Origin of the sequence: Marinifilum caeruleilacunae, from assembly GCF_013141825.1 — a bacterium.
GTDB classification, from domain to species: Bacteria; Bacteroidota; Bacteroidia; order Bacteroidales; family Marinifilaceae; genus Marinifilum; species Marinifilum caeruleilacunae.
The window spans coordinates 1-57,671 of sequence record NZ_RZNH01000026.1; the positions used below are offsets into that span (position 1 = coordinate 1).

The window sequence follows — 57,671 nt, forward strand, 5'->3', positions numbered from 1 at the left end:
CAAGTAAGGTTGTGGTTTGGACCTATACTGATGCAAGTGGCAATTCAATCACTCAAAATCAGAATATCGTAATTGATGATACGACTGATCCAGTTGCTGATTTGGCAACACTTGCCGATGTAAATGCACAGTGTGAAGTAACAAGTTTAACAGCCCCAACTGCCACAGATAACTGTGATGGCGCAATTACGGGAACGCATACAGAAACTTTCCCAATCACGGCAAGTAAGGTTGTGGTTTGGACCTATACTGATGCAAGTGGCAATTCAATCACTCAAAATCAGAATATCGTAATTGATGATACGACTGATCCGACCATTACATGTCCAGGAAACCAGAATGAGAACTATACAGCCTCATGTAATTTTACTTTACCTGATTATACCGGATTGGCAACAGTTAATGATAACTGTGATCCAGCTCCTGTAGTGAGTCAAAGTCCGGCAATTGGTACAGTAATTACTGCAAATACAACAATTACTTTAACCGTTACCGATGTAAGCGGCAATTCAAGCAATTGCACGTTTGATGTGATTTTATCTGATATTATCGCTCCTGTATTAAGTGATTTATCAGACTTAAATATTATTGATTGTGCCGATGATGAGACCATTATCCCGCAGGTGAAAGTTTTTGCAGGATTGGCACTACCGGCAGCAAGATATTCGGATAATTGTTCAGCCACATTTACGGTTCAGTATAGAATTCAATTGCCAGACTCAAGTTTTGCTAACAATTATGGATCGGCAGCAACAGGAGCATCGGTTTCAGATCCTAGCGGCTTTGAATTCCCCGAAGGAGAATCAACAATATTCTTCAGAGTATTAGATGCAAGCGGAAATATATCAAATATAGAATCATATACGATTTCGGTAAATCATAAACCGAATCCATCAGCAATAAATTTTTAATAAAATAAATATAGTCGACATGAAAACAAATTTTACAAAACTATTGGTTAGTTGCTTCTTCATATTATTGGGATATGGAGTTAATGCACAAACACAGAATTTGAGTGTGGGGATTTCACATTCATATACTGTAGCACCTGAAAATGCAGGGAATACACTTGCCTGGAGTATTACTGGTGTTGAGAATACAGATTGGGAAGTTGCATCTGGAGCTTTGAATACAGCTGCAGTAGAAATTCGCTGGAAGAAACCAGGAACTTACACCATGCAATTTACCGAGACCGAAAGTCATACTGGTGTGGACTGTTCTACAACGGTACAGTTAACAGTTATTGTTGCAAATGACTTTGATGTTGTGATTGCAGATGCAGCAACAGCAGCAAGTTGTGCTACAGGTTCAACAGGAAATACGGATGTAACATTTACTCTAACCAAGACAAATGGTTCGAATAGCTGGACTTTCGACTACACAACAATTGGTTTGGCAACAGAAATTACAGGTAATGATATTGCTGCAACAGGTAATACTCACGACTTGACTATTTCTTTGACAAATACAGCTGACGGTAGCGACCAAACATTTAAAGTCCAAATCTCTGACGTGAAAGATTCATTTGGTAACCTATCAACTACAGGTGATGATGACACAGCGAATGTTACAATTTACGGTGTACCAAATACAGGAAGTATTACATTTTAATTAGCATAAATAAATCGACATGAAATCTCTATTTAAAGTATTAATGGTTATTGTGGGAGTATTAGTATTTGCCAATACTCAAGCACAAAATACAGGAACAACTCCTTTTGCAGGATCAACTCATACTTATACAATTACAAAAAGTAGTCTTGCCAATACAAGCCTGGCTTGGACTATTACCTCGGGTACCGCAGGTGTAGATTATAACTTTGTTGGACCAACCGATCAGGAGTCTGTACAGGTGGAATGGTTAACAGCTAACACTTATACTCTTCAAGTGATTGAATCAAGAACTGATATTGGAATGGCATGTCCAACAACTCGTCAGATTTCAGTAGCAGTTAGTGCGAATAACTTTGATGTTTATGCTGAACTTGTAAGTACTGCTGAAGCTTGTGCTACAGTAGTTGATCCTGTTGTAGATGCAGATGTTCTTGGTGACAACACTACAGATGTATTCGGTACAACAACAAGAGAATTTAAAGTGAAAATGCAAGGTGGTGACAATACAAAATCATGGTCGTTTGATTATGCATTAACCGACTTGTCAGCATTTAACCTTGGAGGTATTACTGCAGTTAACATTACAGGTGGTACTGCTACAGGTAATAATATTGTAGTTGCTGCCGGAACTTCAGAAGTAACAATCTCTATCAGCTATAACACGAATAAAAATACAGTAGGTACAAATGGTCAGGATTCAGATTTTGATATTGAATTAGCTGTAACGAATGCTGAAGATCAACTTGGAACTCCTGATAGCGTTACTACAGATGCAAGTAATAAAACTAAGTATACTGTTAGAGCAGTACCAGCAACTACAGGTATTACAACTGACTAATTTTGAAACTCTGAAAAAACTTAATATATCATGAAAAGATTATTAAAAATAACTTTTGTTCTGGCAATTTCATTAATTGCATTTGGAACATATGCACAAGACGCGACTCACGCTGTTGGTTCTCTTCATAAATTTAAAGTTAATGGTGGAGCATCACATTTGGCTGATCACGTAGGAAATACTTATACATGGGCTGTTTACCAATCGGATGGAACTACACCAGCTACAGCAACTGACTTTGTTTTTGCTACAACTGAAACAGGTGTAGATGTAAACATGGTTGATATTCGTTGGTTAAAAGCAGGTACTTTCTTTGTGGAAGTAACTGAGGCTAATGGAGCAGGAGCTTGTACAACTTTAAGAAGACTTGAAATTTTAGTATCAGCAGGTGCAATCGATCTTCTTGTATTGGCATCGAATGATAGTGGAACTGAAGTTTCGGGAGCTGGCTTAACTACATGTAACGATAGTAGTGGAGCAATCATCGATAATGCAACTAGTAATTTTGGAAACTCGGCTAGATATTTCACAGTATCGATGAGTACCGACGGACAAGCTTGGACTTCTGGTGAATGGGGATTTGACTTTGCAACTTTAGCGGGTGCGACTGTTACAACAACAACTGCAGGTGTAACTGTTGGAGCTACAACAATTAATGTACCAACGGGTGAATCTACAGTTACATTTAAGGTTGAGTTCGCGAATACTCCTGGACCATCTCCAGCGAATGATATTACTTTAGGTTTTGTTGCTTCGAACGCATTTATTACTACAGCAGGTGGTAATACTAGCGAAGATGGAACTAACCTTGCTAATAACACACCAGCTCAGCATGTAATTAAAGCTTCTCCAAATACAAGCGTAATTACAATCGACTAACTTGTAAAATTTGTTGACTTACATATAAAAGTCCTTCCCGGAGAAATCCGGGAAGGCATTTACTAAAAAAAGAAATTTTGCACAAAAGGACATTACATAGAATTCTGATGACACTGTTCGTAACAGTGATGGCTTTGGCTTCAGCGAAGGCTCAGGATCCTTATGTGGCATTGCCTGGTGCAACACACCAATTCACGGTGTCCGAAAATATCGGGAATACCTACGAATGGAAAGTTTATATCGTAAGCAACTGGACCGATCAAAAAGATGCCCTTTTGGCAGATAATGATGGTTTAAATGGAGACGATGACTTTTTATTTGTTGGAGGAGAATATCAGAAACATCAAATTAATATCACATTCCTTAATGAAGGGAAATACTATGTGATTGCTGAGGAATTTAACTCAGGAATAACTTGTTCTTCGAGAAGAGCATTTGCGTTGGAAGTTCTAGGAAGCGAAGCAACAATAGAATTCAAAGATCTCGTATCAGACGACTGTGCTGATGCAGATAATAGTTTTGCTACAGAAATGATAGCAATGTTTGATTCGGGAACAGAATTGGCCGAATCGCAATATCCAGTTACGGTAAACTATCGTTTAGATGGTGATACTGCAGACCGAACTGCGACAATTACATATGCAGATAAAATGCTTAATGTATTAGGCATTATTGAAGATGAAAATAACGAGACAATCAATAATATAACCATTATGAGTGCGACAACCACTTATGGTGGAACACTCAAAATTGTGACAGGGAAAGAGGTTCATGTCAGAACCATACATGCTTTACCTGCCAAACCAGTAATTACTGTGAAAAACTAAAAACAAACTAGATATGAAAAAGTTACAAAAACTCTTATTGCTTGCTATTTTTAGCATAGGTATTTTCGGAACTGCCAAAGCACAGGTTCCTACTGTAGATGCAACTCAAAATGGTGTTGTTGCCGGAGGTAAGTATACTTATACGGTACCTAATACTGCCGGACAATCATGGACCTGGACTATAATTGATAACACCGGAGCCATTCTTGATGGTACAGGTGGAGAATATGCTATGGTTGATGTGGAAGACTATGAAAAGGAGATTACCTGGAATACAAATGGTACTTTCTATGTATTAGTTGAGACTACAATCGACCTAACAGGCTGTACCAACCAATATGCAATTCAAGTGAACGTAGCTTCTAATGATTATACTGTAGCATTTAATGCAGGTACTACTAAAGTATATTGTGCCGACGATGCAAATATTGCTTCTGGTCTTGAAATGACTTTAGATATTACGCTTGCAGGTGGAGCTCCAGCAGCAGCTTATTATGATATGGAAGTTCAATTCCAGGTTGATGGTGGTGCAACTCAAACCGCAACAATCGGAGCTGATCACAAATTCAACATTCCTGGTATTACAATCGCTGACCCAGTAGCACCGGCAATGGCAAACATTACCGTAACTATCGTTAAGGTAACTGATAAAAATGGTGTAGAATTCACTCCATTGGCAGCTGATCAGGATCTAGTTATCGCAATTAACCCAATCCCAGCTAAACCAACTATTAGCTTCTAATAAAATATAGATATGAAAAAAATACTATCATTAATCGTATTCGCTTTTGCATTTGCCGGAATGGCAAATGCACAGCAAAATCAAACTGTAACGTCTGGTTCAGATCATACCTATACAGCCAACCCTCAGGCAGGAACTACTCCTGATCACTATGTGTGGCAGGTTGTAGATGGATCTGATGTAGCAGTAATTGATTTAACAGGAGAAACAGGGGCTACCCTTGCTATCACATGGGATGCTGTAAATTTTACGGTAGGTCAAACTTACAGATTGAAATCACAAGTTGTTGATGACAATAACTGTATCTCAGAGGTTGTTTATGTTGATGTAACCATTGCAGCTGAAGCCTTTGTGAATTTTGCAGCTGCTGCTACAAATGTGATCACTTGTTCTGACTTGAATGGTGGAGTTTCAGGTGGTTTGGCAGATCAAAGTTTATTCGAACTTGAATTTACTGGCGGAGTAGGTCCATATGAAGTAACCTACGAAATTAGAGATGCATCGAATGCTGTTGTTCAGGGACCAACTACTGTTCCTAACTTGAACAATGGTGATGATCTTACAATCAATAACAATTTCGTAAATGAGACTGGTGCTGATGTTAACTACACAGTAGTAATTACTGAAGCTAAAACAAATGATGGTGCTGATGTTACTGTTAATGCAGATAACTCTAGAACAATTACTGTTCATACGAAACCAGTTATCATGAATCTTACTTTGAATTAATCATTAAGATTGAAAAAATAGATGTTGAGAACCTTACTACATAAAACATTGCTTACCGCACTGCTGATCCTTTTAGGAGGATTAGCGGCTGTGGCGCAGCAGTATGTAGTAAAGGGAACAACTCTTAACTTCAAGGTTGACGAAAATCCTTCATACAAGTACCATTGGTCGGTAACCAACACTTCAACTGGCTCTGTTGCCTATTTGGCATCAACTACATTTGAATCGGGCGATTACCAATTTAATGCCCCTGGTACTTACGAAGTAAAAGTGTATCCGGAAGATTTGGGAACACACTGTTTTGGTGAGGCTCTTACCATGCTTGTTGTGGTTGATGATGCTACTCCAACAGCCGTATTCGAAGATCTTGAAGTACCATATGTATGTGCTCAAAACAATGGTGGAGATGCCAATGGTAAGGTGAGTGTAACCGTGAATTACACAGGACCTAAGCCTTGGACATTTAAGTACTCTATTGATAGAGCTCCTGCGATATTACCTGATGGTGCCGACCAGATTTTTACCGATTCGTTTACTTTCGATCTTGAAATTCCGAATACAACAGGTAAAACTCATAGAGCCGAGATATTACTGGTTGAAGCAAAAACAATTAGTGGAATTCCGGTTGAAGAAGATTTGGCAAATCAAACACTTGAAGTGGATGTGATGGCATTGCCAAACACAACATTTGGCGATTACGAACCTGTAATTCAGTCGGGAACCATTCAAGCCTATACCGCTACCATTGAAAAGAATGAAAATTACGAAATTTTCGTTCCAGCTGGAGCTACTGTTTTAAATGAAAGTACCACCCGTTTAAGTGATAATTTCCACAGCGAACTTAGCTTCGATGTTCAGTGGGCAGTTGCTCCTGGCGATTATCAGGTAAAACTGATAGAAAGAAGTGCTTTCGATTGTGCAGGTGATACAGTATATGCAAATGTAACTGTTGTAGAATCATTCTCAGTGAGCCTGGGAGACGATTTAAGCTTCTGTTCAGGTGAAACAAGAGTGCTTACGCCAGTTATCGATTTTGATGGAAACTACACTTACTTATGGTCTGATGGATCTACAAATCCAACATTAGAGGTAAGTGAAACGGGTATATATTCTGTTACAGTTACCGATACAAACACAGGAAAACAGTCTTCGGCTGTAGTAAATGTTACGGTTTGGAGTGCTCCTGATGTTGATTTAGGTCCGGATTACCAATTGGCAGATGCTGAAATTCTGACTCTTGATGCTGGAAATCCTGGAGCTGATTACTTGTGGTCAACAAGTGAAACAACACAAACCATTCAGGTAAGTACAAGTAATACCTATAGTGTTACTGTTACAAACGCAAATGGATGTTCTGCTTCCGATGAGATTGTTATCACAAGTGTAAACGATGTATTTGCCATTGAATTGGGCGATGATCAGGACATTTGTGTGGGTGACGAAATCGTTCTGAATCCGAATCCTTCAATCGACCAGAATTATACCTATTTATGGTCAAATGGAGCAGCAACTTCTACCTTAACAGTTAGCGAAACAGGAATCTATTCTGTAACTGTTAGAGATGATGCAGGAAACGAACAAAGCGATAATATTAGCATTACGGTTCACGAATTGCCAATCGTCGATCTGGGTGAAGATATTACCTTATTCGATGATGAAACAGCTACACTTGATGCTGGTGATGGTGGATTAAACGGATCATACGAGTGGAATACTGGTGAATCAACACAGCAGATCACAGTTTCGGAAGAGAATGTTTATTCTGTTCTGGTAACAAGCGAGTTTGGCTGTACCAATACCGATGAGATTCTGGTAACCAAACGTGAAGGTAAATTTGCCATCGATCTAGGCGAAGATATCGACGATGTTTGTTTAGGTGAGACCATTTATTTAACTCCTAAAATTACAACGAATCAAGCCGACTTTACGCCAACTTATAGCTGGACAGGTCCAACAGAATCAACAGAAGAAGGAATTTACGTTGATAAGAGCAGTAAGTATTGTGTTACTGTTACCGATCAGCATGGAAATGCAGAACAAGATTGTATCGAGGTAACATTCAATCCAACACCGGAAGTTGATTTAGGTGATGACATTCAATTGGCAAGTGGTCAGGTTGTAGAACTGGATGCCGGTAATGTAGGTTCAACTTACCTATGGTTTGTAAATGCCGATATCGCAATTAAACCTAGTGCTATCGATCAGGTAATTCAGGTAAGTCAGGCTGGAGAATACCGCGTTGAGGTAACAAACGAGTTTGGATGTATTGGTAGAGATACAATTAACGTATCGTCAAATACCAGTCAATACAATGTTTATTTGCCAACAGCATTCTCTCCAAGTTCGAGAAATATCGACAATAAGGAGTTGAAACTATTTGGTGATACCGATCAAATTAAGGATATGAGTCTGATCGTGATGAACCGACTTGGTCATAAAGTATTCCAGACCAAACACAATATTCCTTGGGATGGAACGTATAAAGGACAAAAAGTTGACATGGACGTTTATGTTTACTTCCTGAAAGTCACATTTAAGGACGGTAGTCAGATGCAAACACAAGGAAATATTACCTTGTTAAGATAGATTTGATCAATTGATTTTTATTAATGATATTTTTTCAAATTGATTAGTTATATTTAGAGCGCCAAAATGGATAGTTGTTTTATCAAATTAGATCGTGTGATGTTTGGGTAATAATGTGATATTACCCATTTTCATATTTTGTTTTGGGGTTTTATGCCATTGAAAAAGAGATAGTTGAAGAGAGTTGGCAAACCCAGGTGAGTGTTTATGAGAAAAAGTATTCTTATTTTCCTGCTGATAGTTTTTTTGGGAGTTTTTAAGCTCTCGGCGCAGCGTGTACACTCTTCTCAGTTCTATTCTATCCCGTTATTGTTAAACCCGGCACTTACCGGAAATTCCGATTATAACCTTCGTGGCGGTGTAAATTATCGTAATCAGTGGAACTCTGTTACCATACCCTTTGTTTCCCAGGCTGTATTCGTTGATGGTAAACTTTCTACCCAACTCTTAAGTTCATCATGGATTGGTGTGGGAGGAATGATTTTTAATGATAAAGCAGGGGATGGTGGACTGAAAACTACCCAGGTCATGTTTGCATCTTCACTCAATAAAAGCTTGAATGCAGGAAATACACTCTTCCTTCATGCAGGTCTGGGAGTCGAGATGATTAATAAATCTGTCGATCTTAGTAAGCTAACTTTTGGTGAAGAACTCGATAATCCTGGTGGTGCCAGTGGAGAGAATTTTATCTCCCAGTCACTTTTCTATATGGATTTCTCTTTAGGCTTTCAAATGACTTATTTTAGGGGTAAAACCAAATATTTTATGGGTTCGGCCGTGAGTCACATTAACGAGCCAAAGGAATCATTCTACCGTTACGAAGACGAAGAAATCAACTTTAGTACCAATAACCTGAAAAGAAGGTTTGCTTGGCATGGAGGTGTTGAGAGCAGAATTAGCCCTCGAATGTATTTCAAACCTGAAATCATGTACACCACCGAGAAAAATGCAAATGAGTGGATTGCAGGAGCCAATTTTATGACTCTGTTTGGCAATCGAGGAACCATTTTCCATTATGGGCTGTGGTACCGCTTTACGCAGGATATTATCCCGGCTTTTGGCTACGAAAAGAAACGATTAAAAATCATGCTTACCTATGATATTAATGTTTCCGATTTGCAGGTTGCATCTTCAAGTCGAGGAGGTCTGGAAATCTCTTTAACCTATAATTACAACTACTCCAACCCTCGTGAGATTAGAAAACTAAAACGTCGACAAAAAGTGAAAAAACTGGGCGACAAAGCAATTTCTTGTCCTAAATTTTCTCACGAAGATTAATTTTTTACTTAGCAGTTATTGGCTAACTGAAAATATTTCACTGTTCACTCTTACATTCTGTCCTTCTTGATATACTCTTTCTTCTTTTTCTCGACGGTTTTACCTTCAATAATCAGTACAATTTCTCCTTTTACGGTTTTTGCACTAAAATGAGCAATCAGTTCTTTCAAAGAACCCCTCGCATTTTCTTCATGAAGCTTTGTAAGTTCTCTCGAAACCGAAGCCTTTCTTTCCTCTCCAAATACTTCGGCAAATTGTTGCAAACTTTTTACCAATCGGTGAGGCGATTCATAAAATATCATGGTTCGGCTTTCATCAGCCAGTTCATTCAATTTTGTTTGTCTGCCTTTTTTCTGAGGCAGAAATCCTTCAAAGCAAAAACGATCCGAAGGCAAGCCTGAATTTACCAGCGCAGGAACAAAAGCCGTTGCTCCTGGCAAACATTCAACCTCAATTCCAAGTTCGATACAATGCTTTACCAGGAAAAATCCAGGGTCCGAAATGCCAGGAGTACCCGCATCAGAAATCAGGGCAATCGATTCGCCTGCCAAAATACGATTGGCAATATTCTCAGAAGTTTTGTGCTCGTTAAACTTATGATGCGAAAGAAGAGGCTTGCTAATTTCAAAATGCTTTAAAAGAAAACCAGAAGTCCTGGTATCTTCTGCCAAAATTAAATCAACGCTTTTTAAGGTATTAATCGATCGTATGGTAATATCCTCCAAATTTCCAATTGGAGTAGGCACAAGGTATAATTTTGACATATATTTTAGAATTTTCTTTTGGTAAGTTCCATAAACTGAATCACGGTAGGATTCTCAAAATCCCAATCCGTTTTGCTCTTAAAATGATCTTCGATAAGCGCCAGGCTATCGGTCTGATTAATGAAATTGATACTGGAATTGTAAGCCTCGGTATTGTTGTCGAACAATTCGCGAATAAATAAAAACCTATCGTTAATTCCTATGGCCGTTTGAATGTCGCTAATTTTATTCTGAACCAATCTTTCACCGATAACATCTGAAGAATTTTGCTGCAGCTGATCATTTAAAATAGAATCAGAATTGACCTCAGCATTTTTCCTTTCTTCAACTTTATTTACGCTTTTGTTTTCTTCCAACTCTTCCTTTACAGGGATATTTGTTTTCTCAGGCTGAACCGCTGCTTCCACTTTTTTTACTTCATCTTTTTCTACCACTTCAGCTTTCTCCTGCAACACTTGTATTACTTCGTCCTGCTGTGTTTTTTCCTGATTCAGGTCATCCTTAATCAATCGAAATTCTTTCGAAAGACCATCAATTCTATCCGATAGCAAATGCAATCCTTTATGCAAATCATCAGGATTATTTTTAAAATGATCCAAAAGACTTTGAATTTCTTCCGTCTTATTTTGAAGCAGTTGAAGTAATATTTTGTGATCCATCATAATTGAATTTAAGGAGTTAACAGGCAAATTCCTTGTTTGTACAATTTCTATACAAAGAAACGAGATTTTTTTGATTTGATTGTTTCTCGAATCATTAGATTCTTTTCCTATTTTTGTGTATCTATGATGAACCATTTATAAATCACATAATAATTGCAATGCATTAGGCTTATTAATTTGAAAATCACTCACAAAACAAGGCTTGTGAATGAGTGCCAATTTGGCTTTAAAATCATCTAATAAGCGTAAAAAACTACCTAAACTATAATAAATGTTTCTTGAAAATGATATAAACAGAGCAGGTCGCCAGGGATGGATTGAAGTGATTGTAGGGTCGATGTTTTCTGGAAAAACAGAAGAGCTGATTCGTCGATTGAATCGTGCCAAAATTGCTCGACAGAAAGTAGAAATTTTTAAACCGCATATCGATGTTCGTTACTCCGAAGATGAGGTGGTTTCGCATAATTCAAACTCAATACGATCAACCCCGGTAGAAACCTCTGCCAATATTTTACTTCTTGCCAGTAATGTAGATGTTGTTGGTATAGACGAAGCCCAGTTTTTCGATGAAGGATTATCCGAAGTATGCAACGAACTGGCAAACCAAGGGGTTCGTGTAATTGTTGCAGGACTCGATATGGATTTTAGAGGAAACCCTTTTGGACCCATTCCAAGCCTGATGGCTCGTGCCGAATATGTAACAAAAGTCCACGCCGTTTGTATGCGTTGCGGAAGTTTGGCAAATTATTCACACCGCCTGTCCGAAGCCGACAAGCTTGTAGTTTTGGGCGAGAAAGAAGAGTACGAACCACTTTGCAGAGCGTGCTACACCAAAATATATAACGAAACCGAAACAAAATAAGAACTCAATGAGATCTGAACAATCGTATACACTGGAATCCATATCACAAATTGTTGATGGGAATCTAATCGGGAACACCGATGTGAAGATTCAATCCATATCGATTGATAGCAGATCTCTCTACCTGCCCGAGGAAACTGTATTTTTTGCCATTACAGGCGAACGCCACGATGGGCACCATTACATTGCCGATCTTTATCAAAAAGGAGTTCGTGCTTTTGTAATCAATTCTTCATTTGATAGAGCTGAAGAATTTCCCGAAGCAAACTTTATTGTGGTGGGCAACACACTAAATGCTTTACAAAAACTGGCGGCAAAGCATAGGTCTCAATTCAATTATCCGGTAATCGGTATTACCGGAAGCAATGGAAAAACCATTGTAAAAGAGTGGCTCAACCAAATTGTACAAACTAGCTTTCAACCTGTTCGTAGCCCGAAAAGCTACAATTCGCAGGTAGGAGTACCATTGTCGGTTTGGAATTTAAACTCAAATGCCAGGCTCGGAATTTTCGAAGCGGGAATTTCCCAGGCAGGCGAAATGGAAAATCTTGCCAAAATCATAAAACCCACCATTGGTGTGTTTACCCACCTTGGCGAGGCCCATCTCGAAAACTTCGAAGACAAGCAACACTTGCTCAACGAAAAAATAAAACTCTTTTCCACCTGCGAAAAAGTAGTCTACTGTTCCGACGATCCAATGGTGGTAACCACCTTTGTTTTGAGCATGGAAGCCAAGCAGGAACAATATACATGGGCGCGAAATAAACATGCATTTTTCAGAATCCTTAAGGAGAGCATCGAAGGCAATCAAACAAGAATTGAGTACAAAACAGGACGATTGGTAAACGAATTTGTGATTCCATTTACCGACAGAGCTTCTGTCGATAATGCCATTACCACCTATGTAACAGCCCTCGTTCTCAATCTCGACTACCGATTCGTGAACGCAGAAATGCCAAAGCTCGAACCCATAGCCATGCGTATGGAAATCAAAGAAGGTTTTGGCAATTGCACGTTAATTAACGACTACTACAATTCCGACCTCGGATCATTGGAAATTGCTGTAGATCTCATGAATCGCCAGCAAACCGATAAGAAAAAATGCATCATCCTGTCCGACATCTATCAATCGGGTTATACCGAAAAAAGGCTGTACAGGGCAGTAGCCAAACTAATCAGTAAAAACAAAATCGATAGAATCATTGGCATTGGCGAAAAACTATCAAAACATGCCAACATGTTCGATCCCCATGCAGTTTTCTATCCAAACACCAATCTGTTTCTTTCACACTTCGATCGTAGCAAATTCAAAGACGAGGTAATACTTATTAAAGGAGCCCGCGATTTTCACTTCGAAAGAATCTCAAATGCCCTTCAATATAAGGCCCACAGAACCGTTTTAGAGGTCGATTTAAATGCAATGATACACAACCTGAATTATTTCAGATCATTGCTTAAACCACAAACAAAGCTTACCGTAATGGTAAAAGCCTTCTCCTATGGAAGCGGATCGGTCGAAATTGCAAATCTCCTGCAATATCATCGTGTCGATTACCTGGCTGTGGCCATCGCCGATGAAGGCGTAGAACTCCGAAATGCCGGAGTTCATGTTCCCATCATCGTAATGAATCCCGAAGCACACAGCTTCGAAACCATGATCGAATACAAACTCGAACCCGAAATTTACAATCTAAAAATCCTCGAAGAATTTCAGCGTGCGCTAAAAAAGAATGTGGTAAAAAACTACCCAATTCACATTAAATTCGATACCGGAATGCACCGTATGGGCTTTCTCCAGGAAGATCAGGAAGAATTGATTTCCCATCTAAAAAACAACGATCATTTCTATATTCGTTCCGTATTTTCACACCTGGCCGGAGCCGACGAAATTCAGCACGACGATTATACCAAACATCAAATCGAACTGTTCAAGCAGTGGAGCAAGCAAGTTTGCAAACATTTCACCTATCCAATCGATAGGCACATTCTCAACTCTGCCGGCATCGAACGCTTTGCCGATGCACAATTCGAAATGGTTCGTCTCGGCATTGGATTATACGGAATTAGCGCCGTTCACCAGGATAAACTAATGAATGTAAGCACACTCAAAACCACCATATCCCAAATTAAAACCATCACAAAAGAAAACACCATTGGTTACGGCCGCAAAGGAGTACTGCAAAAAGATACCCGCATCGGAATCATACCAATCGGTTATGCCGATGGTTTCAGCAGAAAACTCAGCAATGGAGTCGGAAAAGTAATGGTTAATGGCAAACTTTGCCCCGTAGTTGGCAACGTGTGTATGGACATGAGCATGATCGACCTAAGCAATACCAAAGCCAGCGAAGGCGATACAGTTGTTATTTTTGGCGACAATTATCCCGTAAGCCTCATGGCCCAACAGCTCGATACCATTCCATACGAAATTCTTACCACCGTATCGCGCCGCGTAAAACGCATTTATTTACAGGAATAATTTTTTTGATATTAGGGTGTTCCCCTTCGGGTCGGGCTATCCGTTGCAAGTCCTCGCTTCGCTCCGGGCTTTCCACTACTATCCCTAACACAAACCCAAAGGCAAACTTCGCCAAAACAGGAAATGTTCCCATTTTTTCACTTGCCCTTTCAGGGCGCAATCTATGCCAGTACAATTATACCCAGGACTTTGCCCAGGGCTGAATTCAACACGGCTTTCAGCCGTAAAATCATAAAATAAATCAGCACAACTTTGTCATCTTCCAAAAGAGTAAATTGCTTGCAACTGCAAACCAACAATAACTAGATCAATAATCATCCGCCCTGAAAGGGCAAGTTAACTCAGGTCAAACATTGCCATTTCAATACACTGTTTCCAAACAAAAAGGCATTAAAAAAGAGGCACCGTTTCCAATGCCTCCTCAATATTGTCTTTAACTTGTTATCCTAATTTACTAATTCTATCAAGGCGAACCTTGTCTAGTATTTTAATTTTTCTTCCGTCAATGGCAATCACACCCTCACTTGCAAATGTCGATAGCGTACGAATTGCATTCGAAGTAGTCATGTTCGACAGGTTTGCAATATCTTCTCTCGATAGGTAAACCTTAATGGTTGCTTCATCTTCTTCAAATCCGTAGGTATCACGAAGAAACAACAAAGATTCAGCCAATCTACCTCTAATGTGCTTTTGCGTAAGTGTAATGGTTCTGTTATTCGAGAAACCAAGTTCGGTTGATAACGAACGGATAATACACAAAGCCAGTTCGGCATTAGAGCGGATCAATTTTAGAATCAGGTCGTAGCTAACGGTACAAGTAATCGAATCTTCGATCGCAACAGCCGAAGCAATATTGTTCTCTTCCGCAAATAAAGCACGGTAGCCAATAAAGCCAATCGGTTTAGCCATACGAACGATTTGCTCGCGCCCGCCAACACCTTCTTTAAAAATTTTAACTTTCCCTTCCGACAAACAAATTAACCCAATAGGTCTTTCACCTTCTTTGTAAATGTATTCACCTTTCTTGAAAAAAGAACATGTCATATTGGACTTCAGCTCTTCTTTCTCGTCCGGAGTAAGAACATTGAATACAGAGTTAGGGTTATTGATTACTTCTCCACAAATAGTCTCTCTTGACTTTCTTTCATTCTCAATCATTACAATAATCGGATATGGTTATAAAAAATATACTTGCATGTTGTAAAACAGTTCAAAAGTATATAAAAGCATTTAAACGGAAAAACAAATAGAGAAAAATATCCTTATTTAGACAATGTTCGACAACATGCAGTTTTATAGGTGTTTCTACCCATATACTAGTGTTTTGCTACCAATGGAATTTTACGACCAAAGCCGAAAGCCTTTGATGAAACGCGCAATATAGGTGGCGTTTGAAATCTTTTGTACTCATTCATATTTACCAGGCGAATTGCTTTTGCAACCGTTTCCGCCTCAAAACCATCTGCAATAATTTCTTGCGAAGACATATTTTTTTCTATATATCGGTACAAAATTCCATCCAAAACGTCGTAATCAGGTAGTGAATCAGAATCTTTCTGATCCGGACGCAATTCTGCCGATGGTGGCTTAACAATCGTATTTTCAGGAATTACTTCACCATCCTTGTTCATAAACCAGGCCATTTTAAACACATCGGTTTTATAAACATCTCCCAATACCGATAAACCACCATTCATATCGCCATATAAAGTGCCATATCCAACTGCAGCCTCACTTTTGTTTGATGTATTTAACAGAATGTGTCCAAATTTGTTCGACAATCCCATTACCAGCGTTCCCCTGATTCTTGCCTGAATATTTTCCTCGGCAACATTAAATGGCAAATCACCAAAGCTAGGCTTAAGCGCTTTCTGAAATTCTCCAAAAATTTCCTGGATATTCACAATTTCGTACTCAATGCCTAAATTTTCCGCCAAATCAACAGCATCTTTAATCGAATGATCCGATGAAAACTCCGAAGGCATTAGCAATACACGAACATTTTCTTTGCCCAAGGCACGTTCAGCCAATACTACTGTTACAGCCGAATCGATACCGCCCGAAAGTCCTAAGGTTGCCTGCTTAAAGCCCATTTTGCCAAAATAATCTTTTAGTCCAAGCACCAAAGCATCATGAATTTTCTCGATATAATCGACTTCCTCACTTTCAATCGACTTCTCTTCAATCTCATTCAAATCAATTACCTGGTAATCTTCTTCGAAATATTTCAAACGGCAGGCTACATCACCTTTCGAGTTTAGAACCATCGAGTCTCCATCAAAAATCAATTCGGTATGTGCTCCAATTTGATTCACATATACAATTGGCAAATTGTAACGGTTCGAAGTCGATTTCAGAATGTTTGTTCTAACATCTTTTTGGTTATAAGAAAATGGTGAAGCTGCAATGTTTACCACAAAATCAGGATTCAGTTTATTCAACTCTTCCATTGGAGAAATGGTGTATAGCTCCGATTTTGCAAAATTATTATCTGTAGGTTGCTTTTCCCACAAGTCTTCACAAACCGTTATGGCAATTTTCTTGCCCTTATATTCGATTAATGAGAATTCGGTGTTGGGTTCAAAATACCTGTATTCATCGAAAATATCGTAGTTCGGAAGAAGGGTTTTATTGTGAATGCTCTGCACCTTTCCATCCTCAAGAAAGAAAGCAGAATTGTACAAATTCTTTCCTTTGGTATTCGGATTTATTGAAGGACCACCAACAACGGCAGCTACATTGGTACATGCTTCGGCCACCTTTTGCAAAGCAAGTTGTGTTCTTTCAATAAAATCTTTTCTCTCCAATAAGTCTTTTGGTGGATATCCACAGATTGCCAATTCCGAAAATACGACCAAATCAACATTGTCCTTTTTCGATTTTTCGATGGCAGAGATAATTTTCTCCGTATTACTATCGAAGTTACCAATGTGGTAGTTCAATTGTGCTAAAGCTATTTTCATTCTTTTCTGGAAATAAGAGTTCAGGTTCAAGATATTGGATCCGATCTGAAATCCGTTGTTAGTTATTGTAGACTATAAGCAAATCATGAAATCCACCTTTCGATTGATCTTTCATTTATCACCCCTAATCTATTATATGCATGGCAAATTTAATTATAAAATGGGAATGATTCCATTGAAAATTAAGATATCCACAAGCTAAATCTGAAGAAATCTTTTTCTTTAAATTATGCTTTGTTTATTTTTGAGAATCATAATCGGGATTTTACGCCCAAAATCAATAAATCTGAACAACAATATGAAGTATCTTCAAAAAATATCAGCACTTTTAATTTGTGCGATTGTTCTCTTTTCATGTAATTCTAAAAACACTTCAAGTGTATCTCATATCTCTGTCGATCTTACAATTAAAAGATTCGATAAAGACTTGTTTCTGCTTAAGGAAACCCAGGATTTTTCCCAATTCAAAAAAGAATATGCCGATTTTCTTCCCTTGTTCAGTTACAAGGTAATCGGTCTTGGCAATCCCGATGATCCAAATTATATGGAGTACTTGAATCAATTTCTAAACGATTCGACCATGAACCAGGTGGCCAGCGAAGTGGCAAAGGTTTTTCCCAATTTAGAGGAAGATGAAGCAGACCTTGAACAAGCTTTCAAATACCTGAAATATTATTTTCCTGAACGAAATGTACCTAAGGTCTTTGCACAGATTTCAGGATTCAACCAATCGGTAGTGGTTGCCGAAGATTTGATCGGTATCAGCCTCGATAAATATTTGGGTGAGGATTGTGAGTTTTACTCCTTACTGGCAACGCCTTTGTATGCACGAAAAAATATGATCCCTGAACGCGTTTCCCAGGATGTAATTCTGGCTTACGGATTAACCGAATTTCCTTTCACCCCAAAAACAGATGATTTAATAAGCAACATGATTTACCAAGGGAAAATCAGGTATTTTGTAAGCAAATTAATGCCTGGAAAATCGGAAGCCGAAGCCATGAAATATACACAGGAACAACTCGATTGGTGTAAGAATAATGAAGACCTGATTTGGGGATATATCATTGAGCAAAAGCATTTATTCAATACGCAATACCGCACCATTATAAAGTATATCAATGATGGGCCTTTTACACCTGGTATGCCTGAAGATTCACCTTCAAGAACTGGTATCTGGATCGGCCTGCAAATTGTGAAAGAGTTTATGGAGAAGAACAAAGATTATAGCCTAAGCGACCTGATGAAGGAAAACGATTATGCTATGATTTTAAGATCATCATCCTACCAGCCATAAAACCATTTGTGATATGAAATTAGCTCTTGTTCAGTTTGCACCAGTATTTGGAGATCTGCAATCAAGCATGCAAAAGTTGGAACTCTTGCTTCAGAAAGCAAAAGATGCCGATTTGATTGTATTGCCTGAAATGGCCAATACTGGCTACAATTTCGATTCGAAAAAACAAGCATATGCTTTGTCCGAGCCAGCACAGAACAGCTTGTTTGTTGAGTTTTTAATAAATCAGTGTAAACGATACAATTTTGCACTTGTAACTGGCTTTGCAGAAAAAGAAGGAGAGAAACTGTACAATTCAGCACTTTTAATCGATGAGAGTGGGGTAGTATCTACTTATCGAAAGCTACACCTTTTCATGAATGAGAAAAATATTTTTGAAGCTGGCGATATCGACTTGGAAGTAATAGATTACAAAGGAACAAAGTTGGGCATGCTGGTTTGTTTCGACTGGATGTTTCCCGAAGCATGGAGAAAACTAGCCTTGCAAGGAGCAGAACTCATTTTGCATCCCTCCAACCTGGTATTGCCTTATGCGCAATCGGTAATTCCTTCCTATGCTTTGGTAAATAGAATGTATATTGCAACAGCAAATAGGGTTGGAAGTGAGAAAGATTTGACATTTACCGGCCAATCGGTAATTGCAGGGTGCAAAGGCGAAATTTTAGCCAAAGCAGGAGTGGAAACGGAAGAAGTACTTATGGTTGATATAGATCCGAGCCTGGCTCTCAACAAAATGATTACACCTTTAAATGATGCATTTGAAGACAGGAGAACAGACAAATACGAATAACAAAAATATGAACACAACTAATATTGACGACCAGAAACGAATCATCAGAAAAGAGATCAAATTGTTGAAGCAGGATTACTCGATGCAGCAACGCAAAGAAATGTCGATACCAATTCTTGAGAAATTGGAAGAATTGCCAGAGTTTAAATTGGCAAAAACGGTAATGTTATACTGGTCGATGAAGGATGAAGTGTTCTCGCACGAATTTGTTTGCAAATGGGCCAAAGAAAAAAAGGTGATTCTTCCTTGTGTGAAAGGTCAAACCCTGGATCTTAAAGTTTTTAGAGATGTTGATAGTCTGGTAGATGGCGAAAATTATGGGATTCCTGAACCTGATGGTCCTGTTTTTATGGCCGAAGATGAGATTGATTTGATTCTGATTCCTGGTGTTGCCTTCGATAAAGAAAATAACAGAATGGGGAGAGGTAAAGCCTATTACGATCGTTTACTACAATCTTTAAGTGCCTTTAAGGTTGGAATATGTTTCGATTTCCAGGTATTGGATCAGGTTCCCATTGACCAACACGATATCAAAATGGACCATGTTGTTTATTAGAAGCGATAAGATAAAAAAAAGCCAGTGATCTGATCACTGGCTTTTTTTAATATCGGTTATTCTGCGATTATTCAGCGTGAATAGCTTCTACTGGACAAGCGTCAACACAAGTACCACAATCAGTACAAAGATCTGCGTCGATTACATAGCGCTCATCACCCATAGAGATAGCTTCAACAGGACATTCCCCTTCACAAGAACCGCATGAAATACAGTCGTCGTTAATTACGTAAGCCATTTTATTTTAATTTTAGTGTTAATACTTATGCAAATGTAATATCATATTTTTAATGGAGAAACAATTTTCTCAGGAAATACTTTATTTTGAAACAGATTAAATAATGAACAATAACAAAATAAGATCCTTAAATATCAGAAATAAAGACAATTGAGTCTTTTATTTGGATTGTAAAAGGGTAAAAATAAGCTATTTGTTCAAATATGATATTGCCATCCAGGCCATTACACTCATCGAAGTTTTCAAAGCTTTTTCGTTGGCTTCGAAGTTTGGTGTATGCAAAGAGCCCGGTTTTTCCGATTTTACTCCAAATCGATAAAAGCTAACCGGGTACTTCTGCGAATAAAAACCAAAGTCTTCAGTAGTCATTCTAATATCCATGTTCACTACTTTCTCTTCTCCCAGTAATTCAATGGCGTCATTTTTTGCCTGCTCGGTATATTTTTCATGATTAACCAGGAAAGGATAACCATGTCGGATATCTACTTCGCATTCGGCTCCCATTCCTTTGGCTGTAGATTTGGCAATGTCGCTTATCAATTGCTTGGCCTTGCTTCTCCACTCTTCGTTCATGGTTCTGAATGTTCCTGCAATTTTAACCTCGCCAGGAATGATATTGGTTGCACCATTGGCCTCAATTTTCCCAAAAGACAAAACTGTTGGAATTCTGGCATCGCAATGTCGGCTTACAATTTGCTGAAGTGCTACAATGATATGAGATGCGATCAGAACATTATCAGTGCACTTGTGAGGCATGGCTGCATGTCCACCTTTCCCTTTTACCGTCAAATAAATTTCATCACCCGAAGCCATATACATTCCCGACCTGAATCCTACTGTTCCGGTTGGCATATCGGGCAATACATGAGCGCCAAGAATCCATTCCGGTTCAGGTTGCAAAGCGCCTTCTTCCATCATTAATCTTGCTCCACCAGGCAAAAGTTCTTCTCCAGGCTGAAAAATCAAAAGAATTGTTCCTTCCCATTCCGATTTGAACTGGTTTAAAATTTTTGCAGTTCCCAGTAAACTTGCCATATGCATATCGTGTCCACAGGCATGCATTACGCCAATGTTTTTCGAACAGTATTTATTCTCCGGATTTTCATCAATTGGCAAGGCATCCATATCAGAACGCAAAGCAATTACTTTTTTCGAAGGATTTTTGCCTTCAATTTTCCCAACGATACCAGTTTTTACATGTCCATTGGTAAAAGGAATTCCATATTCATCCAGTTTGGATTGAATGAATTTTGATGTCTCAAATTCTTCGAATGATAATTCTGGATATTGATGTAAATGAGAGCGAATTTCAATAATTTCTGATTCTATTGAATTGGCAAACTCTTTAATCTTGTCTTTTAAATTGGTCATGGTTCTGGTTAATAATTTAAATGTAGCCCGAATGTAATCATTATTCCTCACCTACAAATCTAATAATACTTTAGCGATTTGACTTATCAATACTCAAGCTGGTATGCTTATTGATAGGTACAAGTTGATTTTATTATGAAAGCAGATGAAAAATTGCTTAACAAGTATTTAACTATATTTTTCGTGCTTATCGTGTAAAAATGTTTAATTTTGTATGTTTTGTGATTTTTATCCGAAAAAAATAAACTCTTTAGATACTTTATCGTATTAAACAAAAGTTGATATAAAAATATTGGTAAGTTATGAATAGAAAAATAATTTTTTTGTTGGCGTTTGTATTCTGTGGAAGCATTCTTTCTGCGGAAGCACAAAATACAAAACCAGTAATGAAATTCGATTCTAAAATACATGATTTTGGAACGTTTAAAGAAGAATTGGGAAAGCAGGTTTACTCATTCGAATTTGTAAATGAAGGGAAACAACCTATAATCATCAATCAGGTTCGCTCATCCTGTGGATGTACTTCTCCGTCATGGACGAAAAAACCGGTAGCTCCAGGTCAGAAAGGATTCATCAAAGCAACTTTTGATCCTAAAAATCGCCCGGGGCCATTCAATAAATCGATTACCATTACAGCCAATACAAATCCAGCCATTACCATTCTTCGAATCAAAGGAAAGGTAATTGAACGTGAAAAAACCATTGCTGATATCTACCCAAGAATGATGAATGGTTTGCGATTGAAAAACAATCATTTATCGCTTACTAAAGTGAAAAATACTGAGGTGAAAGAAGGTTTTGTTGAGGTATACAACGATAGTAATGAAGAAATTAGCATTGCATTTAAAAGAATGCCGGCTCACCTTCAGCTTAAGATGGTTCCTGAAAATCTGGCTCCAAAACAAAAAGGTAAAATTGTTGCTTTGTACGATGGTGCTAAGAAAAACGATTGGGGTTTTGTGGTAGATTACATGAACATGCTTGTAAATCAGAAACACAAACCAGGTCAGAGATTAACCGTGAGCGCAAATATTGTAGAAGATTTTGACAGGTTAAGCGATGCCGAGAAAAAAGTGGCTCCAAAGGTTGAATTTACCGAGAGAGTTTTTGATTTTGGTGAACTTACTCAAGGTCAGAATGCAGAGCATATCTTTACCATGAAAAACAATGGAGCCTCGGATTTAATTATTCGTAAAACAAAAGCTTCTTGTGGTTGTACTGCCATTGCTCCACAAACTAAAATCATAAAAGCAGGCGAAGAAACTGAAATTAAAGTTGTATTCAATTCGAGAGGGAAAAGAGGTCGTCAGAATAAATTGATTACTGTGATTACAAATGACCCGATACATTCAGCGGTTCAGCTTAGAGTAAGAGGTAATGTAATCATGCCAAAGAGTTAAAACACAATTTTTAAAAATATAAAGAGCTTCCTTTTATAGGCAAGCTCTTTTTTCTAAACTCTCGAATTATATTATGATTAGAAATGTTTTTTTTGTGTTTGCCCTGATTCTAAGCACCTCTTTTTTCTTGAGTGCACAAAATGAAAAACCCGTGATAAAGTTTGAATCCAAACTTCACGATTTTGGAACCTTTAAAGAAGAGCTGGGCAAACAAACACACCTGTTCGAATTTGTAAACGAAGGCAAACAGCCAATTATTATTAAACACGCGTACTCCTCGTGCGGATGTACTTCGCCCGAATGGAGTAAAAAGCCAATTGCACCCGGACAAAAGGGATATATTAAAGCAATTTTTGATCCTAAAAATCGTCCTGGCACATTTGCAAAAACCATTACAGTAACAGCCAATACTAATCCAAGTATCACCAAACTAATCATTAAAGGAAAGGTAATTGAAAGGGTAAAAACCATTGCTGATTTCTATCCCGCAGTGATGAGTGGCTTAAGGTTTCAAAGCAATCACCTGGCCTTTACAAAGGTGAAGAATAATGAGAAAAAAGAGCTTGAAATTGAGGTATACAATGAGAGCGATGAGGCTGTAAGTCTTTCCTTTAAAAGAATGCCTGCTCACCTGCAAATTAAAATGATACCTGAAGAATTAATGCCAAAAGAAAAGGGCAAAATTGTTGCCATGTATGATGGCGCTAAGAAGAATGACTGGGGGAATGTAATCGATCATTTAGATGTGCTTGTTAACCAGGAGGAGAAACCGAACCAACGCTTATCTGTTACTGCCAATATTGTAGAAGATTTTTCAATGCTTACTGAAAACGAGAAAAAGAATGCGCCAAGACTTGAAGTGGGAAATCGCTTTTTTAATTTCGGAGAACTCGAGCAAGGTGAGAGTGTAGAGCATATCTTCAAATTAAAAAATAGTGGAAAATCCGATCTTATCATTCGCAAGACCAAATCGTCCTGCGGTTGCGCAACGGTTAATCCGGGAGTAAATATTTTAAAACCTGGTGAGGAAACAGATTTAAAAATTGTATTCCATTCGCGTGGCAGAAGGGGAAATCAATCTAAAACGGTATATGTAATTACCAATGATCCATTTAATCAGGAATCCAAACTGATTGTTAAAGGTAGGGTTAAACTCAAGCAAACGAGCTAAAAATATAATGGCCTTCCATCTTTTGGAAGGCTTTTTTTATGCCTGATTTTGATTGTTGCTAACAAACATATGCACTTTTCTTGATGTTTACGGGTAGCTTCGTTTCTAAATTTATAACTTCGCATACAGAATTATAAGTAGATTATATCATGTCAGATACAAATAATAAGAATAAGGATCATATTGAGAATGATCCATCATATAAAGGTTTGCAAGTCAATTCAGGCATTTCTCAGCCTCCATCAATCAACCCAAGAATTGCTGAACGTTTGAAAAAGAACAAACGCAAGAAATATACGGTTGATGATTACGTAAAAGGGATTTTGGATGGAGACAGGGGAATTTTAAGCCAGGCCATTACCTTGATTGAAAGTTCGAAGTTCGAACATCAGAAAGTTGCCCAGGAAATTATTGAAAAATGTTTGCCTTACTCAGGGAAATCGGTTCGTATTGGAATTACCGGAGTTCCAGGAGCAGGTAAAAGTACATTTATCGAGGCCTTTGGTAAGCATGTTACCGGGCAAGGAGGCAAACTGGCAGTTTTGGCTATCGACCCAAGTAGTGAAAGAAGCAAGGGAAGTATCCTTGGAGATAAAACCAGGATGGAAGAGCTTTCTGTAGATCTGAATGCGTATATTCGACCTTCACCGTCGGCAGGATCCTTGGGAGGTGTTGCCCGCAAAACCCGCGAAAGTTTAATATTGTGCGAAGCTGCTGGCTTCGATACCATTTTAATTGAAACAGTTGGTGTTGGACAATCGGAAACCGCAGTACATTCTATGGTTGATTTCTTCCTGTTGATAAAAATTGCCGGAGCTGGAGATGAGTTACAGGGAATTAAGAGAGGAATTATGGAAATGGCCGATTTGATTACCATTAACAAGGCCGATGGAAACAACATTCACAAGGCTCAATTGGCAAGAGTGCAGTTCGAAAATGCATTGCACCTGTTCCCACAATCACCTTCAGGATGGTCGCCTAAGGTTCTTACCTGTTCGGCTATCGAAAAAACCGGAATCGATGAAATCTGGAATGCCATATTGGAATATTGTAGCCATACCCAGCAAAATGCTTATTTCGAACAAAGAAGAAGCGAGCAGGCCAAATATTGGATGTACGAAACCATCAATGAGCAATTGAAGGATGGTTTTTATCAGAAACAGTCGATCAAAGATCAGATTCCAGACTTTGAAAATAAGGTGCTGAATGATGAGATGAGTTCGTTTGTTGCTGCGTTTAAATTACTCGAAGCCTATTTTCAGGATATCAAAAACAAAGAGTAAATCGCTATGTATATCGAAAATCGTTTCGATTACAGCTTTTATTTTGGTAGATTTAGGGATTCGTAAATTATTAACACACAAAATACCGTACACATGAAAAAGTTATTTATCGCCATTACAGCGATTGGTCTATTTTTTACATCTTGTAATCAAACAGAGCAATATAAGCTGACAGGTACTATTTCAGGACAGGCAGAAGGTAAAGTTTACCTATCAAAAGTTCAGGACAATGATTTGGTGAAAATTGATTCTACGCAATTGCAGGAAGGTGCATTTGAATTTACAGGAACCGTAGAATCTCCTCAAAGATATTTTATCCAGTTAGATGATAAAAAAGAAGCCATTCAATTTTTTGTAGAAAATTCGAATATTGATATTAAGGCTGACGTTGAAAAATTAACCGAAGCAGTTATCGTTGGATCTGCAGAGCAGGATGTGTACGTAGCTTATCAGGAATCACAAAAATCTTTTGCTGAGAAGAACGAAGCTATGTATAAAGAGTTTATGGCTGCGAGACAAGCTCAGGATCAGGCTAAGATGGATTCTATCCGTGATGAAGCTATGAAGTTGCAAGATGAAAAAACAGCTGCAAGTAAGGAATTTGTTGCCAATAACTCAAACTCTATTGTTGCTGGATTCATTTCTTATAGAATGATGTCTGGAATGGAGCTTGATAAAATGGACGAACTATACAACTCTTTGGCTGAGAATGTAAAAGCTTCAACTTATGGAGTGATGATGAAAGAAAAAATTGACTTATTGAAAAGTGTTGCAATAGGTAAAACTGCTCCTGATTTTACATTAAATACTCCTGAAGAGACTCCATTTAGTCTTTCATCATTGAAAGGGAAGATTGTTGTGATTGACTTTTGGGCTTCATGGTGTGGTCCTTGTAGAAGAGAAAACCCTCATATGGTAGAACTTTACAAAGAAGTGAACGAAAAAGGAGTTGAATTCTTAGGTGTTTCTTTAGATAAGGATAAGGACAAATGGTTGAAAGCTATTGAAGACGATGGTTTGGTTTGGAAACATGTTTCTGATCTAAAATATTGGAATTCTGAAGCTGCTAAAATGTATGGAATTAGTGGAATTCCTGCAACAGTGCTTGTTGACCAAAACGGTGTAATCGTTGCTAAAAACTTAAGAAGCGCAGAACTAAAGGTTGAAATTGAAAAATTACTTCAATAGTCTGAAAAAATACAAAAGAAGCCCGGTAGGTTATAAATCTACCGGGCTTTTTGTTTGTATCTGTTTAATTGTCTAATTTCAGTAATTGGAAACATGCAATAAAACACCTTTACTTTAAGTCATTTTTAAGAAGGATTTCAATTGCTGATTCGAAAAAATACTTACTTTTGTTATTTAAATCAGATCTAAATAAATTAATCCTAATAGACAAATGAAATTTGTTAACATTCTTATGGTTTCCGTATTGCTTTTCGGAATCTATTCTTGTCAGCCAAAAAAGGCGAAAAAAGTTGATAACCAGATTTCTGTAAGTATCCTGCCACAGAAATATTTTGTGGAGAGAATTGCCGGAAACGACTTTCAGATTAATATTTTGATTCCTCCAGGGGGAAGTCCAGCAACTTACGAACCTACACCTATGCAAATGGAACAGGTTGCCAAGTCGGTTGCATATTTTAAAATCGGACATATTCCATTTGAAAATACCTGGATGAATAATATTATTGAAGCAGCAGGAGAGATTAAAGTATATAACCTTTCGAAAGGAATTGAGTTGGTTCGCGGACCAGAAGTACATCACGGCGACCATGTTCACGAAGGTGGAATCGATCCTCATACCTGGTCTTCGCCAAAAGCAGTTATTCAAATTGCTGAGAACCTTTTCCAGGGATTGGCAGAACTAAAGCCTGAAAAAAAGGAAGAGTACAAGAAAAACCTTGATCAATTCCTGGCTGAGCTAAAAATGGTGGATCAAAAATCAACGGAAGTGTTTGCCAATGCGGAACACAAATCGTTCATGATTTTCCACCCTGCATTAACTTACCTGGCCCGTGATTATGGATTGAACCAAATTCCAATCGAATTGCATGGGAAAGAGCCTTCGCCAGCACACATGCAACACCTAATTGGCGAAGCCGAAAAACACGATATTAAGATTGTATTTATTCAAAAGCAATTTAATAAAGAAAATGCTGAGGCAATTGCCAAAGAAATAAAAGCTGAAGTGATTCAAATTGATCCGTTAAATGAGGATTGGATGGCTGAAATGAAGTCTATCATTAATCATTTAAAAGGAGACGCTTAATTTAGATAAGAAATGGACACACTTCTGGAACTGAAATCCATAAATGCTGCTTACGATGACAAATTGGTGTTGAAAGATGTCGATTTGAAAATTAATCGGAATGATTTTGTTGGAATTATTGGCCCAAATGGAGGTGGAAAAACTACCTTACTAAAGGTGATTCTCGGTATTTTGAAGCCCATAAGTGGAGAAATTAATATCAATGGAACAAGCATTGGTTATTTGCCACAAATCAACAAGATCGATAGTAAGTTTCCTATTTCGGTTCGCGATGTAGTTTTATCAGGATTGATGGGGGTAAAGAAGCTTTTTGGAAGATACAGTCCCGAGAACAGAAAAAGTGCCAATAAATTAATGGAGCAGATGGGGATTCTTCATCTGAAAAACAAAAATATTGGAGAACTTTCGGGCGGCCAGTTGCAAAGGGTGTTTTTATGCAGAGCCATTATTTCTGATCCGCAATTATTGATTTTGGATGAGCCTGATACTTATGTAGACAGTAACTTTGAAGGTGAGCTATATGAAATTCTTGATCAGTTGAATGACCATATGGCCATTGTGGTTGTTTCGCACGATGTTGGAACCATTTGTTCGCATGTAAAAACCATTGCATGCGTAAACCAGACTTTGTGTTATCACGATTCCAATATCATTTCACAAGAACAACTGGCAGCATACAATTGTCCGATCGATTTAATTACTCACGGAGAAGTTCCGCATCGCGTACTAAAGCATCATCATTAAAATGAACTCTATATTAGAATTGTTTCAATATCAATTTTTTAATAATGCTGTATTTGCAGCAATTATGGCCAGTATTACCTGTGGTATTATTGGTTCGTATGTTGTTGCACGACGAATTGTATTTATAAGTGGAGGAATTACTCATGCCTCGTTTGGAGGAATTGGCATTGCCTGGTATATGGGTTTGAACCCAATTCTTGGGGCTGCTCTGTTTGGAGTTTTATCGGCTTTGGGAATTGAATGGATATCGAAAAAAACAGATGTTCGACAAGATTCTGTAATTGGAATTTTATGGGCTTTGGGAATGGCATTGGGAATCATTTTTATTTACATGACCCCGGGATATGCACCAAACCTAATGAGTTTCCTATTTGGAAATATACTTACTGTGGGTAGTCTCGATTTGTACCTTTTATTGGGTTTGTCTGTCCTTACCATTGTAATTTTTGCCCTCTTCCTAAAACCGATTTTATACGTTGCTTTCGATGAGGAATTTGCAAAAACACAGCGTATTCCCGTGCAATTTATCTCTTACTTGATGATTGCCCTGGTAGCACTGGCCATTGTGTTAAATATACGAGTTGTAGGGATCATACTGGTAATTTCATTTCTTACCATTCCACAAACCATTGCCAACATGTTTACCAAAGACTTTAAAAAAATGATACTTGGAGCAATTGGATTTGGCCTGTTGGGGTCGTTTATCGGATTATTGGTATCGTATAAGATTAATGCCCCTTCGGGAGCAACCATTATCTTCTCTTTTGTATTGCTTTTTGTGATTGCCAAATTGGTGCAATTGGCATTAATTGCCTTGCGAAGAAGAGAAGGAATAAAAGAAGTAAAATAGGGTAGAAGAAATTTTCTATCAATGAATTAATATATAAAGTATCTGTATTAAATTAGCAGAGCGAAATTTGTACTAACATAAACAACAAAATAAAAATGAGTTACGATTTAATAGTAGTAGGAAGTGGTCCTGGTGGATACGTAGCTGCCATTCGTGCTTCTCAATTGGGAATGAAAGTAGCAGTTGTAGAACGTGCTGAATTAGGTGGTATTTGTTTGAACTGGGGATGTATCCCTACAAAATCTTTGTTGAAATCGGCACAAGTTTTTGAATACATGAAGCATGCAGGCGATTATGGTTTGGCTGTTGATGGTGATGTAAAGGCTGATTTTGAAAAAGTTGTTGCTCGTAGTCGCGGTGTAGCTGAGAAGATGAGCGGTGGTATTCAGTATCTTTTCAAAAAGAATAAAATTGAAGTTCTAAATGGTTTTGGTAAGCTTGTTGGCAACAAACAAGTTGAAGTTTCGGCTGAAGATGGTACCAAAACTACTTATGAAGCAAAGCATATTATTTTGGCAACAGGAGCTCGTTCTCGCGAATTGCCAAATCTTCCACAAGATGGGAAAAGAATTATCGGTTACAGAAAGGCATTAACTCTTGAGAAATTGCCTAAATCGATGATTGTAGTTGGATCTGGTGCTATTGGATCGGAGTTTGCTTATTTCTATTCAACCATGGGAACAAAGGTAACATTGGTAGAGTTTATGCCAACTATCCTTCCTGTTGAAGATGAGGAAGTTTCGAAACAAATGGGACGTTCATTCAAAAAGAACAAAATTAAGGTGATGACTCACTCAACAGTTGAATCGGTTGAAGGAGAAGAAGGAAACCTTAAGGTAAATATCAAGAACAAAAAAGGAGAAATGGAAGTTCACGAATGTGAAGTTGTTCTTTCTGCTGTAGGTATTAGTCCAAATACCGAAGGCATTGGTCTTGAAGAAGTAGGTGTAGCCACTGAAAACGGTCGTGTAATTGTTGATGATTACTACCAAACAAATGTAGAAGGTGTTTACGCAATTGGTGATATCGTAAAAGGTCCTGCATTAGCGCACGTTGCTTCGGCTGAAGGAATTTGCTGTGTTGAGAAAATTGCAGGCATGAAAGTAGAGCCAATCGATTATTCTACAATTCCGGGTTGTACTTATACAGTTCCTGAAGTAGCATCAATGGGTATGACAGAGAAAGCAGCCAAGGAAGCTGGTCACGAAGTGAAGATTGGTAAATTCCCATTCTCGGCATCGGGCAAAGCAAGTGCAGCTGGTGCAAACGAAGGTTTTGTGAAATTAATTTTTGATGCAAAATATGGTGAGTTACTAGGTGCTCATATGATTGGTGCCAATGTAACAGAAATGATTGCTGAATTGATCGTAGCTCGTAAATTGGAAACTACAGGTCACGAATTGATTAAGGCAATTCATCCACATCCTACCATGTCTGAGGCAGTAATGGAAGCTGCAGCAGCTGCATACGATGAGGTGATTCATATTTAAACGAATAGAATTCCCGAAAAAGGGGAAACAGATATAACCCGGGGCATTGCCTCGGGTTTTTTATTGGGAAAAATTGAACTTTAATTGACTAAGCTGCTATAGAACGTTCTTGTTTCCTATTTTAATTTATAAGTTTGTGTGGACAATTTAACAACCTACTAAAACAAACAGTACATATGAGAAAGTTACTATTGGTTCCTGCAATGCTATTGGCTTTAACGGGAATTTCAAATGCACAGAATTCGGGATCGGTTGATGCAAAAACATTAAACGAAATTCGTTCGAGTTTTAAGATGGATGCATCGACTCAAGCCATCCAAAATGCGATTACAAATACCGAAAGTATTAGAGAGTTATCTTTAAACCGATCAAAAATTGGTACTACTGATCACTACTTTAAATACAGAGTAGATGTAAAAGGAATTACCGACCAGGAAAGCTCTGGAAGATGTTGGATGTTTACTTCGATGAACACCATTCGTCCGAATGCGATGAAGAAATTCAATTTGAATGCCTTCGATTTTTCGCACAATTACAACTATTTCTGGGATATGTTCGAAAAATCGAACTTGTTCCTTGAAAATATTATTGCAACTGGTAAGCGCGATATGGATGACCGCGAGGTGGTGACCTATTTTAAATCGCCAGTTGGTGATGGTGGAGTTTGGAATTCATTCTACAACGTAGCTAAGAAATATGGTGTGGTTCCAGCTGATGTAATGCCTGAAACAAAAGTGAGTAACAAAACCCGCGAAATTGGAAGATTGCTAAACGAAAAGCTAAGAGGTGAAGGATATAAACTTCGTTTATTGGTAGCGGAAAAAGCATCAGTAAAAAAGATTGAAGAAGCCAAAGTGGAGGCTTTAAAATCTGTATACAGAATGTTGGCTTTGAGTTTGGGTGAGCCTCCAGTCGAATTTGAGTGGAGATTCAAAGATTCTGAAGGAAAAATCAGCGAAAGCAAAACATATACACCACAAGAGTTTTTAGAAGTAGTTGTTCCTGGTTATGCCGAGATCGAAATGGTAATGATCATGAACGATCCTACCCGCGAATACTACAAAGTATACGAAATTGAGAACTACAGAAACGTTTCGGAAGGTATCAACTGGACATACTTGAACTTACCAAACAAGGAGATTAAGCAGTTTGCATTGGCCTCTATTAAAAATAATGAAGCAATGTACGCATCATGTGATGTAGGTAAGCAGCACAACCGCAAAACAGGTGTTATGGATGTAAATACCTACGATTATGCTTCTTTATTTGGAGTTGAATTTGACATGGATAAGAAAGCAAGAATTTTAACTCGCCAGTCGGGTTCGTCGCACGCAATGGCTTTGGTAGGTGTTGATGTTGATGAGAATGAAACGCCTGTAAAATGGGAATTTGAAAACTCATGGGGAGCAAGCTCAGGTCACAATGGGTATATTACTTTTACCGATGAGTGGTTCGATGCATACATGTTCCGTGTGGTGATCAACAAAAAATACCTGAACGCGAAGGCTAAAAAAGCTTCAGAATCGAAACCAATTGAGTTGCCAGTTTGGGATTATATGTTCTAAACAATTCTGAAAAATATACAAAAGGATGTTTTCTAACTGAAGACATCCTTTTTTTTTGCTCTGAAAAGTATTCATGTATCCATAGGCATTATTTTAATGAATTAAGTTGAGATGTAGCAATTGAGCCAATTTTTGAGCTTCAAGCTTTGCTTCTACCAAATCTTTGCATTTTTTAAAAGGAATTCTCCTTTTCGGATGATTCCTGAATAAGACCACAAAACAATTTTCGGGTTTGAATTGATATGCTTTGGAATCTTTCGCGAAAGACCATCTTTTAATAATAGGAGAAACTCCTCCAATTCCATCGATATTTGACAGGTATTTCCATTTTCCAATATTGATGAACCCGAAATAAGCGTAATACAGTTTATACCTGTTGCGAACAGTATCGATTTTAACGGCAGAATACGAAAATGCCATAAAGGAACCGATGAGGATGAAGGCTGCGGACACACCCGAATTGGTGAACAGGAATCCAAGAACTATAAATAGCCAGCCTAGAACCGATCCTGCCTGTCCGAATAATTTGTCGAGTTTGTTGTGCATCATCATACAGGTTTTAGTGAAACAATGTATTTGTTTATAAACCGACTTGATGATATTTGTACCCTACCAGACAGAGTTTGGTGCAAAGAAAAGCCCCGAACAATGTTCGAGGCCAATTTATCTGTTAATCAGATTTTATTACTTCAGTCTCTTGAATACGTAACGAGTAATAAAGATTCCTTTACCATCACCTTTACCGCTATCACTTTCAACACCACTGGTTACGAAAGCCAATTCATAACCTTGCTCTACCAAATGGTTAATTTTAGATGAAATTAATGCATCGTTAGAAGCAATATTCTGGAAGTTGATACCTGCAATACTGTAGAAGTTTAATAGCTTGGTTTCTGCAAATAAACTTACTTTTGCATCACTTCTTTTAACATCTTTTTGCTTGCTTTTTTTACCGTCAGTTCTTTCTGTGGTAAATTCATTTGCATCAATAGGCGATTTTTCTTCAACAATTCTCGAACGACCAATTCCCATAGGAACGATAGACTCAACTGTTGTGATTACTTTGTACTCTACTGATTGTGCATTTGCATCAATAAAAAGACCGATTGCAATGATGAAAAGTAAAACTAATTTTTTCATGATGTTAATTTAATTTACTGGTTTATAATTATTAGTAGGTTTTTTAGAGCCACTAAACTATAAAAATGTTTCGAGACTCATGTTAATTAAACAAAATTTTTATCGTGCTAAACGATTTGTTTGACGAATTCTCATTATTCAATAATGATGCCATAAATGCATTCTGCACTATTATAAGTAAAACTTATAGCTATATTAAACATTCTTATCTTAGGTTATCGATATTTGTATCAACGAAAAATGATAAATCAAACCATAAAAAATAAGAATCATGAAAAATGTAAAAGAAAATCAAGCAACAGTTGAGCTAACAGCAAATGAAAGAGAAGTTGAACAATTACAAATTCTTTTGGCTAATTACCAGTTGTACTATCAGAACTTAAGAAATTTTCACTGGAATGTAAGAGGAAGAGCTTTTTTTGAATTGCATGCAAAATTCGAAGAGTTGTATAACGATGCAAACGAGAAGGTAGATGAGTTGGCAGAAAGAATTCTAACGCTTGATGGACATCCATTGGGTAATTTTTCTGATTATGTGGCCATTTCCACAATTCAGGAGGCCAATTCGAATACCAGCGGGGAAGAAATGGTACAGCAGGTTGTTGATGCCCACGAAATCTTAATCGAGAAAGTAAGAAATGTAATTGCCGAGGCTAACGAGAATGATGATGAGGGGACACTTGATATTTTGCCAGCCTACATTTCATACCTGGAAAAAATAAACTGGATGTTAAAAGCTTACTTGAAGTAATTGAATGTAAGGGAATGAAAAAAGCCTCCAAATTTTGGAGGCTTTTGTTTTTATTCATTTTCAATGTCTAACACCAGTGGGAAATTCATGTTCTCGTCGATATACTTATCCATTTGAACCGTGAATCTTTCGCAGAATACAATTCTTTGCGATTTGGGAATGTAGGGAGCCAGGCGGTTGATTTCCGATAAAATCTGATCTCTCATAATTAATTCGCCATCGTCGATAATGAACATTTTTAAATTGTTCAAATTGATTCCACTAAATGAATACAGCTCATTTATTTTTTTAGCAGTTGCAATTACCACATCTGAGCCGGCATAGATTTTATCTCTCAAATCATGCAGGTTACCGGCATCTCCTTCACAGAACACTCTAAGATCTGTATGTTGTCCAAGCTCCAGGAAAAGTTCTTTCATTTCGATAGATTTTTCTCTGCTCGAAACAATAATCAAGGCTCTTGGTACGTCTTCAAATTCACTTTTAAGTTGCTGAATTACACTTATTACAATGGTAGATGACCTACCACTTTTCTCGTCAGCACGAATCATTAAATCAACACCACTTTTAATTTTTGAAATACTCTGCTTTTGTACTTTGGTAGGCGTTTCAAAACCATATCCCTCCAAGGCCTCTAATAAATGCTGATCTAATTTTTTTAAGAACATCTCTTTCTGCTTTTTTGTTTGATGTGGCAAATTTACAAATGTTTTGCCAATTTCATTAACCTAATCAATTCGCTTCGATATCCTTCTTCATCATTTCCTTTAGAACCTTGTGCCAAATCGATCAGCATTTTATAATTGCATTTTCCTTTGTATTCCGAATTACGCAGAAGCATTCCAAAACCGGCAACTGCAGCAGAGAAGCGATAGTTTTCGGATAATGATTGTTCAGGATTCAAATTCATAGGAATCTCTTCCACCATCAGGATACTTTTTCGGGCATCGGGTTTTTTATACCTGAATTTAATGGTGGCAATCTCGTCTTTCGAAAGAGCTTTGGAGTTCAATTTGGTATCCTGATATTTCAGCTTCTGATCTCTCTTCTTTTTCTTAGCCAGTTTGATTTCATAAAGTGCAGTTACATTGTGTCCAGAGCCTAATTCTCCCGCATCCTTTTTGTCGTTGTCAAATTCTTCTTTGTTCAGCATTCGGTTTTCATAACCGATTAGTCGATATTCTTCTACAATTGCAGGATTGAATTCGATCTGTATTTTTACATCTTTGGCAATGGTGTGAAGAGTTCCACCAAATTCGTTCACCAAAACTTTTTTAGCTTCCAGAATATTATCGATATAAGAATAATTCCCATTTCCTTTATCGGCAATAATCTCCATTTTATCATCTTTGTAATTGCCCATTCCAAATCCAAGAACCGAAATAAATACGCCATCTTCACGCTCTTTTTCAATGAGTCTTTCCATTTCTGAATTGCTCGAAATTCCTACATTAAAATCGCCATCGGTAGCCAGTATAATTCTATTGTTTCCACCATCAATAAAGTTTTCGCGGGCAACTTTATAGGCCAGCTTCAGTCCGGCTGCTCCAGCAGTTGAACCTCCAGCGTTTAGTTTTTCCAAAGCATCGATTATTTTCTCTTTTTTATTTCCATTGGTCGATGGTAAAACCAATCCGGAACTCCCGGCATACACTACAATGGCAACTTTATCTTCGGCTCTGAGTTGATTCACCAGTAGCTTAAAAGCTTTCTTTAAAAGAGGTAATTTGTTAGCTGAGTTCATCGAACCCGAAACATCCAGAAGAAATACCAGGTTGGAAGCAGGAAGGTTTTCGGTTTCCACTTTTTTTCCTTGCAAACCAATGTGGAGTAATAAATTATCATTGTTCCATGGACAAGCGGCTATTTCATGATGAATGGCAAAAGGATGATTGCCTGTTGGCTGCTCGTAATTGTAGTTAAAATAGTTAATCATCTCTTCAACACGAATGGCATCGATCGGTGGTTTCTCTCCATTGCTTAAAAACCTGCGAAGGTTACTGTACGAAGCTCCATCTACATCTATCGAGAAAGTTGAAACCGGACTTTCTACTGCATTTTTATAGTTGTTTTCATGAATTGTAGAATAAGTTTCGCTGTTTTGATAAGTTACTGGTGGCATTTCGTAATTGCAAAATGCCATTGTATTTCTTCTGCCTTTTATTGAGCTAACACCTCTGACTCTTACAGCTGAGCCAGTTGTGTGTGATTTCTTTTGAGTTCCATAAGCTACAACAACTACTTCGTCCATCCCAATACCTTCGGACTGCATTTGCACATGAATCACACTTTGATCTTTTACTTTAATTTCCTGGGTAGTCATACCAACAAAGGAATAAATAAGAATATCACCTTTGTTTACTTCTATTTTGTAGAAACCATCGATATTGGTTGATGTTCCGTTGGTAGTACCTTTAATTACAACACTAACACCTGGCATTGCCTGATTTGCTTCATCGGTAACAATACCACTTATGCTTTTTGCAGATAAGGAGAAAGAAATTAGCATTCCTAATACTCCTAATAATAATTTGATTGCTTTCATATTTCGAATTTTTAATGATTTTTGACTGTCTTTACTCCTAGGATGCGAGGCAAGAATAAATTCCATAAAAAATTTTCATCTTTTTTTTGAAATGTTTAACTAGCATTAAGTTTTAATTTGATAATTAGGTCGTGTTAGCCTATGCTGAACTGGAATAAAAAATCGGAAGAACTTACTGATCAGGAATTGCTGGAATCTTACATAGATTCAAGTAATTTGGATGTATTGGGAGTGCTGTATTCCAGGTATATGCATTTGGTGTATGGTGTATGTTTAAAATATCTGCACGACAGGGAAAAGGCAAAAGATGCTGTAAATGTAATTTTTGAGCACTTGATTACTGAAATCCCTAAATTTGATATTAAGAACTTTAAGCCATGGCTGTATGTAGTGTGTAAGAATTACTGCCTAATGGAATTGAGAAAACAAAAATCTCAAAGAAATCAGGCAGATAAATTTTTACAAACACAAATTATGGAATTGGATACTTATTTGCATCCTATAGATGAAGTGCGAGATGAAAACCTGGAGAAGAATCTGAAAAGATGTATTGAGAGGCTAAAGGAGGAACAACAGAAATGTATCTTGTTATTTTATTATGAGGAGAGTTGTTATAAAGAAATTTCGGATGAATTGAATCTTCCGATAAATAAAGTGAAGAGCTACATTCAGAATGGAAAAAGGAACTTAAAGATTTGCATGGAAGAATTTGCCAAACAAAATGAAGTCTAAGTTGAGGTTGACATATGAGCGATTTTTGGCCTATTTTGGTGATAAACTCACCGGGAAGGAAAAGCATGCTTTTGAAAAATCTGTAATGCAGGATGATTTTGAAAGTGATGCCTTCGATGGATTGTCCAAATTGAGTGCTGTAGAGATTCAGCATGATTTGGAAGAATTGCAGCAAAATCTTAGTGGAAAAATCAAATCGAAACAAAAGAAAAGAATTGTTTGGTTGCCATACGCAGCAAGTATCGTGCTGCTTCTGGGTTTGAGTCTTGTTTTGTTCTACATCAATCAGGAATCAGAAGTAAATGAATTTGTGAGTCAGGATATTGAAAAAAAGGAAGCAAAACGCGAATTCGAAAGTATTCCTGTAACGAAGCAAGACAGTATGGAAATTCAATCAGATCAACAAGAACATAGCTTGGATGAGGAGAAACTATTGGATGTAGAAGTGGTTGAGGATGCAGAAATGGAAGTCACGATGTTGGAAGATGACCAGGAAATTACAGATTTGGAAGTCATAAAAAAGACTGAGATTGTACATAAGAGGCCTATTGCCAAGGCATTTGTGGAAAAAGAAGGAAAATCACGAGATTTTTTAAGCAAGAAAGCTCAGAAAAGCATGACAGGAAAAGTTGTGGAAGTTCCAACCGATTCGCAAATAAGGGCCAGGGGAGTTGCTACGCTTAGTAAAACTGGTCCAAAAATGTATAAACACATTACAGGCAAGGTGGTTGATAGTAATCAAGATCCTATTCCAGGAGTTAGTGTTGCTGTTAAAGGAACCACACAAGCGGTTACAACCGATATTGATGGTAATTTTAAAATGAGTTTGGCAGATAACAATACAGATTACAAGTTAACGGCTTCTTTCGTTGGATTTGAATCAAAAGAGATTGATGTTGGAGATTCTTTGCTGGTTGTTATGGAGCAAGATGTTGATGCTCTTAGCGAAGTTGTAGTTACAGCTTATAAAGCCAATGATAAAAAGGCTTACGAAACAGGGGCGGTAAGTGAAGTTGAACTGGAAAAACCTTTAAGGTCGTGGAATAATGCGAAACCTGTAGATTCAAAAAATATTGCTGAATATAAAAAGAACTTGATATCAGCTTTGCAAACCAAATGGGGCAATGAATTACAAGACAAGTATAAAATCAAAGTCAAATTCACTGTACTTGATTCCGGTCAGGTGAGCGATATTCATTTAAGTGGTGATTCAAACGAAGCACTGTACGAAAAAATAAAAGAACTGATTCGAAATGGAGAGAAATGGATTCCTGCAGAAAAAGATGACGTCGCCATCACTTCAAAAGTTCGATTAACTTTACGATTGGATTTTAAATAGCTACTTTTTATTGATTAGGTATACGCCTAAGAGAATTCCAGACATACAAGCAATGTGAAGGATTGTAATGTTTTCGCCATCCACAACTCCCCAGAAAATGGCAAATATTGGAATAATATAAGTTACCGATGATGCATAAACAGCCGATATGTGTCTGATTAAGCTGTTCATTAACAACATGGCTAAAGCAGTACCAATAATTCCCAATGCAGCTAAAGCAAGAAAATGAATTGGCCAGTTTGGAACAGCAAAAACCGGTTGAAAATCGGTTGTTAGCAAATAGATTAATGCTGCTGGTCCGGTAAAGAAAAATGAAAGCGAAGTAATTTGAACACCCGATAAATGGGAGAGTTTTGCCTTTATGGTATTGATATTAATACCGTAAAAAGTAGTAGCCAACACAATTAGTAAGGCATAACTGTTTATACTTCCAAAATTCAGTTCCTTGCCAGAGGTAATCAATCCTAAAGCACCAACCAAACCTACAATTAAACCAATGGTTTGCAGCCACTTAAATTTTGTTTTAAAGAATATAATACCCACCAAAAGTGTGAAGAGAGGAGTTAGTGAATTCAACATTCCTGCTAAAGCACTATCGATTTGGGTTTGTGCTTTGGTAAATAAAAAAGCTGGAATAAAACTTCCAATAAAACCTGCAACCAATAAACCGGGTAAATCTTTTCTTTGAAGAAATTTTAAGTTTTTAATGGAATATGGCAGTAAGACAAGCGAAGCCAATAACATTCTGATTCCGGCAGCCTGCTCACTGCTAAAACTTTTCAAGCCAATTTTCATAAGGATAAAAGAACTTCCCCAAACAAAAGCCAATAAAATAAGAATAGTGAGTTGAAACCAAGGTTTTTTCCAGTTCATGTTGTCAGTTTTTAGCAGCTCGAAATTACATGAATATAATGACCATTACAACCGAAAAATGAACATCTTATTTTGAAAATAAAATCAGTTAAACTGATATGTTAAATTAATGCGAGTCAATCATGTTTCAATGTGACTTGCTTGCAGCAGATAACTTGTAAAGCTGGAAAAACTCCGGTGATTTTTTAATCTATAAAAAACAAAACCCCGGAAGTAGTAGAACCGGGGTTTTTTGTGTGTATAACAGACTGTTGTTTTTTTGCAGAAAATCAACTTCGATTGATAAATTTATAGGGTGATTTCCAATTCTGTTTAATCTTCTATCTCTTTATTCCGAAAAAACAGAAAAGGTAACCCTAAAAATCAATTTTTTTTTATCTGATTTACTGTATGTTTTAAGATGTTTAATCCTTCTGTTAACATAGATTTCGGACAACCAATGTTAAGGCGCATATAACCGTTTCCTTCCTTGCCAAAAGTAGTTCCCTTGTTTAGCGCCAATCCTGCTTCATTAATAAGGATTTGGTTTAGTTTCTCGGAGCTAATGCCAAGCTCTCTGCAATCTAACCATAACAAATAAGTAGCTTCCGGTTCTACCAATTTAATTTCAGGAATATTTTTTTCAAGAAAATCTCTTACTAAATCAACATTTCCTTGCAGGTAATCCATCAATTGCTCCAACCATTCGGCACCGTGTTCATATCCAGCCTGCATGGCGATATGACCAAACAGATTCCCCGAATGCAGGTGCATTGCATTGAGCAATTGTTCATACTTTTCTTTTAGTTTTTGGTTTGGAATGATAATTACAGAACTTGCCAAACCTGCTACATTAAAGGTCTTCGATGGAGCAATGCAGGTAATGGTTCTTTGTGCAAACTCTTCTGACAACGAAGCTAATATGGTATGCTTGTATTTCTTGTAAATTAAATCCTGGTGAATTTCATCTGATAGGATTAAAAAATCATATTTACAGGCTAAGTCTCCGAGTTGGTTTAATTCTTGTTTTGTCCAAACTCGGCCTACCGGATTGTGCGGATTGCTTATAATAATGGCCTTTAAACCTTCTTTTGCCAGCATTTCCAGGTGTTCAAAATCCATTTCGTAAGAGTTTTCTGTTCTGATTAATGGATTATGCACCAATGTACGTTCCATGTCATTCACAACATGAAAAAACGGATGATACACCGGAGGTTGAACCGCAATTCTATCTCCTTTTTCAGTAAGGCTCATAAGCAGTAATGAAAGTCCGGTTACAACTCCGGGACTTGAAGAAACCCACTCATCTTCAACGGCCCAATCATGACGATTTTTTAACCAGTTTTTTACACTTTCATTGCACTCATCTCCTCTAAACGAATAGCCATAAATTGCATGTTCGGCTCTTTTAATAATGGCATCCGATATGCAATCAGGAACATTAAAATCGGTATCGGCTACCCAAAATGGAAGTAGATCCTCTTTCCCAAAATACTGATCCAGCTTATCGTATTTCACCGAATTTGTGTTTTTTCGGTTAACTATCTCATCAAAATTGTATTTCATCATCATAAATTTTACGGAGAGTTAAATTATAAAAAAATTAAAGAGTCTCTAAAGCAGCATGTAAAATTTGCGAATAAAGATTCAGATCATTTAATTCGTAGAAAACTATCAGGATATGAAAATCAGAAAGAGTGGTGCTAAATATTCAGCAATTGTTGGAATTGGTGAGAGAATCAGGAAAATGAGTCAGGAAACAGGCGAAGAGTTTTTGCTTTTAAACCGAGGTGTAAATTCAGTTTGTAATATAGACTTAAACGAAATTGCAAAAGATCTGGATTTTAATTCGAACGAAATGCAGGTTTATCCACCATCGAAGGGACGATTGGAATTAAGAAATGCAATTAATCAGCATTATTTTGTCAACAATTCCAAAGTTGAAAACATAGCCATTACAGGCGGTGGCATGTCTGCTCTCGACTTGGTTTTTCAGACCATCGAGGTTGAAAAGGTTTGCCTGCCTGACTATTACTGGGGGTCTTACGTTCAGGTAATGACTGTGAGAAATATGAGATCCGAAACTTACCTTGACCTTGATGTACTAAAAGAGAAAGCCCATGATTATAGCAAAAGTGCTGTAATTATTTGCGATCCCAACAATCCGATTGGAAACAAACAGGATGATGATAAGATTATGGAAACCGCAAAGATTCTGAATGATACAGGAGCAATTGTAATTATCGATTGTCCATACAGAAGAATTTTTTGTGGAGAGGAAGATCTGTTTTTTCAGAACTTAAGCGAACTTGAAAATGTGATTATTGTCGAGAGTTTTAGCAAGTCGGTTGGATTAAGTGGGCAAAGATTGGGATTTGTTCATAGTAAGAACGCCGATTTTATGAATGAGTTAGGAATTCGTTTGATGTATGCTACTAATGGAATTAATGCATTTTCGCAATTGCTTGTAGCACAACTTTTGTCGTCGAAGAAAGGGCAAGCTGTGATGCATGAGTTCAAGCAGAAAACTTCGGAAGGGATTCGAAAGAACATCGCACTTTTACAGGCGAAAGGCTTATTGGCTAAAGAATTCTATACAAAATCAGATCCGATTGGAATATTTGTAATTGTTAATAAATCGGAAGAAGAGCTGTTAAAAGCCAGAATTGGGAGTGTCTCATTAAGTTATTTTACCCGCGATAAAAAAGAGTATGCATCCCAATTTGCAAGAATTTGTGTGTCAGTTCCGCATGAAAAATTTAAAAGCTATTTTGAACAGGTATAAAAAAGAAAAGCATTGCCTTAGGGTGATGCTTTTTTAGGGTAGTTCCTTGCCCGATTCGGAAAGTAATTCGATTGCTCCGGAGCCATATATTCCAAGTTCCCAATAATGTCTGTTGATGCAGCCCGAAGGACAATCGCCCCAGCCATAACTGTAGATTAAGTGGATGAAATCGGGGCTGAAATAGGCCAGTTCGATTTGCGAGCCATCACCTATACAATTTGCCGATTGAGCTTCGTAGATAAATGGAAACTGTTTCAGTTCCAGTGCCAAAACTTCCTGGTTGATCCCTGTAGAAGCATGCACAGCATAACGGTCTTTTCCTAAGGAATCCAATTGCAAATCATAGTCGTCAATCAACAAATCAAGCTTTAATTGATCCGAAAAACCATACTCTTTCCAGGATAGTATATTTTGACTGCTTGTATCAACTGTGATATATGATTTGCGTAACTGTTCATGACAAAGTGCATGCACATCGTATTTTCTGATATCCAAAGATGCGGTGGATACCGAATCGACATAGACGAATTGCAGGGCGGCTAAAATCTGGGCGTAGTGATATTCTTTGAATTCAATTTCTTCGATCTCTTCCATTTCCTCATTGGTATAGTAGTCCATGCAAATTAATTTTGCATCGTCTAACAAGATCTCAAAAATGGAATCGGAAACACGGGAATCTTGTATAATTTCTGTAGGGAAATTCGCAGTCGTCTCACTGTCACAGGCATAAAAAAGGTATACCCCCAATAGCAATATAAAAAGCATGCGGTTTCTCATACGATTAAAAATTAGGAGACTGGTTAGGTCTTAAATGTTGATATTCAGGTTAATGTTGATTAATTGCCCGATATTATTTAATCAACGAAATATCTTCCATTTTGTTGCTTCAAGTTACGACCTTCTGTCGACTATGTAAAGGGTTAATTTTAAAAAGTTTAGGAATTTTTAAAATCAAACTTGACGAACAGTTGATTTTTATTGGTGTAAAGATTTGTTAAAAGAAAACATTTTCACCCAAAATAGAGTAGAATATTTTACATTTGACATTCTTAAAAAAACAACAACCGTGAATATATATAGATCGTTTAAAAATTTTATTGCTTTAATTGTTGTGTTGGGAGGTGTTTACGTAACTGCCCAATTGTTTAACTATTCGAAAGTAACCGACCGAGATAAGGAGCCCGAGAACAGTGAGTACATGAGTCGATATAATGTGTATGCATTAAAAACACCCAATGAACTTAAATTTGGAGATGAATTGGTGCCCCTAGATCGATGGGATGTAAAAGAATCTCTTGATAGAGAACTTTTGGTAAATACCTATTGGCAATCGCAAACCTTGTTGTTTTTAAAACGATCGAATCGATATTTTCCCATTATCGAACCCATTCTTAAAGAGCAAGGAGTACCCGATGATTTTAAATACCTGGCTCTAATCGAAAGTGGATTTGTACCAACCATTAAATCTCCGGCTGGAGCCGTTGGTGTTTGGCAGTTCATGAGCGGAACAGCCAAAGATTATGGACTCGAAGTTTCGGCCGAGGTTGATGAAAGGTACAATATCGAAAAGGCAACAGTGGCTGCCTGTAAATACCTGAAGGATTCGTATAAAAAATATGGAAGCTGGACCCTGGTGGCAGCATCCTATAATGCAGGTCGTCGTTTTGTCGACAAGCAATTAAAACTGCAGGATGCGGGGAATTATTACGATCTTCTGTTAGGAGAGGAAACCGGCAGATATGTTTTTAGAATATTGGCCATTAAAATGATAATGGAAGATCCGGCAGGATATGGATTTAAGTTTCGAAAATCGGATCTATACCCTGAAATCCCAACAAGAAAAATTACCATTAAATCTCCGGTAAAGGATTTTGCTGTCTTTGCCAAAGAAAATGGGGTAAACTACAAGGTTTTGAAGTACTTTAACCCATGGTTGAGAAGAGCATATCTTACAAATAAATACAAAAAAGAGTACGAAATTACACTTCCTGCCAAAGGATATATTAATTTTGCATTTTCTGATTATAAAAACCCTGACGATTCAGTTTCAGAGAAATAGATTGTTGGATTTGCAAAAGGAGATTTAGATTTGAGTTCCAAAGTTAAGAAAGAAATAAAGGGTGTTGAACAGCTCGAAACCGGTAGTGTTGATGTGTTTGGAGCAAGAGTTCACAACCTTAAAAATATAGATGTAAGTATTCCTCGAAACCAACTTTCGGTGATTACCGGATTAAGTGGTAGTGGGAAATCATCTCTGGCATTCGATACCATTTATGCCGAAGGTCAACGTAGGTATATCGAAACTTTTTCGGCCTATGCAAGGCAATTTCTGGGTGGTATGGAACGTCCCGATGTGGATAAGATTACTGGCCTAAGCCCTGTAATTTCTATCGAGCAGAAAACTACGAATAAAAACCCAAGATCAACAGTGGGAACCATTACCGAACTGTACGATTTCCTTCGTTTGTTATATGCCAGGGCAGGTATTGCCTATTCGTATGAAACAGGCGAGAAAATGGTGAAGTATACCGATGAGCAAATCATCAACTTGATTCACGAAAAATTCAGCGAAAAAAGAATTTACATTCTTGCTCCTATTGTGAAGGGTCGTAAGGGACACTACAAGGAGTTGTTTGAGCAAATTCGTCGCAAGGGATTTCTTTATGCCAGGGTAGATGGTGAGATTGTGGAGCTGCTTCACGGTTTTAAGGTGGATCGATATAAGAATCATGATATTGAAATCCTGATTGACAAGCTGGTTGTAGAAGAAGTAGGAGACAAGAGGTTGAAAGAATCGGTACAAACCGCAATGAAACATGGTAAAGGGATTACCATGATTCTTGATAAAGACACAGATGAGGTAAAGTACTATAGCCGTTTGTTAATGTGTCCGAGTACGGGTATTTCCTATAATACGCCAGCTCCGCATAGTTTTTCATTTAACTCACCACATGGTGCATGTCCGAAATGTAAAGGCTTGGGACGTGTAAATGCCATCGATCTTGAAAAAATTATTCCAGATCAAAGTTTAAGCATACGCGAAGGTGGAATTGTTCCTTTGGGGAAATATAAAAATAGCCTGATATTCTGGCAGCTGGAGGCAATTGGTCGAAAGTACGATTTCGATATGAATACTCCAATTGAAGGGATTCCAGAGGAAGCATTGAGCATCATTCTCGACGGCTCAAGCGAAACTTTCAAATTGGAAAATACTCCTTTGGGAGCTTCTTCAAATTACTTCCTGAGTTTTGATGGAGTGATCAAATACATTACCAATCAGGAAAGCAACGGAACATCTAAGAAGGCAAAAAAATGGGCGGAGCAATTTGTCAAAACGGATGCATGCTCGGCTTGTGGAGGCAAGCGTCTGAAGAAAGAGGCTCTACACTTTAAAATTCATAATAAGAATATTGCTGAACTGGCTGAAATGGATCTTGGTTTACTGGGTGAATGGTTTCAGAATATAGAACAGCATTTAAACGATAAACAAAAGAAGATTGCTACAGAAATCCTAAAAGAGATTCGTTCCCGATTGGGCTTTTTGCTTGACGTTGGACTGGAATACCTTTCGCTTAACCGAAGTTCGGTAAGTCTCTCAGGAGGAGAATCGCAACGAATTCGCCTGGCCACACAAATTGGATCACAATTGGTAAACGTGCTTTACATTCTTGATGAGCCAAGTATTGGTCTACACCAGCGCGATAATGAACGCCTGATTCATTCCTTGCAGCAATTACGAGACTCCGGAAATTCGGTAATCGTAGTTGAGCACGATAAGGACATGATAAAATCGGCTGACTATGTTGTAGATATGGGACCATTTGCCGGAAAACATGGTGGCGAAATTGTTGTTGCTGGTAATCCCGATGATATTGAAAAGGGAGATAGCCTTACAGCTCAGTACCTGAATGGTGACCGAAAAATAGAAGTTCCTAAAGAACGAAGAAAAGGCAAAGGGAAGAATATCGATCTGAAGGGATGTACAGGAAATAACCTAAAGAATGTTGATGTGAGTTTTCCGCTGGGCAAATTTATTTGTGTTACCGGAGTTTCGGGAAGTGGAAAATCGAGTTTGATTAATGGAACCTTACAGCCAATTTTATCACAACATTTTTATCGATCGGTGAAAGATCCTCTTCCATACGAAGATCTTGAAGGAATAAAAAATATCGATAAAGTGGTTGAAGTAAACCAGGCACCTTTGGGTAAAACTCCACGCTCGAATCCTGCTACCTATACCAATGTGTTTGGCGATATTCGTAAGTTGTACGAAAAGTTACCCGAATCTCAAATCAGGGGATATAAAGCAGGCAGGTTTTCTTTCAATGTAAAAGGAGGAAGATGTGAAACCTGCCAGGGAGCCGGAGTTCGTTCTATCGAAATGAACTTCCTACCCGATGTGTATGTTCATTGTGACGAATGTAATGGTAAGCGTTACAATCGAGAAACATTGGAGGTGCGTTATAAAGGAAAATCAATTGGTGATGTGTTGGATATGACCATTAACCAGGCAGTTGAGTTTTTTGAAAACATTCCGGCCATATTGACCAAATTAAAGGTGTTGCAAGATGTAGGACTGGGCTATGTTACCCTAGGACAGCCATCCACAACTCTTTCGGGAGGCGAATCCCAGCGAGTTAAACTGGCTACTGAACTTGCCAAGCGAGACACAGGAAAAACCATGTATATTCTGGATGAACCAACAACAGGTTTGCATTTTGAAGACATCAGGGTTTTGTTGGATGTGTTAAACCGTTTGGTTGACAAGGGAAATACGGTGATCGTAATCGAGCATAATATGGATGTAATTAAAGTTGCCGACCATGTAATTGATATTGGAAAAGAGGGTGGACGAAACGGTGGCGAAATTCTGTTTGAAGGTACGCCCGAGGACTTGGCCAAGTGCAAAGACTCTTTTACAGCCAGGTTTTTAAAAGAAGAATTAGAATAAAATATTTCAAATCCCCGAAAGGGGATTTTTTTTGCACAATATTTTTCCCTGATTAAGAAAATTTAAGATTTTCGAAGAAGACTGATATAGCATAATTATTATCTTTATATAGCTGTCTCGAATTCATGAGAGAGTCCTAAAATCTACAGTTCATGGGGAAATTAATAGATATTTATTTTGAAGATCTTGACGAAAAGAGATCTTATGCCGTTGGTACTGATTTACAAACCATTTTGTCGGATGTTGATATAAAATTGAACGGTCCGGTTCTGGGTGCCATGGTAAATAATAAGGTGAAAGAACTTACCTACGAAATATATAAGCCAAAAAGTATTCGATTTGTAGACCTTACACATCCGGCCGGTCGAAGAATGTATATTCGTTCCTTGTGCTTTGTGTTGTATAAGGCGGTGAGAGATTTGTATCCGGGAACTGGTTTTAGATTAGAACATTCTATATCTAATGGATTGTATTGCAGGTTAACCGATAAAAATATCATGCTTACGCCCAGGGATATTGATGTGATTAAGGAGCGAATGCAAGAAATTATAGCTGCTGACATGCCATTTATCCGCGAGGAAATCGAGACGGAGAAAGCCATTGAAATATTCGAAAATCAAGGATTGAAGGAGAAAACCGGCTTGTTTAAAACCAGGGGAAACCTGTATACTTCGGTTTATCATTTGAGCGATTGTGCTGACTATTTCTACGGATTTCTTGTTCCATCAACAGGAGTGTTGAAGGTTTTCGATTTGCAACATTTTTATCGTGGAATGCTCCTGATGAGTCCCAAAAGAGATGAGCCTTCGGTTGTGGAAGAGCGAATCGAGCAGGAGAAAATGTTGAAGGTTTTTAGTGAGTACAAAAGGTGGGGCAAGGTATTGAATATTTCAAATGTTGGTGATCTGAACCGATATGTAGCCGAGGATAATATTTCCGAAATGATTAAAATATCGGAGGCTTTGCATGAGAAAAAGATTTCTCAGATTGCAGATAAGATCAGGAAGCACAGAAAAAGAGTAAAGTTGATTTTGATATCAGGGCCATCTTCGTCTGGTAAAACCACTTTTGGTAAGAGATTGGCAATACAATTGAAAGTTGCAGGCCTAAGTCCGGTAAACCTTTCGATGGATAACTATTTTGTGAACCGTGAACTTACACCACGAGATGAGAATGGTGATTATGACTTTGAAGTTTTGGAAGCTTTGGATGTTCAGTTATTCAATCAGAACCTGGTTGATTTAATGGATGGAAAAGAGGTGGAATTGCCAAAATTCTCTTTTGAAACAGGTCAGAGGTATTACGATGGTGAGAAATTAAAAATCAACGATAAGCAGGTGTTGGTGGTTGAAGGAATTCATGCGCTAAATCCTGGCCTTACTCCATTAATTGCAGATGAAGCGAAATATAGAATATACATTTCTGCTTTGACTTCGATTTCCATTGATGGTCATAACAGAATCCCTTCTACCGATAATCGCTTAATCAGAAGAATTGTGCGCGATTACAAATATCGAAATTATAGTGCATCGGATACCATTAGCCGTTGGCCTAGTGTTCGTCGTGGCGAACTAAGAAATATTTTTCCACACCAGGAACAGGCTGATGTAATGTTTAATTCCGCTTTGCCATACGAGTTGGGTGTTTTGAAAAGATTTGCAGAGCCAATATTGAAAGAAGTTCAGCCAAATCAGCCAGAGTACTCAGAGGCAAACCGACTTCTGAAATTCTTTAGTTATTTCTTGCCAATTTCACCGGAAGAGATTCCACCTACATCTTTGATGAGGGAATTTCTGGGAGGAAGTACCTTCGATTATTAATCGTAGTGAGGTGATTAGATTGTTAATAACTTTTTAAGCTGTTTATATCAATCCTGTTTTTGCTGTTAATATCTCATTCGGCAGAGACAGGATTTTCTAGTTATTAACAGTTGTGTATTAGTAAATATGGGGTACGACAAGATTATTAACAAATTATCAACACTGTTGAAAACTTGTTAATTACTTGTTGGTAAGTAGGCGAGCATTAGAAAGCCCGAATCCTGAGAAACGGGCTGCAAATATAGAAGAAAATATCTTTGGTTTGAAAGTTGTAGGAGAGATTTTTTCGAAAAAAAATCGTGAGAATTGCTAACTATCTCTTCATCATACGATCTATCTCTCTCTTGTGATCTTTTTGTTTTAAACTTTCTCTCTTGTCGTAGTGTTTTTTACCTCTGCAAAGGGCAATTTCCATTTTTGCAAAACCCCTTTCGTTTATAAAAAGACGAACTGGAACAATAGTCAGGCCCGATTCTTTTGTTTTTCTGTCAAGCTTGTTTAGCTCCTTACGATTTAAAAGAAGTTTTCTTTCTCTCTTCTCTTCGTGGTTGTAATAAGAACCAAATTTGTACTCCGAAATGTGCATTCCAACAACGTATAGCTCGTTTCGGGTAAAATAGCAATACGAATCTACCAAACTTGCTTTTCCAGCGCGTATCGATTTTATTTCGGTGCCAAAAAGCTGAATCCCCGCTACAAATTTCTCAATAAATTCGTACTCGAAGCTTGCCCTTTTATTTCTGATGTTAATATTCTGCATCGTATAATCTTAAATTCAATGCAAATTTAGTATTTAAATTGTTAATGGAAACCTGAACAGAATTGAAAACAACCTTTCGAAGATTAGCGGTAGTACAAGTATAAGAAGACTGGCCATAACGGTAAAGCCAGGTCTTTTGTTATTTGCAATCGGAAGAATCGAAGATGTTCCCAGCCATAAAATCCTGATAAAGTATAATTCTAAAAGGAGACAAATCTGATTTAAAAATGAGAATGGACTGAATAATTGCGCAATGCCATGAAAAATACAAAATACCGATGCGCTGTAAATTACCAGCTTAAAAACCACTTCGGCTTTAATCGACAACTGGAAATTGGGCGATAACAGTACAATTAATTTTGCAGCACAAAACAAACCCAGGTTTAAGGCTAAAAAATCAACAAAAAATTTAGCCACCGATACCCATACTTCTTTTGTATGAATGTAAGTACCTCCAGCAGCAATTATGGCACAAATTGCAATCACCGGGAAAGCAAAATTCCTAAATAGCTCTTTGGTAGTAGAGCTTTCGGGAGCAATTCGTTCCCATTCTCTTTTGGGTGTAAGTAGCAGATTACGTGTTCGAAAGAGTGAATTCAAAACACCTTTTGAATTGTATTCCATTTGTGAATCGTCTTGTTTGATGCTTTCAAAATTAAACAAGTTTTTAAAATAGTAAAGAAGTTATGATATTTTAGAATTGATTTAGACTACTTTTTAAAAGCCTAAAAAGTTCGCAGTTCCGATAAATATCGCACCAAAAATGGCATAAACAGAAAGTAAACCGATTAGGATGAAAGTAAAGTAACCAGATCTTCTTCTGTCGGGCACATTAAGAATTGGCGTAATTCCTTTGTAAAGAATGTAAAAACTGTACAAGCTAAAAATGGTTAGATAGTTTATTACGGGGAAAAGAAATGCAATTGAGTTGAATAAAAAACCCGGAGTGTAAGAAAATGCCACCAAGAGTAATGCCCTTGAAAATCGTTCTTTTTTATTTGGCATTACAGCAAAAGGGTGCACCACAAAAGCCGAAACGTAGATGGAAAGAATGGAGAGAACAAATGTTGTAATTGCCGAAAAGAAAAACATATTGGTATGCTCGCTTGCATTCTTTTCGAAGAGAAGAAAACCAATAAAATTACAGACTGACATAAGCAAAGCCAATGGAATTACCAGAATTGCCAAAAGTCGGGTGTTGCTTATTTTAGCTTGATCAAGAATTCTTAGCCATTCTTTTTCGGGAGATATCAGTAGACGAAAAATGTGTTTGTAGGTAGTAAGTATGGTCATATTGATTGTGTGGTTAGTGAAATCAAAAAACTTAAAGTAATTTTGTTGCCGAAATCAAAAGTTTCGACCTATTTAAGATAGGCATTATCCTGATAATGAAAAATCAGATGTTGAAAAACTTCTGGATGTTTCGATTTATAGTTTACAATTATGCAATACAATTTATTGGTAGTTCTGGGTGCTACTGCAACGGGTAAAACAAGTTTGGCAGTAAATTTGGCTAAAGATTTTAATGGTGAAATTATTAGTGCAGATTCGCGTCAGATTTATAGAGGAATGGACCTGGGAACAGGAAAAGATATAGAGGAGTATGTTGTCGATGGTGTTGAGATTCCATATCATTTAATCGATATTGCCGATGCTGGATACAAATACAATGTATTTGAGTTTCAGCAGGATTTTGTGAAGGCTTTTGAAGAGATTAGTGCAAGGAAAAGATTGCCGGTTGTTTGTGGTGGAACGGGTATGTATCTCGAGGCAGTACTGAAGGGATATAAGTTAATTGCAGTTCCAAAAGATCAGGGCTTTAGAGACGAAATGGAGAAAAAATCCATTGATGAATTGGAAGAAATTCTTCGTTCTTATAAAGATTTGCACAATACCAGCGACCTTGAAACCAGGAAAAGAGCCATCAGAGCTATTGAAATTGAGCGCTATTATGCTGCAAATCCGCAAATCGATATGGAATACCCTGAGATGAATCCACTTCTTGTTGGTATAAAATTCGATAGGGAGAGCCGCAGAGACAGAATTAGCCTTCGATTAAAAGAGCGCTTGAAATCGGGCATGGTTGAAGAAGTGGAGAGTTTGTTAAAATCTGGAGTGTCTGCCGAAGATTTGATTTATTACGGATTGGAGTACAAGTTTTTAACCCAATATGTAACCGGGCAAATTACTTACGATGAAATGTACTCTGGTTTGGAAATAGCCATCCATCAATTTGCCAAGCGCCAAATGACCTGGTTCAGGAAAATGGAACGAAGTGGCAGTAATATACATTGGCTAGATGGGTACATGCCACTCGATGAAAAAATTGCCCAGGTCAAAGAGTGGTTCAACGGCTAAGCCAAATACTCAATTACCTTCTCGTAAGTAATGCGTGTAATGCCTAAATCATCCCATTTGTCAAATGGTAATGGGATGTTGGGTAGTTCTTTAATAGCATCTTCAATTACATATACTTTTAGTCCTCTTTCGGCAAGTCCAACTGCTGCACAATCGACACACACATTTGTGGTAACTCCGTACACAAATACAGTTGTTGGGTTAATTTGCTTGAGTAGGCTATAAGTGTTTGGATTGCCTTCAAAAACATCAAAAGCATCTTTGCGGATAATAATGTTGCGTGATTTTGCAGCTTCACTTAATTCGGTTTCATTATAGATTTTATTCCATAGGATTTCAGGACATATTTCTTTCGGCCTGGTTTCGTTAATGTATTCGGCTCCAATAGAATTTGCCATGCAATGCTCAGGGAAAGTGTTTACAAAATCGGGATTTGCAGAAAGTTCGGCAGAATTGCTGTAATGGTAATCTGCAGTGTTAATTACCTGTATGTTATTGAAGTCTGCCAGCTTTGTAATTGCTTCTAAAGTAGGCTGGATTTCTTCAGCACCTGGAGCGTAAAGTTTTCCATCAGGACTCATGAAATCTATCTGAGTATCAACATTCCAAAACAAGATGTCTTTTGTAAACATATTTGTAAGTCTTTCGTTTTTATAAAAATACAAATGAATTGCCCCTCCTCAAAATGATGAAGAACTGCTTGTATAAAGATATCGGAAAATTAAGGCTTTTTGTCATGGATTTTGCACTCGATAACGAATATATTTCATTCTGCTAAGGATCTTTTCTAATTTAAATTTTGAAATCAGACACAAACACAATAAATGAATAACATAAGAAAGATATCCCGTAGCCGGATTATTTATCATATACTTTTTTGGGTGGTTGCAGCCGTCTTTTGGCTATTGACCATGTTTGTTGCAAGCAATTTTAAAAATATCCTAAAGATCGAACCGGTTTTAATGACCCTGGTTTTTAATCTTTGTTTTGCAACCGCAGTATACATTAACCTCTTGATTTTAATCCCTTACCTGTTTAAAAGAGAACGATTTGTTTTGTATGTCTTATCGGTTCTTGGAGTAATATCGCTCGCAGCTTTTGTGATTGATTTTTTGCTGGTGTACCCACTCAATTCCTTTGTCCAGGGAGAGCAGTATTTTGAAGAGTTAACATTTATGGTATGGGTTAATTTTGCATTTTTTACGCTAATCTATATTGTAATTACCACATTTTTGTCGATGACCAGAGAGCTGATTTTGCTGCAAAAAGTAACCTCAAAGTTTCAGGATATTGAGAGAGAAAAACTGGAAGCAGAACTAAAAGCACTGAAGGCTCAGATTAACCCACATTTTCTATTTAATACATTAAATAATTTGTATTCACTTACGCTCGATAAATCGGATAAAGCTCCAAATTTGGTATTAAAATTGTCCGATATGATGAGGTACATTTTATATGAGTGTAATGATAGGTATGTGTTTGTGGATAAGGAGCTTGAGTTTATTCGTAATTATTTGGATTTACAAAAAATCAGGCTGGATGATACCATTCCGGTAAGCATCCATGTAAAAGGAAGTGCATCGCAAAATAAAATTGCACCATTGTTGTTTGAGCCTTTAATCGAAAATGCATTTAAGCATGGTGCATATGGGAAGAATAATAATGGATTTGTTGATATTCTGTTTAATTTTGAAGAAAAGGATAAGATGGAGTTATCAATCGAGAATAGATTTGATGACAAATGGCAGGATGAAGAGCGAAAAGAAAAAGGAATTGGAATCAAAAATGTTACTCGTAGATTAGAGTTGTTGTACCCGGAAAAACACAATTTAAATATCTCAAAGCAGGAAGATCTATTTAAAGTGAACCTGCAAATTGATTTATCGGAACAACATGCAAACTTTAACAAAAAATAATACACATGAAGTTAAAGTGTTTAATTATAGATGATGAGCCCTTGGCACAGAGAGTTTTGGAGAAGTATGTGTCAGAACTTTCAAGCCTCGAACTTGTAGGGAAATGCAGCGATGCCATCGAAGCCATGGAGGTACTGCAAAAAGAAGCTGTGGATTTGATCTTTTTAGATATCAATATGCCCAGGTTGAGTGGAATTAACTTTTTGAAATCGTACAAGAATCCACCTATGGTGATTATTACCACGGCGTACACAGAATATGCCCTGGAGAGTTATGAATTAAACGTTTTGGATTATCTGAAAAAGCCATTTTCGTTTGAGCGATTTTTGCAATCTGTTCAAAAAGCAGAAGAAAAGGTGAAAGCAGTTGCCGAACCGCAGGAGAGTAGCAAAGATGAGCTTGAATACATATTTGTAAAAGCGAACAAAAAAACAATAAATATCAACCTGGATTCTATTCAGTATGTTGAGGCATTGGGCGATTACGTGAAGATATTTACCAATGAAGGACATGTGGTAACTTACCAGTCTTTAAAGGGGATTGAGCGTTTGTTGCCATCTGCAAAGTTTTATCGAATTCACAAATCGTACATTGTAGCCTTGGCAAAAATAAAATCGATAGAAGGAAATATGGTACACATGGATAAGGGTACCATTCCAATAGGAAATAATTACAAGCAGGGATTCTTCCAAAGGATTCATCCCGTGTAATTTTTTATAATCAAGTCTGTTTGAGTAAGTAAAAGAGTCGATTTTCAGCATCGGCTCTTTTTTTATGGCCAAAACATACTCAATTTTTGATATGAACTCAATTTTTAGGTGCCACAACTAAAAAAGAAGTCAAATATAATGACGAATTATGCTAGGAATTAGCCGCTATTTGTTAAATTTAGGCTTTAATAAATTGAATCCGATCAATATTAAATTTAAAAGACTATGAACAGACGTGCTATTTCTCGTTATACCTTTATTCTTTTTGCTTTGGCTTTGAGTGTTGTTGCTTGTAAGCCAGTGGATAAGAAAAAGAGTGGTGAACAAACAGTTAAACCATTACTAAAAAAAGCAATTGAAAGCGAAGTAAAAGATGTAGTGTATCCCTTACCAACTACTTTTGAATTAACTTCGATGTTGAACCGAATTGGAGCAGACTATATTCTTGGTTTGTCAAATTCATCAGATAATGCTGATAAATATTTTACTGAAAAAGCAAGAGCTTTAAATCTTGGGGTTTACAGTGCAGATTTAAGTTATGCAAGTACATATAATCGCAAGCAGGAAACCATGTTGTTCCTTAAAGCTTCAAAAACATTAATTGATAACCTTGAGATTACAAGTGCTTACAATGAAACTCTTGTTGATGATGTTGAGAAAAACCTTGACGACAAAGATCAGTTGGTGAAGGTAATTACCAATTCATTCTATGACACTTACGAATTCTTAAATAAGAATGGCAAAGCAAACTTATCTTTATTGGTGGTAAGTGGTAGTTTTATTGAAGGTTTGTACATTGCAACTCACATTTCAGAAAATACTTATGCGAACCCTGAAATTGTAAAAGTAATTTTCGATCAGAAAGCATCTTTGGAAAAATTATTAGAAGTTTTGGAACCAGAGAAGAAAGATCCTAATGTTGCTGCATTAATTGCTGAATTTACAGGATTAAAAGCAAGCTACGATAAAGTTGTGGAAGGTAAAATGACTGAAGCACAATTGAATGAAATTATTGCTAGTGTTGCAAAACTTAGAAACAGTATTGTAGAGTAATCATATTACGATAAAAGAACTATAGACTGCCTTCCTTATGGGGAGGCAGTTTTTTTGTGTCAATTAAGCCACGATAACAATCTTTTGTAAAGAAATAATTGTAATTTTAGAAACAGTGCAGATCTGCCAATAACCATAATTCGTAATTGTACATGGGGGAATCGATTCTAAATGCTCTTATGCACCTATTCGCTATTGTTGCTAACACAAAAGAAGAAGGTGTTTCTGGTAAAGGAAGAATAATTGTAGAAAGTTTTTTAAGTCGCTATGTAAATTCTGATATACAGGATGAATATTTGCGATTGTTTGAGAACTATTCAGAATTTTATCGTCGCGAGATGGAATACCAGGCGATTACTCATGCTCGCCAAGCCGATATTTTATCTCTCACCGAGGCCTCGAAGGTGTGTAATAAGGTAAAAGCGGAGTTGGTTCAGGAGGAAAGGTTACTTGTGCTTCTTCGTTTGATGGAGTTTGTTTACGAAGACAAGAAAGTAAGCGAAGGAGAATTCGAATTTATTAGTATTGTTGCGGAGAACTTCAAGATTCCACGTTCAGAATTTATCAATTGCCTGGCTTTTGTTTGGGGCGATACAGTTGATGATTTCGATAAAAGTAAGTTTCTAATCATCGACAATAAGGTGACCGAGTGGTCGGATAACCTGTCGTGGTTTATGAAAAAAGAATCGAAGAGAAGCGAGAATGAAACAAAGCACTTGTATTGCGAGAATTTGTATGGGCGAATTATTGTAATGTACACCGAAAGTGTCAATCTTCTTGTCTTTAAATACGAAGGAGAGTTGAATCTGTATCTGGAAGGAAACAAGATTATCTCCGATAAAACCTACCAATTGGGAAATGGTTCTATTATTAAAGGGCCAAATATCAAATCCATTTACTATTCCGATATTGCAGCAAAATTCCTCGAGGAAGAAGCACAAGAAAAAATCATATTTACCGCCAAGGATATCGAGTTTAAATTTCGAAATTCCAATAATGGGATTCAGAAATTTAACCTATCCGAAGAAAGTGGCCAGTTGATTGGAATTATGGGAGGTAGTGGTGTAGGAAAATCTACCTTGTTGAATGTTTTAAATGGGAACCTTACGCTGAATAATGGAGAAATCCGTATTAACGATTTTGATATTCATAAAAACAAACTTGCTGTACAAGGACTAATTGGTTTTGTTCCCCAGGATGATTTGTTGATTGAAGAACTCACTGTTTTCCAGAATTTGTACTACAATGCCAAATTGTGCTTTAAGGATTTTACCGAAATTCAGATTTTGAAAACAGTTCTGAAAATGCTTCAGGATTTGGCTTTGTATGAGGCAAGAGATCTAAAGGTTGGAAATCCGCTGAATAAATTCATTAGTGGAGGACAAAGAAAACGATTAAATATCGGTTTGGAGTTGATGCGCGAGCCCGCAATTCTTTTGGTTGATGAGCCAACTTCTGGGCTTTCTTCAACCGATTCGGAAATGGTAATGAAGTTGCTAAAACAGCAAACCTTAAAAGGGAAACTTGTAATTGCCAACATCCACCAGCCGTCGTCGGATATTTTTAAAATGTTCGATAAACTTTGGATTCTTGATAAAGGGGGATATCCAATTTACAACGGAAATCCAATCGATGCCATCGTATACTTTAAAACGCAAAACTCCCAGGTAAATGCTTCAGAAAGTGAATGTGTTACCTGTGGGAATGTA

General features: G+C 37.4%; 52 protein-coding genes (1 of these 52 running past the window's edge). 35 read left to right on the forward strand and 17 right to left on the reverse strand.

The window, feature by feature from the left end; genetic code table 11:
• From ELS83_RS14400 to ELS83_RS14440, 9 genes are all read left to right on the forward strand, one after another.
• Positions 1 to 911: HYR domain-containing protein (locus ELS83_RS14400; protein ID WP_171596262.1), on the forward strand; the 911-nt coding region annotated here is incomplete at its 5' end.
• 19 nt (positions 912 to 930) lie between these two features.
• Positions 931 to 1,611, forward strand: coding sequence for a hypothetical protein (locus ELS83_RS14405; protein WP_171596263.1), 681 nt, complete (start codon positions 931 to 933; stop codon positions 1,609 to 1,611).
• Between the two features lie 19 nt (positions 1,612 to 1,630).
• A complete protein-coding gene (locus ELS83_RS14410; protein ID WP_171596264.1) occupies positions 1,631 to 2,452 on the forward strand; it encodes a hypothetical protein in 822 nt (273 codons plus the stop codon).
• A 30-nt stretch (positions 2,453 to 2,482) separates the two neighbouring features.
• Positions 2,483 to 3,331, forward strand: coding sequence for a hypothetical protein (locus ELS83_RS14415; RefSeq protein WP_171596265.1), 849 nt, complete (start codon positions 2,483 to 2,485; stop codon positions 3,329 to 3,331).
• Positions 3,332 to 3,438: 107 nt separating this feature from the next.
• On the forward strand, positions 3,439 to 4,158 hold the full coding sequence (locus ELS83_RS14420) for a hypothetical protein (RefSeq protein ID WP_171596266.1): 720 nt from the start codon (positions 3,439 to 3,441) through the stop codon (positions 4,156 to 4,158).
• A gap of 13 nt (positions 4,159 to 4,171) precedes the next feature.
• Entirely contained in the window at positions 4,172 to 4,900 is a 729-nt protein-coding gene (locus tag ELS83_RS14425; protein WP_171596267.1) for a hypothetical protein, read from the forward strand.
• 12 nt (positions 4,901 to 4,912) lie between these two features.
• A complete protein-coding gene (locus ELS83_RS14430) occupies positions 4,913 to 5,629 on the forward strand; it encodes a hypothetical protein (RefSeq protein ID WP_171596268.1) in 717 nt (238 codons plus the stop codon).
• Between the two features lie 24 nt (positions 5,630 to 5,653).
• The gene (locus ELS83_RS14435) at positions 5,654 to 8,215 is read left to right on the forward strand and encodes a T9SS type B sorting domain-containing protein (RefSeq protein ID WP_171596269.1); all 2,562 of its coding nucleotides are present in this window, start codon (positions 5,654 to 5,656) and stop codon (positions 8,213 to 8,215) included.
• A gap of 207 nt (positions 8,216 to 8,422) precedes the next feature.
• On the forward strand, positions 8,423 to 9,493 hold the full coding sequence (locus ELS83_RS14440; RefSeq protein WP_171596270.1) for a PorP/SprF family type IX secretion system membrane protein: 1,071 nt from the start codon (positions 8,423 to 8,425) through the stop codon (positions 9,491 to 9,493).
• Between the two features lie 50 nt (positions 9,494 to 9,543).
• On the opposite strand, the gene rsmI is transcribed toward ELS83_RS14440, so the two are convergent.
• Positions 9,544 to 10,257 (reverse strand): 16S rRNA (cytidine(1402)-2'-O)-methyltransferase, encoded by a 714-nt coding sequence (gene rsmI / locus ELS83_RS14445; protein ID WP_171596271.1) that lies wholly within the window; start codon positions 10,255 to 10,257, stop codon positions 9,544 to 9,546.
• Positions 10,258 to 10,262: 5 nt separating this feature from the next.
• The gene (locus ELS83_RS14450) at positions 10,263 to 10,916 is read right to left on the reverse strand and encodes a hypothetical protein (protein WP_171596272.1); all 654 of its coding nucleotides are present in this window, start codon (positions 10,914 to 10,916) and stop codon (positions 10,263 to 10,265) included.
• 274 nt (positions 10,917 to 11,190) lie between these two features.
• Here ELS83_RS14450 and ELS83_RS14455 point away from each other — a divergent pair, with 274 nt between their 5' ends.
• Positions 11,191 to 11,781, forward strand: coding sequence for a thymidine kinase (locus tag ELS83_RS14455; protein ID WP_171596273.1), 591 nt, complete (start codon positions 11,191 to 11,193; stop codon positions 11,779 to 11,781).
• 7 nt (positions 11,782 to 11,788) lie between these two features.
• On the forward strand, positions 11,789 to 14,260 hold the full coding sequence (locus tag ELS83_RS14460) for a bifunctional UDP-N-acetylmuramoyl-tripeptide:D-alanyl-D-alanine ligase/alanine racemase (protein WP_171596274.1): 2,472 nt from the start codon (positions 11,789 to 11,791) through the stop codon (positions 14,258 to 14,260).
• Between the two features lie 441 nt (positions 14,261 to 14,701).
• Here ELS83_RS14460 and ELS83_RS14465 read toward each other — a convergent pair whose 3' ends face one another.
• Together ELS83_RS14465 and ELS83_RS14470 are read right to left on the reverse strand one after the other, a co-directional pair.
• The gene (locus ELS83_RS14465; RefSeq protein WP_171596275.1) at positions 14,702 to 15,418 is read right to left on the reverse strand and encodes a Crp/Fnr family transcriptional regulator; all 717 of its coding nucleotides are present in this window, start codon (positions 15,416 to 15,418) and stop codon (positions 14,702 to 14,704) included.
• A 158-nt stretch (positions 15,419 to 15,576) separates the two neighbouring features.
• The gene (locus ELS83_RS14470) at positions 15,577 to 17,223 is read right to left on the reverse strand and encodes an NAD+ synthase (RefSeq protein WP_171596276.1); all 1,647 of its coding nucleotides are present in this window, start codon (positions 17,221 to 17,223) and stop codon (positions 15,577 to 15,579) included.
• A gap of 298 nt (positions 17,224 to 17,521) precedes the next feature.
• Here ELS83_RS14470 and gldB point away from each other — a divergent pair, with 298 nt between their 5' ends.
• Genes gldB through ELS83_RS14485 form a run of 3 tightly spaced genes read left to right on the forward strand, consistent with a single transcriptional unit; the run spans position 17,522 to position 19,866 of the window.
• The gene (gene gldB / locus ELS83_RS14475; protein WP_171596277.1) at positions 17,522 to 18,520 is read left to right on the forward strand and encodes a gliding motility lipoprotein GldB; all 999 of its coding nucleotides are present in this window, start codon (positions 17,522 to 17,524) and stop codon (positions 18,518 to 18,520) included.
• Between the two features lie 13 nt (positions 18,521 to 18,533).
• On the forward strand, positions 18,534 to 19,310 hold the full coding sequence (locus tag ELS83_RS14480) for a nitrilase-related carbon-nitrogen hydrolase (protein ID WP_171596278.1): 777 nt from the start codon (positions 18,534 to 18,536) through the stop codon (positions 19,308 to 19,310).
• 7 nt (positions 19,311 to 19,317) lie between these two features.
• The gene (locus ELS83_RS14485; RefSeq protein WP_171596279.1) at positions 19,318 to 19,866 is read left to right on the forward strand and encodes a 5-formyltetrahydrofolate cyclo-ligase; all 549 of its coding nucleotides are present in this window, start codon (positions 19,318 to 19,320) and stop codon (positions 19,864 to 19,866) included.
• A gap of 67 nt (positions 19,867 to 19,933) precedes the next feature.
• On the opposite strand, the gene ELS83_RS14490 is transcribed toward ELS83_RS14485, so the two are convergent.
• Together ELS83_RS14490 and ELS83_RS14495 are read right to left on the reverse strand one after the other, a co-directional pair.
• Complete coding sequence (locus ELS83_RS14490; protein WP_083464674.1) at positions 19,934 to 20,104, reverse strand: DUF362 domain-containing protein; 171 nt, start codon at positions 20,102 to 20,104, stop codon at positions 19,934 to 19,936.
• Between the two features lie 189 nt (positions 20,105 to 20,293).
• Positions 20,294 to 21,475 carry a M20 metallopeptidase family protein gene (locus tag ELS83_RS14495; RefSeq protein ID WP_171596280.1) on the reverse strand — a complete coding sequence of 394 codons (1,182 nt, stop codon included), beginning with the start codon at positions 21,473 to 21,475 and terminating at the stop codon, positions 20,294 to 20,296.
• A 302-nt stretch (positions 21,476 to 21,777) separates the two neighbouring features.
• On the opposite strand from ELS83_RS14495, the gene ELS83_RS14500 reads away from it, so the two are divergent.
• The 9 genes from ELS83_RS14500 (at position 21,778) to ELS83_RS14540 (ending at position 32,250) form a co-directional block, all read left to right on the forward strand.
• Entirely contained in the window at positions 21,778 to 22,875 is a 1,098-nt protein-coding gene (locus ELS83_RS14500) for a DUF1573 domain-containing protein (RefSeq protein ID WP_171596281.1), read from the forward strand.
• Between the two features lie 151 nt (positions 22,876 to 23,026).
• A complete protein-coding gene (locus ELS83_RS14505) occupies positions 23,027 to 24,046 on the forward strand; it encodes a DUF1573 domain-containing protein (RefSeq protein ID WP_171596282.1) in 1,020 nt (339 codons plus the stop codon).
• Between the two features lie 149 nt (positions 24,047 to 24,195).
• Positions 24,196 to 25,329 (forward strand): methylmalonyl Co-A mutase-associated GTPase MeaB, encoded by a 1,134-nt coding sequence (gene meaB / locus ELS83_RS14510; RefSeq protein ID WP_171596283.1) that lies wholly within the window; start codon positions 24,196 to 24,198, stop codon positions 25,327 to 25,329.
• 93 nt (positions 25,330 to 25,422) lie between these two features.
• The gene (locus ELS83_RS14515; protein WP_171596284.1) at positions 25,423 to 26,517 is read left to right on the forward strand and encodes a TlpA disulfide reductase family protein; all 1,095 of its coding nucleotides are present in this window, start codon (positions 25,423 to 25,425) and stop codon (positions 26,515 to 26,517) included.
• A gap of 211 nt (positions 26,518 to 26,728) precedes the next feature.
• Positions 26,729 to 27,601 (forward strand): metal ABC transporter solute-binding protein, Zn/Mn family, encoded by an 873-nt coding sequence (locus ELS83_RS14520; RefSeq protein WP_171596285.1) that lies wholly within the window; start codon positions 26,729 to 26,731, stop codon positions 27,599 to 27,601.
• A 12-nt stretch (positions 27,602 to 27,613) separates the two neighbouring features.
• Positions 27,614 to 28,345 (forward strand): metal ABC transporter ATP-binding protein, encoded by a 732-nt coding sequence (locus ELS83_RS14525; protein ID WP_171596286.1) that lies wholly within the window; start codon positions 27,614 to 27,616, stop codon positions 28,343 to 28,345.
• A 1-nt stretch (position 28,346) separates the two neighbouring features.
• Positions 28,347 to 29,195 (forward strand): metal ABC transporter permease, encoded by an 849-nt coding sequence (locus ELS83_RS14530; protein ID WP_171596287.1) that lies wholly within the window; start codon positions 28,347 to 28,349, stop codon positions 29,193 to 29,195.
• A gap of 95 nt (positions 29,196 to 29,290) precedes the next feature.
• On the forward strand, positions 29,291 to 30,685 hold the full coding sequence (gene lpdA, locus ELS83_RS14535; protein WP_171596288.1) for a dihydrolipoyl dehydrogenase: 1,395 nt from the start codon (positions 29,291 to 29,293) through the stop codon (positions 30,683 to 30,685).
• Positions 30,686 to 30,861: 176 nt separating this feature from the next.
• Complete coding sequence (locus ELS83_RS14540; RefSeq protein ID WP_171596289.1) at positions 30,862 to 32,250, forward strand: C1 family peptidase; 1,389 nt, start codon at positions 30,862 to 30,864, stop codon at positions 32,248 to 32,250.
• A 93-nt stretch (positions 32,251 to 32,343) separates the two neighbouring features.
• On the opposite strand, the gene ELS83_RS14545 is transcribed toward ELS83_RS14540, so the two are convergent.
• Together ELS83_RS14545 and ELS83_RS14550 are read right to left on the reverse strand one after the other, a co-directional pair.
• Positions 32,344 to 32,799 (reverse strand): hypothetical protein, encoded by a 456-nt coding sequence (locus tag ELS83_RS14545; protein WP_171596290.1) that lies wholly within the window; start codon positions 32,797 to 32,799, stop codon positions 32,344 to 32,346.
• Between the two features lie 135 nt (positions 32,800 to 32,934).
• Positions 32,935 to 33,390: a hypothetical protein gene (locus ELS83_RS14550; RefSeq protein ID WP_171596291.1), complete on the reverse strand. Its 456-nt coding sequence runs from the start codon at positions 33,388 to 33,390 to the stop codon at positions 32,935 to 32,937.
• A gap of 271 nt (positions 33,391 to 33,661) precedes the next feature.
• On the opposite strand from ELS83_RS14550, the gene ELS83_RS14555 reads away from it, so the two are divergent.
• On the forward strand, positions 33,662 to 34,141 hold the full coding sequence (locus tag ELS83_RS14555) for a Dps family protein (protein ID WP_171596292.1): 480 nt from the start codon (positions 33,662 to 33,664) through the stop codon (positions 34,139 to 34,141).
• Positions 34,142 to 34,191: 50 nt separating this feature from the next.
• Here the strand turns inward: ELS83_RS14555 and ELS83_RS14560 are convergent, their stop codons facing one another.
• Complete coding sequence (locus ELS83_RS14560; protein ID WP_171596293.1) at positions 34,192 to 34,809, reverse strand: DEAD/DEAH box helicase; 618 nt, start codon at positions 34,807 to 34,809, stop codon at positions 34,192 to 34,194.
• A 32-nt stretch (positions 34,810 to 34,841) separates the two neighbouring features.
• Positions 34,842 to 36,686 (reverse strand): vWA domain-containing protein, encoded by a 1,845-nt coding sequence (locus ELS83_RS14565; RefSeq protein WP_171596294.1) that lies wholly within the window; start codon positions 36,684 to 36,686, stop codon positions 34,842 to 34,844.
• 141 nt (positions 36,687 to 36,827) lie between these two features.
• Here ELS83_RS14565 and ELS83_RS14570 point away from each other — a divergent pair, with 141 nt between their 5' ends.
• On the forward strand, positions 36,828 to 37,418 hold the full coding sequence (locus tag ELS83_RS14570) for an RNA polymerase sigma factor (RefSeq protein WP_171596295.1): 591 nt from the start codon (positions 36,828 to 36,830) through the stop codon (positions 37,416 to 37,418).
• Positions 37,408 to 38,757: a carboxypeptidase-like regulatory domain-containing protein gene (locus ELS83_RS14575; protein WP_171596296.1), complete on the forward strand. Its 1,350-nt coding sequence runs from the start codon at positions 37,408 to 37,410 to the stop codon at positions 38,755 to 38,757. The genes ELS83_RS14570 and ELS83_RS14575 overlap by 11 nt, the downstream gene beginning before the upstream one ends.
• Here ELS83_RS14575 and ELS83_RS14580 read toward each other — a convergent pair whose 3' ends face one another.
• Positions 38,758 to 39,630, reverse strand: coding sequence for a DMT family transporter (locus ELS83_RS14580; protein WP_171596297.1), 873 nt, complete (start codon positions 39,628 to 39,630; stop codon positions 38,758 to 38,760). It lies immediately after the preceding gene.
• Between the two features lie 363 nt (positions 39,631 to 39,993).
• The gene (locus tag ELS83_RS14585) at positions 39,994 to 41,175 is read right to left on the reverse strand and encodes a MalY/PatB family protein (protein ID WP_216616580.1); all 1,182 of its coding nucleotides are present in this window, start codon (positions 41,173 to 41,175) and stop codon (positions 39,994 to 39,996) included.
• Between the two features lie 115 nt (positions 41,176 to 41,290).
• Here ELS83_RS14585 and ELS83_RS14590 point away from each other — a divergent pair, with 115 nt between their 5' ends.
• Positions 41,291 to 42,394, forward strand: a complete 1,104-nt coding sequence (locus ELS83_RS14590) for a pyridoxal phosphate-dependent aminotransferase (RefSeq protein ID WP_171596298.1) — start codon at positions 41,291 to 41,293, stop codon at positions 42,392 to 42,394.
• A gap of 33 nt (positions 42,395 to 42,427) precedes the next feature.
• Here ELS83_RS14590 and ELS83_RS14595 read toward each other — a convergent pair whose 3' ends face one another.
• Positions 42,428 to 43,171: a hypothetical protein gene (locus ELS83_RS14595; protein WP_171596299.1), complete on the reverse strand. Its 744-nt coding sequence runs from the start codon at positions 43,169 to 43,171 to the stop codon at positions 42,428 to 42,430.
• A gap of 289 nt (positions 43,172 to 43,460) precedes the next feature.
• Between ELS83_RS14595 and ELS83_RS14600 the strand changes: the two genes are divergently transcribed.
• The 3 genes from ELS83_RS14600 to ELS83_RS14610 all read left to right on the forward strand — a co-directional run bounded on the left by ELS83_RS14600 (position 43,461) and on the right by ELS83_RS14610 (position 49,165).
• The gene (locus ELS83_RS14600; RefSeq protein WP_346728158.1) at positions 43,461 to 44,453 is read left to right on the forward strand and encodes a lytic transglycosylase domain-containing protein; all 993 of its coding nucleotides are present in this window, start codon (positions 43,461 to 43,463) and stop codon (positions 44,451 to 44,453) included.
• A 54-nt stretch (positions 44,454 to 44,507) separates the two neighbouring features.
• A complete protein-coding gene (uvrA, locus tag ELS83_RS14605; protein WP_171596320.1) occupies positions 44,508 to 47,345 on the forward strand; it encodes an excinuclease ABC subunit UvrA in 2,838 nt (945 codons plus the stop codon).
• A gap of 152 nt (positions 47,346 to 47,497) precedes the next feature.
• Positions 47,498 to 49,165: a nucleoside kinase gene (locus tag ELS83_RS14610; RefSeq protein ID WP_171596300.1), complete on the forward strand. Its 1,668-nt coding sequence runs from the start codon at positions 47,498 to 47,500 to the stop codon at positions 49,163 to 49,165.
• A gap of 313 nt (positions 49,166 to 49,478) precedes the next feature.
• On the opposite strand, the gene smpB is transcribed toward ELS83_RS14610, so the two are convergent.
• The 3 genes from smpB to ELS83_RS14625 all read right to left on the reverse strand — a co-directional run bounded on the left by smpB (position 49,479) and on the right by ELS83_RS14625 (position 51,218).
• Positions 49,479 to 49,925 carry an SsrA-binding protein gene (gene smpB / locus ELS83_RS14615; RefSeq protein WP_110363129.1) on the reverse strand — a complete coding sequence of 149 codons (447 nt, stop codon included), beginning with the start codon at positions 49,923 to 49,925 and terminating at the stop codon, positions 49,479 to 49,481.
• A gap of 33 nt (positions 49,926 to 49,958) precedes the next feature.
• The gene (locus ELS83_RS14620) at positions 49,959 to 50,549 is read right to left on the reverse strand and encodes a hypothetical protein (protein WP_171596301.1); all 591 of its coding nucleotides are present in this window, start codon (positions 50,547 to 50,549) and stop codon (positions 49,959 to 49,961) included.
• 93 nt (positions 50,550 to 50,642) lie between these two features.
• A complete protein-coding gene (locus tag ELS83_RS14625; RefSeq protein ID WP_171596302.1) occupies positions 50,643 to 51,218 on the reverse strand; it encodes a Yip1 family protein in 576 nt (191 codons plus the stop codon).
• A 150-nt stretch (positions 51,219 to 51,368) separates the two neighbouring features.
• On the opposite strand from ELS83_RS14625, the gene miaA reads away from it, so the two are divergent.
• The gene (gene miaA / locus ELS83_RS14630; RefSeq protein ID WP_216616585.1) at positions 51,369 to 52,283 is read left to right on the forward strand and encodes a tRNA (adenosine(37)-N6)-dimethylallyltransferase MiaA; all 915 of its coding nucleotides are present in this window, start codon (positions 51,369 to 51,371) and stop codon (positions 52,281 to 52,283) included.
• Here the strand turns inward: miaA and ELS83_RS14635 are convergent.
• Positions 52,280 to 52,915, reverse strand: coding sequence for a cysteine hydrolase family protein (locus ELS83_RS14635; RefSeq protein ID WP_171596303.1), 636 nt, complete (start codon positions 52,913 to 52,915; stop codon positions 52,280 to 52,282). The two genes, miaA and ELS83_RS14635, sit on opposite strands and share 4 nt — an antisense overlap.
• Before the next feature lie 192 nt (positions 52,916 to 53,107).
• On the opposite strand from ELS83_RS14635, the gene ELS83_RS14640 reads away from it, so the two are divergent.
• The 4 genes from ELS83_RS14640 to ELS83_RS14655 form a co-directional block, all read left to right on the forward strand.
• The gene (locus ELS83_RS14640) at positions 53,108 to 54,199 is read left to right on the forward strand and encodes a sensor histidine kinase (RefSeq protein ID WP_171596304.1); all 1,092 of its coding nucleotides are present in this window, start codon (positions 53,108 to 53,110) and stop codon (positions 54,197 to 54,199) included.
• A 5-nt stretch (positions 54,200 to 54,204) separates the two neighbouring features.
• The gene (locus tag ELS83_RS14645) at positions 54,205 to 54,909 is read left to right on the forward strand and encodes a LytR/AlgR family response regulator transcription factor (protein ID WP_171596305.1); all 705 of its coding nucleotides are present in this window, start codon (positions 54,205 to 54,207) and stop codon (positions 54,907 to 54,909) included.
• Positions 54,910 to 55,134: 225 nt separating this feature from the next.
• On the forward strand, positions 55,135 to 55,962 hold the full coding sequence (locus tag ELS83_RS14650; RefSeq protein ID WP_171596306.1) for a hypothetical protein: 828 nt from the start codon (positions 55,135 to 55,137) through the stop codon (positions 55,960 to 55,962).
• A gap of 179 nt (positions 55,963 to 56,141) precedes the next feature.
• Positions 56,142 to 57,671, forward strand: partial view of an ATP-binding cassette domain-containing protein gene (locus ELS83_RS14655; protein WP_171596307.1) — the start only. Its footprint extends 1,563 nt past the window's final position; 1,530 of the gene's 3,093 nt are visible here — the first part of the coding sequence; its start codon is at positions 56,142 to 56,144; its stop codon lies off the right edge, out of view.

What these genes read in the sequence shown, in the direction of transcription:
- ELS83_RS14405 (WP_171596263.1), top strand. Translation starts at nt 931, where the DNA reads ATGAAAACAAATTTTACAAAACTATTGGTTAGTTGCTTCTTCATATTA.
- ELS83_RS14410 (WP_171596264.1), top strand. Translation starts at nt 1,631, where the DNA reads ATGAAATCTCTATTTAAAGTATTAATGGTTATTGTGGGAGTATTAGTA.
- ELS83_RS14415 (WP_171596265.1), top strand. Translation starts at nt 2,483, where the DNA reads ATGAAAAGATTATTAAAAATAACTTTTGTTCTGGCAATTTCATTAATT.
- ELS83_RS14420 (WP_171596266.1), top strand. Translation starts at nt 3,439, where the DNA reads ATGACACTGTTCGTAACAGTGATGGCTTTGGCTTCAGCGAAGGCTCAG.
- ELS83_RS14425 (WP_171596267.1), top strand. Translation starts at nt 4,172, where the DNA reads ATGAAAAAGTTACAAAAACTCTTATTGCTTGCTATTTTTAGCATAGGT.
- ELS83_RS14430 (WP_171596268.1), top strand. Translation starts at nt 4,913, where the DNA reads ATGAAAAAAATACTATCATTAATCGTATTCGCTTTTGCATTTGCCGGA.
- ELS83_RS14440 (WP_171596270.1), top strand. Translation starts at nt 8,423, where the DNA reads ATGAGAAAAAGTATTCTTATTTTCCTGCTGATAGTTTTTTTGGGAGTT.
- rsmI (WP_171596271.1), bottom strand. Translation starts at nt 10,257, where the DNA reads ATGTCAAAATTATACCTTGTGCCTACTCCAATTGGAAATTTGGAGGAT.
- ELS83_RS14450 (WP_171596272.1), bottom strand. Translation starts at nt 10,916, where the DNA reads ATGGATCACAAAATATTACTTCAACTGCTTCAAAATAAGACGGAAGAA.
- ELS83_RS14455 (WP_171596273.1), top strand. Translation starts at nt 11,191, where the DNA reads ATGTTTCTTGAAAATGATATAAACAGAGCAGGTCGCCAGGGATGGATT.
- ELS83_RS14460 (WP_171596274.1), top strand. Translation starts at nt 11,789, where the DNA reads ATGAGATCTGAACAATCGTATACACTGGAATCCATATCACAAATTGTT.
- ELS83_RS14465 (WP_171596275.1), bottom strand. Translation starts at nt 15,418, where the DNA reads ATGATTGAGAATGAAAGAAAGTCAAGAGAGACTATTTGTGGAGAAGTA.
- ELS83_RS14470 (WP_171596276.1), bottom strand. Translation starts at nt 17,223, where the DNA reads ATGAAAATAGCTTTAGCACAATTGAACTACCACATTGGTAACTTCGAT.
- gldB (WP_171596277.1), top strand. Translation starts at nt 17,522, where the DNA reads ATGAAGTATCTTCAAAAAATATCAGCACTTTTAATTTGTGCGATTGTT.
- ELS83_RS14480 (WP_171596278.1), top strand. Translation starts at nt 18,534, where the DNA reads ATGAAATTAGCTCTTGTTCAGTTTGCACCAGTATTTGGAGATCTGCAA.
- ELS83_RS14485 (WP_171596279.1), top strand. Translation starts at nt 19,318, where the DNA reads ATGAACACAACTAATATTGACGACCAGAAACGAATCATCAGAAAAGAG.
- ELS83_RS14490 (WP_083464674.1), bottom strand. Translation starts at nt 20,104, where the DNA reads ATGGCTTACGTAATTAACGACGACTGTATTTCATGCGGTTCTTGTGAA.
- ELS83_RS14495 (WP_171596280.1), bottom strand. Translation starts at nt 21,475, where the DNA reads ATGACCAATTTAAAAGACAAGATTAAAGAGTTTGCCAATTCAATAGAA.
- ELS83_RS14500 (WP_171596281.1), top strand. Translation starts at nt 21,778, where the DNA reads ATGAATAGAAAAATAATTTTTTTGTTGGCGTTTGTATTCTGTGGAAGC.
- meaB (WP_171596283.1), top strand. Translation starts at nt 24,196, where the DNA reads ATGTCAGATACAAATAATAAGAATAAGGATCATATTGAGAATGATCCA.
- ELS83_RS14515 (WP_171596284.1), top strand. Translation starts at nt 25,423, where the DNA reads ATGAAAAAGTTATTTATCGCCATTACAGCGATTGGTCTATTTTTTACA.
- ELS83_RS14520 (WP_171596285.1), top strand. Translation starts at nt 26,729, where the DNA reads ATGAAATTTGTTAACATTCTTATGGTTTCCGTATTGCTTTTCGGAATC.
- ELS83_RS14525 (WP_171596286.1), top strand. Translation starts at nt 27,614, where the DNA reads ATGGACACACTTCTGGAACTGAAATCCATAAATGCTGCTTACGATGAC.
- ELS83_RS14530 (WP_171596287.1), top strand. Translation starts at nt 28,347, where the DNA reads ATGAACTCTATATTAGAATTGTTTCAATATCAATTTTTTAATAATGCT.
- lpdA (WP_171596288.1), top strand. Translation starts at nt 29,291, where the DNA reads ATGAGTTACGATTTAATAGTAGTAGGAAGTGGTCCTGGTGGATACGTA.
- ELS83_RS14540 (WP_171596289.1), top strand. Translation starts at nt 30,862, where the DNA reads ATGAGAAAGTTACTATTGGTTCCTGCAATGCTATTGGCTTTAACGGGA.
- ELS83_RS14545 (WP_171596290.1), bottom strand. Translation starts at nt 32,799, where the DNA reads ATGATGCACAACAAACTCGACAAATTATTCGGACAGGCAGGATCGGTT.
- ELS83_RS14550 (WP_171596291.1), bottom strand. Translation starts at nt 33,390, where the DNA reads ATGAAAAAATTAGTTTTACTTTTCATCATTGCAATCGGTCTTTTTATT.
- ELS83_RS14555 (WP_171596292.1), top strand. Translation starts at nt 33,662, where the DNA reads ATGAAAAATGTAAAAGAAAATCAAGCAACAGTTGAGCTAACAGCAAAT.
- ELS83_RS14560 (WP_171596293.1), bottom strand. Translation starts at nt 34,809, where the DNA reads ATGTTCTTAAAAAAATTAGATCAGCATTTATTAGAGGCCTTGGAGGGA.
- ELS83_RS14565 (WP_171596294.1), bottom strand. Translation starts at nt 36,686, where the DNA reads ATGAAAGCAATCAAATTATTATTAGGAGTATTAGGAATGCTAATTTCT.
- ELS83_RS14570 (WP_171596295.1), top strand. Translation starts at nt 36,828, where the DNA reads ATGCTGAACTGGAATAAAAAATCGGAAGAACTTACTGATCAGGAATTG.
- ELS83_RS14575 (WP_171596296.1), top strand. Translation starts at nt 37,408, where the DNA reads ATGAAGTCTAAGTTGAGGTTGACATATGAGCGATTTTTGGCCTATTTT.
- ELS83_RS14580 (WP_171596297.1), bottom strand. Translation starts at nt 39,630, where the DNA reads ATGAACTGGAAAAAACCTTGGTTTCAACTCACTATTCTTATTTTATTG.
- ELS83_RS14585 (WP_216616580.1), bottom strand. Translation starts at nt 41,175, where the DNA reads ATGAAATACAATTTTGATGAGATAGTTAACCGAAAAAACACAAATTCG.
- ELS83_RS14590 (WP_171596298.1), top strand. Translation starts at nt 41,291, where the DNA reads ATGAAAATCAGAAAGAGTGGTGCTAAATATTCAGCAATTGTTGGAATT.
- ELS83_RS14595 (WP_171596299.1), bottom strand. Translation starts at nt 43,171, where the DNA reads ATGAGAAACCGCATGCTTTTTATATTGCTATTGGGGGTATACCTTTTT.
- ELS83_RS14610 (WP_171596300.1), top strand. Translation starts at nt 47,498, where the DNA reads ATGGGGAAATTAATAGATATTTATTTTGAAGATCTTGACGAAAAGAGA.
- smpB (WP_110363129.1), bottom strand. Translation starts at nt 49,925, where the DNA reads ATGCAGAATATTAACATCAGAAATAAAAGGGCAAGCTTCGAGTACGAA.
- ELS83_RS14620 (WP_171596301.1), bottom strand. Translation starts at nt 50,549, where the DNA reads ATGGAATACAATTCAAAAGGTGTTTTGAATTCACTCTTTCGAACACGT.
- ELS83_RS14625 (WP_171596302.1), bottom strand. Translation starts at nt 51,218, where the DNA reads ATGACCATACTTACTACCTACAAACACATTTTTCGTCTACTGATATCT.
- miaA (WP_216616585.1), top strand. Translation starts at nt 51,369, where the DNA reads ATGCAATACAATTTATTGGTAGTTCTGGGTGCTACTGCAACGGGTAAA.
- ELS83_RS14635 (WP_171596303.1), bottom strand. Translation starts at nt 52,915, where the DNA reads ATGTTTACAAAAGACATCTTGTTTTGGAATGTTGATACTCAGATAGAT.
- ELS83_RS14640 (WP_171596304.1), top strand. Translation starts at nt 53,108, where the DNA reads ATGAATAACATAAGAAAGATATCCCGTAGCCGGATTATTTATCATATA.
- ELS83_RS14645 (WP_171596305.1), top strand. Translation starts at nt 54,205, where the DNA reads ATGAAGTTAAAGTGTTTAATTATAGATGATGAGCCCTTGGCACAGAGA.
- ELS83_RS14650 (WP_171596306.1), top strand. Translation starts at nt 55,135, where the DNA reads ATGAACAGACGTGCTATTTCTCGTTATACCTTTATTCTTTTTGCTTTG.